The sequence below is a fragment of the Rhizobium sp. G21 genome, assembly GCF_014158035.1.
Classification (GTDB): domain Bacteria; phylum Pseudomonadota; class Alphaproteobacteria; order Rhizobiales; family Rhizobiaceae; genus Rhizobium_E.
Window position 1 is genome coordinate 738625 of sequence record NZ_JACFXW010000001.1, and the last position, 55991, is coordinate 794615.

At 62.9% G+C, this 55991-nt stretch carries 54 protein-coding genes and 7 pseudogenes (2 of these 61 only partly in view); 36 read left to right on the forward strand and 25 right to left on the reverse strand.

Annotated elements, in window-relative coordinates; all coding sequences use genetic code 11:
* On the forward strand, positions 1-1045 hold the 3' portion of the coding sequence (locus H2O14_RS03745) for a PLP-dependent aminotransferase family protein (RefSeq protein ID WP_182826571.1). It extends 371 nt beyond the left edge of the window; the window shows 1045 of its 1416 coding nt (coding positions 372-1416); the start codon falls outside the window, past its left edge; its stop codon occupies positions 1043-1045.
* Here the strand turns inward: H2O14_RS03745 and H2O14_RS29235 are convergent.
* On the reverse strand, positions 1012-1296 hold the full coding sequence (locus H2O14_RS29235) for a CsbD family protein (RefSeq protein ID WP_182826572.1): 285 nt from the start codon (positions 1294-1296) through the stop codon (positions 1012-1014). The two genes, H2O14_RS03745 and H2O14_RS29235, sit on opposite strands and share 34 nt — an antisense overlap.
* A gap of 233 nt (positions 1297-1529) precedes the next feature.
* Here H2O14_RS29235 and purL point away from each other — a divergent pair, with 233 nt between their 5' ends.
* The 6 genes from purL (at position 1530) to H2O14_RS03780 (ending at position 7966) form a co-directional block, all read left to right on the forward strand.
* Positions 1530-3761 (forward strand): phosphoribosylformylglycinamidine synthase subunit PurL, encoded by a 2232-nt coding sequence (gene purL, locus H2O14_RS03755; protein ID WP_182826573.1) that lies wholly within the window; start codon positions 1530-1532, stop codon positions 3759-3761.
* A gap of 14 nt (positions 3762-3775) precedes the next feature.
* Positions 3776-4009 (forward strand): BolA/IbaG family iron-sulfur metabolism protein, encoded by a 234-nt coding sequence (locus H2O14_RS03760; protein ID WP_137158151.1) that lies wholly within the window; start codon positions 3776-3778, stop codon positions 4007-4009.
* A 355-nt stretch (positions 4010-4364) separates the two neighbouring features.
* Positions 4365-4874: a hypothetical protein gene (locus H2O14_RS03765; RefSeq protein ID WP_182826574.1), complete on the forward strand. Its 510-nt coding sequence runs from the start codon at positions 4365-4367 to the stop codon at positions 4872-4874.
* Between the two features lie 137 nt (positions 4875-5011).
* A complete protein-coding gene (gene grxD / locus H2O14_RS03770) occupies positions 5012-5350 on the forward strand; it encodes a Grx4 family monothiol glutaredoxin (protein ID WP_182826575.1) in 339 nt (112 codons plus the stop codon).
* 117 nt (positions 5351-5467) lie between these two features.
* Positions 5468-6721, forward strand: a complete 1254-nt coding sequence (locus tag H2O14_RS03775) for a multidrug effflux MFS transporter (RefSeq protein WP_182826576.1) — start codon at positions 5468-5470, stop codon at positions 6719-6721.
* An 18-nt stretch (positions 6722-6739) separates the two neighbouring features.
* Positions 6740-7966 carry a multidrug effflux MFS transporter gene (locus tag H2O14_RS03780; RefSeq protein WP_210275406.1) on the forward strand — a complete coding sequence of 409 codons (1227 nt, stop codon included), beginning with the start codon at positions 6740-6742 and terminating at the stop codon, positions 7964-7966.
* A 32-nt stretch (positions 7967-7998) separates the two neighbouring features.
* Here the strand turns inward: H2O14_RS03780 and H2O14_RS03785 are convergent, their stop codons facing one another.
* The 5 genes from H2O14_RS03785 to rpsD form a co-directional block, all read right to left on the reverse strand.
* Positions 7999-8820 carry an inositol monophosphatase family protein gene (locus H2O14_RS03785; protein WP_182826577.1) on the reverse strand — a complete coding sequence of 274 codons (822 nt, stop codon included), beginning with the start codon at positions 8818-8820 and terminating at the stop codon, positions 7999-8001.
* Between the two features lie 94 nt (positions 8821-8914).
* The gene (locus H2O14_RS03790) at positions 8915-9748 is read right to left on the reverse strand and encodes an inositol monophosphatase family protein (protein ID WP_182826578.1); all 834 of its coding nucleotides are present in this window, start codon (positions 9746-9748) and stop codon (positions 8915-8917) included.
* Entirely contained in the window at positions 9745-10545 is an 801-nt protein-coding gene (gene ttcA / locus H2O14_RS03795; RefSeq protein ID WP_246697514.1) for a tRNA 2-thiocytidine(32) synthetase TtcA, read from the reverse strand. The genes H2O14_RS03790 and ttcA overlap by 4 nt, the downstream gene beginning before the upstream one ends.
* 136 nt (positions 10546-10681) lie before the next feature.
* Positions 10682-10828, reverse strand: a complete 147-nt coding sequence (locus H2O14_RS03800; protein ID WP_182826580.1) for a hypothetical protein — start codon at positions 10826-10828, stop codon at positions 10682-10684.
* Between the two features lie 79 nt (positions 10829-10907).
* Positions 10908-11525, reverse strand: coding sequence for a 30S ribosomal protein S4 (gene rpsD / locus H2O14_RS03805; protein WP_137158161.1), 618 nt, complete (start codon positions 11523-11525; stop codon positions 10908-10910).
* A 372-nt stretch (positions 11526-11897) separates the two neighbouring features.
* On the opposite strand from rpsD, the gene H2O14_RS03810 reads away from it, so the two are divergent.
* Positions 11898-12881 (forward strand): TerC family protein, encoded by a 984-nt coding sequence (locus tag H2O14_RS03810; protein ID WP_182826581.1) that lies wholly within the window; start codon positions 11898-11900, stop codon positions 12879-12881.
* A 326-nt stretch (positions 12882-13207) separates the two neighbouring features.
* Here H2O14_RS03810 and H2O14_RS03815 read toward each other — a convergent pair whose 3' ends face one another.
* The 3 genes from H2O14_RS03815 to H2O14_RS03825 form a co-directional block, all read right to left on the reverse strand.
* Positions 13208-13534, reverse strand: coding sequence for a type II toxin-antitoxin system PemK/MazF family toxin (locus H2O14_RS03815; protein WP_182826582.1), 327 nt, complete (start codon positions 13532-13534; stop codon positions 13208-13210).
* On the reverse strand, positions 13531-13752 hold the full coding sequence (locus H2O14_RS03820; protein ID WP_182826583.1) for an antitoxin MazE family protein: 222 nt from the start codon (positions 13750-13752) through the stop codon (positions 13531-13533). Before H2O14_RS03820 ends, H2O14_RS03815 begins: the two co-directional genes overlap by 4 nt.
* A 61-nt stretch (positions 13753-13813) precedes the next feature.
* Complete coding sequence (locus tag H2O14_RS03825; RefSeq protein ID WP_182826584.1) at positions 13814-15325, reverse strand: ATP-binding protein; 1512 nt, start codon at positions 15323-15325, stop codon at positions 13814-13816.
* 162 nt (positions 15326-15487) lie between these two features.
* Here H2O14_RS03825 and H2O14_RS03830 point away from each other — a divergent pair, with 162 nt between their 5' ends.
* From H2O14_RS03830 to H2O14_RS28730, 4 genes and pseudogenes are all read left to right on the forward strand, one after another.
* Positions 15488-15946, forward strand: a complete 459-nt coding sequence (locus H2O14_RS03830; protein ID WP_182826585.1) for a hypothetical protein — start codon at positions 15488-15490, stop codon at positions 15944-15946.
* A 59-nt stretch (positions 15947-16005) separates the two neighbouring features.
* Positions 16006-16533 carry a flavodoxin domain-containing protein gene (locus tag H2O14_RS03835; RefSeq protein ID WP_182826586.1) on the forward strand — a complete coding sequence of 176 codons (528 nt, stop codon included), beginning with the start codon at positions 16006-16008 and terminating at the stop codon, positions 16531-16533.
* A 243-nt stretch (positions 16534-16776) separates the two neighbouring features.
* Positions 16777-17049 (forward strand): annotated as a pseudogene (locus tag H2O14_RS29240) (flagellin); the annotation flags it as partial.
* 130 nt (positions 17050-17179) lie between these two features.
* Entirely contained in the window at positions 17180-17662 is a 483-nt protein-coding gene (locus H2O14_RS28730; RefSeq protein ID WP_312858542.1) for a flagellin, read from the forward strand.
* 16 nt (positions 17663-17678) lie between these two features.
* Here H2O14_RS28730 and H2O14_RS03850 read toward each other — a convergent pair whose 3' ends face one another.
* Both H2O14_RS03850 and H2O14_RS03855 read right to left on the reverse strand, forming a co-directional pair.
* A complete protein-coding gene (locus tag H2O14_RS03850; RefSeq protein ID WP_182826589.1) occupies positions 17679-18119 on the reverse strand; it encodes a hypothetical protein in 441 nt (146 codons plus the stop codon).
* 84 nt (positions 18120-18203) lie between these two features.
* Entirely contained in the window at positions 18204-19418 is a 1215-nt protein-coding gene (locus tag H2O14_RS03855) for an NADP-dependent isocitrate dehydrogenase (protein WP_182826590.1), read from the reverse strand.
* A gap of 251 nt (positions 19419-19669) precedes the next feature.
* Here H2O14_RS03855 and H2O14_RS03860 point away from each other — a divergent pair, with 251 nt between their 5' ends.
* From H2O14_RS03860 to H2O14_RS03890, 7 genes and pseudogenes are all read left to right on the forward strand, one after another.
* Positions 19670-20677 (forward strand): hypothetical protein, encoded by a 1008-nt coding sequence (locus H2O14_RS03860; RefSeq protein ID WP_182826591.1) that lies wholly within the window; start codon positions 19670-19672, stop codon positions 20675-20677.
* 242 nt (positions 20678-20919) lie between these two features.
* Complete coding sequence (locus tag H2O14_RS03865) at positions 20920-21549, forward strand: hypothetical protein (RefSeq protein ID WP_246697286.1); 630 nt, start codon at positions 20920-20922, stop codon at positions 21547-21549.
* A 74-nt stretch (positions 21550-21623) separates the two neighbouring features.
* Positions 21624-22427: an RNA methyltransferase gene (locus tag H2O14_RS03870; protein ID WP_182826592.1), complete on the forward strand. Its 804-nt coding sequence runs from the start codon at positions 21624-21626 to the stop codon at positions 22425-22427.
* Positions 22414-23210: pseudogene (murI, locus tag H2O14_RS03875) on the forward strand (glutamate racemase). The gene H2O14_RS03870 and the pseudogene murI overlap by 14 nt, the downstream one beginning before the upstream one ends.
* A gap of 358 nt (positions 23211-23568) precedes the next feature.
* A complete protein-coding gene (locus H2O14_RS03880) occupies positions 23569-23823 on the forward strand; it encodes a hypothetical protein (RefSeq protein WP_182826593.1) in 255 nt (84 codons plus the stop codon).
* A gap of 141 nt (positions 23824-23964) precedes the next feature.
* Positions 23965-24732, forward strand: coding sequence for an EAL domain-containing protein (locus tag H2O14_RS03885; protein ID WP_312858543.1), 768 nt, complete (start codon positions 23965-23967; stop codon positions 24730-24732).
* 98 nt (positions 24733-24830) lie between these two features.
* Positions 24831-26491, forward strand: a pseudogene (locus tag H2O14_RS03890) (SulP family inorganic anion transporter).
* 6 nt (positions 26492-26497) lie between these two features.
* Here the strand turns inward: H2O14_RS03890 and H2O14_RS03895 are convergent.
* The 3 genes and pseudogenes from H2O14_RS03895 to recA form a co-directional block, all read right to left on the reverse strand.
* Positions 26498-27655, reverse strand: coding sequence for a GGDEF domain-containing protein (locus tag H2O14_RS03895; protein ID WP_312858544.1), 1158 nt, complete (start codon positions 27653-27655; stop codon positions 26498-26500).
* A 246-nt stretch (positions 27656-27901) separates the two neighbouring features.
* Complete coding sequence (gene alaS, locus H2O14_RS03905) at positions 27902-30556, reverse strand: alanine--tRNA ligase (RefSeq protein ID WP_182826596.1); 2655 nt, start codon at positions 30554-30556, stop codon at positions 27902-27904.
* Positions 30557-30703: 147 nt separating this feature from the next.
* Positions 30704-31791: pseudogene (gene recA, locus H2O14_RS03910) on the reverse strand (recombinase RecA).
* 223 nt (positions 31792-32014) lie between these two features.
* Here recA and H2O14_RS03915 point away from each other — a divergent pair.
* The 3 genes and pseudogenes from H2O14_RS03915 (at position 32015) to H2O14_RS03925 (ending at position 34490) form a co-directional block, all read left to right on the forward strand.
* Positions 32015-32956 carry a carbohydrate kinase family protein gene (locus H2O14_RS03915; protein ID WP_182826597.1) on the forward strand — a complete coding sequence of 314 codons (942 nt, stop codon included), beginning with the start codon at positions 32015-32017 and terminating at the stop codon, positions 32954-32956.
* Between the two features lie 30 nt (positions 32957-32986).
* A pseudogene (locus H2O14_RS03920) lies at positions 32987-33906 on the forward strand (pseudouridine-5'-phosphate glycosidase).
* A 152-nt stretch (positions 33907-34058) separates the two neighbouring features.
* Complete coding sequence (locus tag H2O14_RS03925) at positions 34059-34490, forward strand: VOC family protein (protein ID WP_182826598.1); 432 nt, start codon at positions 34059-34061, stop codon at positions 34488-34490.
* A gap of 10 nt (positions 34491-34500) precedes the next feature.
* Here H2O14_RS03925 and H2O14_RS03930 read toward each other — a convergent pair whose 3' ends face one another.
* Positions 34501-34818 (reverse strand): hypothetical protein, encoded by a 318-nt coding sequence (locus H2O14_RS03930; protein WP_182826599.1) that lies wholly within the window; start codon positions 34816-34818, stop codon positions 34501-34503.
* A 64-nt stretch (positions 34819-34882) separates the two neighbouring features.
* Here H2O14_RS03930 and H2O14_RS03935 point away from each other — a divergent pair, with 64 nt between their 5' ends.
* Complete coding sequence (locus tag H2O14_RS03935) at positions 34883-35311, forward strand: CoA-binding protein (protein WP_182826600.1); 429 nt, start codon at positions 34883-34885, stop codon at positions 35309-35311.
* A gap of 27 nt (positions 35312-35338) precedes the next feature.
* On the opposite strand, the gene H2O14_RS03940 is transcribed toward H2O14_RS03935, so the two are convergent.
* The 5 genes from H2O14_RS03940 to H2O14_RS03955 all read right to left on the reverse strand — a co-directional run bounded on the left by H2O14_RS03940 (position 35339) and on the right by H2O14_RS03955 (position 38006).
* Positions 35339-35761, reverse strand: coding sequence for a DUF6455 family protein (locus H2O14_RS03940; RefSeq protein WP_182826601.1), 423 nt, complete (start codon positions 35759-35761; stop codon positions 35339-35341).
* 89 nt (positions 35762-35850) lie between these two features.
* Positions 35851-36102: a hypothetical protein gene (locus H2O14_RS28735; protein ID WP_312858545.1), complete on the reverse strand. Its 252-nt coding sequence runs from the start codon at positions 36100-36102 to the stop codon at positions 35851-35853.
* Complete coding sequence (locus H2O14_RS28740) at positions 36056-36646, reverse strand: TIM barrel protein (protein ID WP_312858546.1); 591 nt, start codon at positions 36644-36646, stop codon at positions 36056-36058. The genes H2O14_RS28735 and H2O14_RS28740 overlap by 47 nt, the downstream gene beginning before the upstream one ends.
* 243 nt (positions 36647-36889) lie before the next feature.
* Positions 36890-37195: a hypothetical protein gene (locus H2O14_RS03950; protein WP_182826602.1), complete on the reverse strand. Its 306-nt coding sequence runs from the start codon at positions 37193-37195 to the stop codon at positions 36890-36892.
* A gap of 4 nt (positions 37196-37199) precedes the next feature.
* Entirely contained in the window at positions 37200-38006 is an 807-nt protein-coding gene (locus H2O14_RS03955) for a flagellar biosynthetic protein FliO (protein ID WP_182826603.1), read from the reverse strand.
* Positions 38007-38273: 267 nt separating this feature from the next.
* Between H2O14_RS03955 and cckA the strand changes: the two genes are divergently transcribed.
* The 3 genes from cckA (at position 38274) to H2O14_RS03970 (ending at position 42383) form a co-directional block, all read left to right on the forward strand.
* Positions 38274-40871, forward strand: a complete 2598-nt coding sequence (gene cckA, locus H2O14_RS03960; RefSeq protein ID WP_182826604.1) for a cell cycle histidine kinase CckA — start codon at positions 38274-38276, stop codon at positions 40869-40871.
* A gap of 61 nt (positions 40872-40932) precedes the next feature.
* Entirely contained in the window at positions 40933-41427 is a 495-nt protein-coding gene (locus tag H2O14_RS03965) for a DUF924 family protein (protein WP_182826605.1), read from the forward strand.
* Positions 41428-41540: 113 nt separating this feature from the next.
* Positions 41541-42383 carry a DMT family transporter gene (locus H2O14_RS03970; RefSeq protein ID WP_182826606.1) on the forward strand — a complete coding sequence of 281 codons (843 nt, stop codon included), beginning with the start codon at positions 41541-41543 and terminating at the stop codon, positions 42381-42383.
* 29 nt (positions 42384-42412) lie between these two features.
* Here H2O14_RS03970 and H2O14_RS03975 read toward each other — a convergent pair whose 3' ends face one another.
* Positions 42413-44590: a TonB-dependent siderophore receptor gene (locus tag H2O14_RS03975; RefSeq protein WP_182826607.1), complete on the reverse strand. Its 2178-nt coding sequence runs from the start codon at positions 44588-44590 to the stop codon at positions 42413-42415.
* A gap of 426 nt (positions 44591-45016) precedes the next feature.
* On the opposite strand from H2O14_RS03975, the gene rplM reads away from it, so the two are divergent.
* Positions 45017-45481 (forward strand): 50S ribosomal protein L13, encoded by a 465-nt coding sequence (gene rplM / locus H2O14_RS03980; RefSeq protein WP_137158197.1) that lies wholly within the window; start codon positions 45017-45019, stop codon positions 45479-45481.
* 2 nt (positions 45482-45483) lie between these two features.
* Positions 45484-45951 carry a 30S ribosomal protein S9 gene (rpsI, locus tag H2O14_RS03985; protein ID WP_182826608.1) on the forward strand — a complete coding sequence of 156 codons (468 nt, stop codon included), beginning with the start codon at positions 45484-45486 and terminating at the stop codon, positions 45949-45951.
* A 76-nt stretch (positions 45952-46027) separates the two neighbouring features.
* Here rpsI and H2O14_RS03990 read toward each other — a convergent pair whose 3' ends face one another.
* Positions 46028-46330 carry a DUF982 domain-containing protein gene (locus tag H2O14_RS03990; protein WP_182826609.1) on the reverse strand — a complete coding sequence of 101 codons (303 nt, stop codon included), beginning with the start codon at positions 46328-46330 and terminating at the stop codon, positions 46028-46030.
* A 169-nt stretch (positions 46331-46499) separates the two neighbouring features.
* On the opposite strand from H2O14_RS03990, the gene H2O14_RS03995 reads away from it, so the two are divergent.
* Positions 46500-46853: an antibiotic biosynthesis monooxygenase family protein gene (locus H2O14_RS03995; RefSeq protein ID WP_182826610.1), complete on the forward strand. Its 354-nt coding sequence runs from the start codon at positions 46500-46502 to the stop codon at positions 46851-46853.
* A 59-nt stretch (positions 46854-46912) separates the two neighbouring features.
* The gene (gene speB, locus H2O14_RS04000; protein WP_182826611.1) at positions 46913-47860 is read left to right on the forward strand and encodes an agmatinase; all 948 of its coding nucleotides are present in this window, start codon (positions 46913-46915) and stop codon (positions 47858-47860) included.
* Positions 47861-47863: 3 nt separating this feature from the next.
* Here the strand turns inward: speB and H2O14_RS04005 are convergent, their stop codons facing one another.
* Positions 47864-49558 (reverse strand): sulfatase-like hydrolase/transferase, encoded by a 1695-nt coding sequence (locus H2O14_RS04005; RefSeq protein WP_182826612.1) that lies wholly within the window; start codon positions 49556-49558, stop codon positions 47864-47866.
* A gap of 181 nt (positions 49559-49739) precedes the next feature.
* Between H2O14_RS04005 and argC the strand changes: the two are divergent.
* From argC to H2O14_RS04020, 3 genes and pseudogenes are all read left to right on the forward strand, one after another.
* Positions 49740-50671 (forward strand): annotated as a pseudogene (gene argC / locus H2O14_RS04010) (N-acetyl-gamma-glutamyl-phosphate reductase).
* 104 nt (positions 50672-50775) lie between these two features.
* Positions 50776-51510: a LuxR family transcriptional regulator gene (locus H2O14_RS04015; protein ID WP_182826613.1), complete on the forward strand. Its 735-nt coding sequence runs from the start codon at positions 50776-50778 to the stop codon at positions 51508-51510.
* A 96-nt stretch (positions 51511-51606) separates the two neighbouring features.
* Complete coding sequence (locus H2O14_RS04020) at positions 51607-52350, forward strand: acyl-homoserine-lactone synthase (protein ID WP_182826614.1); 744 nt, start codon at positions 51607-51609, stop codon at positions 52348-52350.
* A gap of 4 nt (positions 52351-52354) precedes the next feature.
* Here H2O14_RS04020 and H2O14_RS04025 read toward each other — a convergent pair.
* Positions 52355-53453, reverse strand: a pseudogene (locus H2O14_RS04025) (COX15/CtaA family protein).
* A 79-nt stretch (positions 53454-53532) separates the two neighbouring features.
* Here H2O14_RS04025 and H2O14_RS04030 point away from each other — a divergent pair.
* From H2O14_RS04030 to H2O14_RS27070, 3 genes are all read left to right on the forward strand, one after another.
* Positions 53533-53748: a DUF2842 domain-containing protein gene (locus tag H2O14_RS04030; RefSeq protein WP_182826615.1), complete on the forward strand. Its 216-nt coding sequence runs from the start codon at positions 53533-53535 to the stop codon at positions 53746-53748.
* A 162-nt stretch (positions 53749-53910) separates the two neighbouring features.
* Positions 53911-54768 carry a GNAT family N-acetyltransferase gene (locus tag H2O14_RS28745; RefSeq protein ID WP_182826616.1) on the forward strand — a complete coding sequence of 286 codons (858 nt, stop codon included), beginning with the start codon at positions 53911-53913 and terminating at the stop codon, positions 54766-54768.
* Positions 54765-55121, forward strand: coding sequence for a GNAT family N-acetyltransferase (locus H2O14_RS27070; RefSeq protein WP_409526939.1), 357 nt, complete (start codon positions 54765-54767; stop codon positions 55119-55121). The genes H2O14_RS28745 and H2O14_RS27070 overlap by 4 nt, the downstream gene beginning before the upstream one ends.
* Positions 55122-55146: 25 nt before the next feature.
* Here the strand turns inward: H2O14_RS27070 and H2O14_RS04045 are convergent, their stop codons facing one another.
* A protein-coding gene (locus tag H2O14_RS04045; RefSeq protein WP_182826617.1) for a GumC family protein crosses the window boundary here: on the reverse strand, positions 55147-55991 show its final stretch. 1363 nt of this gene lie beyond the right edge of the window; the window shows 845 of its 2208 coding nt (coding positions 1364-2208); the start codon falls outside the window, past its right edge; it ends in the stop codon at positions 55147-55149.

Consider the following 55991-nt stretch of genomic DNA (forward strand, 5'->3'; position numbering starts at 1 on the left):
CATCGGCCGGGTGATGATGGAGATCGCGACGGAGCATCCGAGCGAGATTTCGAGCTACACCCGGACCATCTCGCCGGATTGGGCGGAGGCAGGGCGGCGTTGGCTTGCGCAGGGAGGATGGGCGCCGGACCCCGAGACCGTCCTGCCGCAACTCGGCGTCCATGCCGGCGTCAACGCCGTGATGGCGGCCGTGACCGGGCCGGGCGACCGCCTGGTCTGCGAACACCTCACCTATTCGCAGGTCGCCCGCAGCGCGACGCTGATGGGCCGCCGCATCGTGCTGGCCGACATGGACGAGCAGGGCGTGCTGCCGGAGGATTTCGAGCGCGTCTGCGCGCGCGAGCATCCGAAGGCCGCCTTCATCATGACGTCAGGACAGAATCCGACGACCTCCTGCCTGCCGTTGTCGCGGCGCAAGGACATCATCGACATTGCTCGGCGTCACAATGTCTGGCTGATCGAGGATTATCTCTATGGCGGAATGATCGCCGACGGCATTCCGACGCTTGCCGAACTCGCCCCGGACAGGACCTTTATTCTCAATGGACTGTCGAAATCGGTCGCCGCCGGCGTGCGCGGCGCCTGGGTCGCCTGCCCTCCCCATATGGCGCAGCGTGTGCGTCTGACGCAGAAGCTTGTGAGCGGCGGCCTGCCCTTCCTGCTGGCGGAACTTTCGGCGCGGCTGGTTCTCTCCGGCGCGGCGGAGGAGATACGCGACCGCGTCCTCACGGAACTGGCCGAGCGGGAAGCGGCGGCTCGACGTCTTCTGGCCGGCCAGGAGTTTCGCTCGCATCCACGCCTACCCTTTCTATGGTTGAAGCTCCAGGAACCCTGGCTCTCGGGCACGTTCAAACAAGCGGCGCTCGATCAGAACGTGTTGATCGACGACGAGGACGAGTTCAAGGCGGCGCGCACCGACCGGGTGTTCCATCACGTCCGGATCGGCTTCAGCGAGGGCCGCGATCGACAGATTTCACTCGGTGGACTGGAAACGATCGGCCGTATTCTGCATCAGGCGCCCTCAGGCGAAGGCGCGGTGATATGACGAAAAAGCCGCCGGCGCATTTGCGCCGACGGCTTTTCGAAATCGAAGCCTGCGGTCCGGTTACAGCCGGTCGACGCCGTTTTTACGGCATCCTTGGCTTCGCCCACAGCCTTCTGGGTCTTGCCCTTCAGCTCCTGAGCGGCGCCTTCACCTTCGAGGCGGTGGTTGTCGGTGGCGCGGCCGACGGCCTGCTTGCCCTTGCCGATCGCTTCATTGGTGGCGCCTTTGACCTTGTCTGCTACAGAACCCATGTCGAAGCTCCTTTTGTTTGCTTGTGACAGCAGGAAAACGCGTGATCGCCGAACCGGTTCCCTGTGGCCAGATTACAGTTCGTTCATGTTCGGACGCGTCCCGATCCCGCATATGCGGAGAATGCGATTCCTGCGGAATTGCGCCTGTTGATCCCGCATTTTCCAGTCGCATCGCCGCCGCCCATCGGCTATAGGCAGGCAAACGCCGCCCTCCAACTTTTTCCGAGAGCCCGATGACCGTTTCCAACGACCGCCCGATCACCCCGGACCTCATCGCCAGCCATGGCCTCAAGCCGGACGAATATCAGCGTATTCTCGATCTGATCGGCCGCGAACCCACCTTTACCGAGCTCGGCATCTTCTCGGCGATGTGGAACGAGCACTGCTCCTACAAATCGTCCAAGAAATGGCTGAAGACGTTGCCGACCAAGGGTCCGCGCGTCATCCAGGGTCCGGGCGAGAACGCCGGCGTGGTCGACATCGACGACGGCGACGTCGTGGTCTTCAAGATGGAGAGCCACAACCATCCCTCTTACATCGAGCCCTATCAGGGCGCGGCGACCGGCGTCGGCGGCATTCTGCGCGACGTCTTCACCATGGGCGCGCGCCCGGTGGCGGCGATGAACGCGCTGCGCTTCGGCGCGCCTGATCATCCCAAGACGCGACATCTCGTGGCGGGCGTGGTGGCCGGCGTCGGCGGCTACGGCAATTCCTTCGGCGTGCCCACCGTGGGCGGCGAGGTGGAATTCGACGCGCGCTACAACGGCAATATTCTCGTCAACGCTTTCGCGGCGGGCCTGGCGAAATCCGACGCCATCTTCCTGTCGGAAGCCAAGGGCGTGGGCCTGCCCGTCGTCTATCTCGGCGCCAAGACCGGCCGCGACGGCGTCGGCGGCGCGACGATGGCCTCGGCCGAATTCGACGAGTCGATCGAAGAAAAGCGTCCGACCGTTCAGGTCGGTGACCCCTTCACCGAAAAGTGCCTTTTGGAAGCCTGCCTCGAACTGATGCAGACCGGCGCCGTCATCGCCATCCAGGACATGGGCGCGGCCGGCCTCACTTGCTCGGCCGTGGAAATGGGCGCCAAAGGCGATCTCGGCATCGAGCTCGATCTCGACACCGTGCCGGTGCGCGAAGTCAGCATGACCGCCTATGAGATGATGCTGTCGGAGAGCCAGGAGCGCATGCTCATGGTGCTCGAGCCCTCCAAGGAAGAGGTCGCCAAGGCGATCTTCGTCAAATGGGGCCTCGACTTCGCCATCGTCGGCAAGACCACCGACGACCTGCGGTTCCGCGTCAAGCATCAGGGCGTCGAAGTCGCCAATCTGCCGATCAAGGATCTCGGCGACCAGGCGCCGGAATATGACCGTCCCTGGACGCCGGCCGTCAAGCCCGCGCCGCTGGCGGAAAACGACGTGCCGCAGGCCGACATCGCCGAGGCGCTGGTCAAGCTGGTGGGTTCGGCCAACAATTCCTCGCGCCGCTGGGTGTGGGAACAGTATGACACGCTGATCCAGGGCAATTCGCTGCAGCTTCCGGGCGGCGACGCCGGCGTGGTGCGCGTCGACGGCCACAAGTCGAAGGCCCTCGCCTTCTCGTCCGACGTCACCCCACGCTATGTCGAGGCCGATCCGTTCGAAGGCGGCAAGCAGGCGGTGGCGGAATGCTGGCGCAACATCACCGCCACCGGCGCGCTGCCGCTGGCGGCGACCGACAATCTCAATTTCGGCAATCCGGAAAAGCCCGAAATCATGAGCCAGCTCGTGCACGCCATCAAGGGCATCGGCGAGGCCTGCACGGCGCTCGATTTCCCGATCGTGTCGGGCAACGTGTCGCTCTACAACGAGACCAACGGCCAGGCGATCATGCCGACCCCGACCATCGGCGGCGTGGGCCTCATTGCCGACTGGTCGGCGATGGCGCGCATCGCCTTCTCCGAAGACAATGAATGCATTCTGCTCGTCGGCGCGCCGCCCTCCTGGGGAACGCATCTGGGACAATCGGTCTATATGCGCGACATCCACGGCCGCACAGACGGCCCGCCGCCGGCAGTCGATCTCGCCCACGAGCGCAAGGTGGGCGATTTCGTTCGCGAACTGATCCGCGATCGCACCGCGACCTCGGTGCATGACTGCTCGTCGGGCGGTCTCGCGCTGGCGATCGCCGAAATGGCCATGGCTTCCGGCATCGGCGCGACGATCAACGCGCCCGACGGCGCCAATCCGATCCCGGTGTATTTCGGCGAGGACCAGGGGCGTTACGTGGTGACGGTGTCGCGCGACGATCTCGATTCGGTTCTGGAGATGGCCGAGACCCGCGGCGTGTTCGCCCCCTTCATCGGCGTGACCGGCGGCGCAGCCGTCACGCTCGGCGCCGCCAAGTCCATAGCAATTGAAGAATTGCAAAAGGCGCATGAATCATGGTTCCCTGATTTCATGGATGGCCGCAAAGAGGCCGCCGAGTAAGCAGGAGACTGACCATGCCCATGAATCCCGGCGATATCGAAGATATGATCAAAGAGGGCATACCGGGCGCGCGCGTCGTGATCCGGGACCTCGCCGGCGATGGCGATCACTACGCCGCCGAAGTGGTGGCGGAAGCCTTCCGCGGCAAGAGCCGGGTGCAGCAGCACAAGATGGTCTATGACGCCCTGCAGGGCAAAATGGGCGGCGTGCTGCATGCGCTGGCGCTGCAGACATCCGCGCCGGATTGAGGGAGGCGGCCATGTCGAACGTCATGGACGCCGTCATTTCGGGCATCGTCAAAAGCGCGGTGTCCGAGATCCTCAAGAAGAGCGGCCTGAAGCCGAGCGCCACAAGCGGACCAAGCGCAAGACCCGCAGCGCGACCGCATCGACGTCGAGCCGCAAAACGAAGAGAGTCGCCGAAAAATCCGGCTCCGGATCCGGCTCCGTGGGGCGCAACGCCCGCGACGCCAGCGCAAGAACCGTCGCGAAAAAACAGGTCAGCAAACGCCGGACCAGCGCTGCCCGCTCCAAGACCAAGCGTCGAATCTAACAGGGCTTTTCCATGTTCAATCCCATATTGCTTCTTTTCACATGCGGTTGCGTGTCGCTCGCATCCGTCAGCATGGCGGAACCGCAATGCCACGCCAGCGGCGCCTATCACGTGGTCGAACAGGCTTTCGATGAAGAGCCGGGCGCGCGCTTCGCGGTGACCAAAATCTCCGGCGATGCTGCGCCCTCGGGATGCGTCTTCGACGAAAAAACCGCAGACTACCTGATCGGCGGCGAAGGCGATCCGCTCTGGTTCGGCGAACTGGCCGGCTCGACGCTGGTGCTGACGCGCTCCACCGGCCCGCAAGGCGATCTGGTCGTCTATGACCTCGGCTCCGGCGAAGCGATTCTCGACGCGCCTGCCGACGAATATGAACTGAAGGGCAAGACGCTGTCCTACTGGGAGCGCACCACCGTCAAGGCTACGGCCAAGACTTGCCCCAGCTTTGCGGAAAACCAAGCCAACGGCATGGGTTCGGCGATCGTCGCCCTCAAGACGTTGAACGTCGAGACGGGAACAATACAAAAAGCCGGCGAACGGAAATGCATGGCGACGCAATAGGCGTCGACGCATTCATTGCCGCGCACGCCGCGGCGCAGAAAAAAACCGCGCCGCTTCTTTAAAAAGCTCTGTCGGTTGACTATAGATAGACAAAAGCGGCCGGACCTTGACCCCGGCTCGGCAAAGAGGACGATTTCATGAGCGGCATCAACGAGTTCATCGACAATGAAGTGAAGAGCAACGATGTGGTTCTCTTCTTGAAGGGCACGCCCGATTTTCCGCAGTGCGGTTTTTCGGGTCGCGTGGTGCAGATCCTCGATTATGTCGGCGTCGACTACAAGGGCCACAATGTGCTGGCCGACGCCGATCTACGACAGGGCATCAAGGATTACTCCAATTGGCCCACCATTCCGCAGCTCTATGTGAAGGGCGAATTCGTCGGCGGTTGCGACATCATCACCGAAATGTTCCAGGCCGGCGAATTGCAGCAGTTGTTCACGGACAACGGCGTGCCGCACAAAGGCCAGGCGGCCTGATCCAACCACATAGACATCCAAACGGGCCGGGTTTTCCGGCCCGTAACTTTTTCAGCTTTCGCGCATTGCTGTTCCGGCGTTTTCTTGCGCCTTCCTGCATATTTCCGAGGTTACGAAATGCATGACGTCATCATGCCCGAGGCGGCCACCGGGCCCGGCCACAGGCTCAAACTGGGCATGGCGGAATTCATCGCGCTCGCCGCGTCGCTCGCCGCGGTGGCGGCCATGTCGATCGATATCCTGTTGCCCGCCCTACCTGCGATCGGCGAGACATTCGGCGTGGCCGACCCCAACAGCCGCCAACTCGTCATTCTCGTCTATGTCGTCACGTTTTCGGTGTCGCAGTTGTTTTTCGGCCTGTTGACCGATCGCTACGGTCGTCGGCCTTTCCTGATCTTCGGCCTGGCGCTCTATCTCGCCGGCAGCGTGGCGGCGATATTCTCCAACAGCTTCGAAACTCTTCTGGCCATGCGTGTGGTCCAGGGCGTCGGCACAGCGGCGCTTCAGGTCGTGGTGATGGCAGTGATCCGCGACTGTTTTTCGGGTCAATCGATGGGGCGGGTGCTGACCTTCGTGTTCACCACCTTCATGATCGTGCCGATCGTCGCGCCCAGCATCGGCCAGGCGATCCAGTATGTCAGCGGTTGGCGCGGCGTGTTCGTGTTCAATGCGATCGCCGGCAGCGCTCTGTTCGCCTGGGCCTATCTTCGGCTGGAGGAAACGCTTTCGCACGGCGCCAGACGCGCGATTTCGTTCGAGAATGTCTTCGACGCGCTGAAACAGATCGCCACCAACCGCATCACCGCCGGCTATGCGATCGCGAGCATGGCGACGTTCGTCGGCCTGTTCGCCTATGTCGTCTCGGTCCAGCAGGTCTATGGCGAGGCCTACGGGCTGGGCGAACTCTTCGCCTTGGCTTTCGGGGCATCATCGATCGGCGTGGCGGCGGCGGCGTTGTGCAGCGCCCGGCTGGTGCGCATGTTCGGCATCCGCCAGGTCGCCCATGGCGCATTGTTGCTGTTCACCGCCTCGGGCCTGACGCTGTCGGCGCTGTCGCTCGCGGCCGTGCCGCCCTTCTGGGTCTGCTTCCTGTTCCTGTCCATCTGCATGATGGCCTTCGGCGTGCTGCAGGGCAATTTCAACGCCATGGCGCTGGAACCCCAGGGCCATATCGCCGGCGTCGCCTCCTCGCTCTACGGCGTCGTCACCATGACCGTCGGCTCGATCGGCGGCGGGCTGGTGGGGCAGGCCTATGACGGCACGCCGACGCCTCTGGCGCTGGCCTTCGGACTGGGCGGCGCCATCGCCAGCCTGGTCATCCTCTGGACGCGCAAGGGGCGCCTGTTCCGAGCCATCCGTCCGACCGCCTGACATGACAAGAGACTTTTCATGACGTCGAAAACCAAGATATCGAAAGCCGAATTCATCGCCATGATGGCCGCGCTAATGGCGCTGAACGCCTTGGCGATCGACATCATGCTGCCGGCGCTGCCGGCGATGGCGGATGCGCTCAACATCGTCGAAGACAATCACCGCCAATTCGTGCTGACGTCCTATCTGATCGGCTTCGGCTCGGCGCAGTTGTTCTTCGGGCCGCTGTCGGACCGGTTCGGCCGGCGCGCGCCGCTGATCTACGGCCTCGTGGTCTACGTCGTCGCCGCGGCGCTCGCGGTGGTCGCCCCGAGTTTCGAGGTTCTGCTCGCGCTACGCTTCATTCAGGGGCTCGGCGCCGCCGGAACGCGCGTCGTCGCGCAATCGGTGGTGCGCGACTGTTTCGAAGGACGGCAGATGGCGGAAGTGTCGTCGCTGATCTTCATGGTGTTCATGGTCATCCCGGTCTTCGCGCCGTCGGTCGGCCAGGTGCTGCTGTTCAGCGGCCATTGGGAGCTGATCTTCCTGTTCATGTCCGGCCTCGCGGCCGTGATCGGGCTCTGGGCCTATTTCCGGATGGACGAGACGCTGGCGGCGGACAATCGCCGGCCGCTGAAGCCGGCCGTCATCCTCGAAGGCTTCCGGCTGGTGATTTCCAACCGCTCCGCCTTCTTCTACGGCATCGCCTCGACCTTCGTTCTGGGCGGGTTGTTCGGCTTCATCAACACCGCGCAGCCCATCTATGTCGACATCTACGGCCTGGGCGACAAGTTCCCCCTCGCCTTCGGCTTCGTGGCGATGATGATGGCTGTGTCGTCCTTCACCAATTCGCGCATCGTCGGCGCGCTCGGCATGCGTCGCGTCGCCCATTCGGCGCTGCTGTTCTTCATGGGCATGAGCGGCGTCTGGCTGGCGCTGAGCTATAGCGGCCACCTGCCCTTCTTCGCCTTTCTCGGCGTGTTCACCGTCATCATGTTCACCTTCGGCCTGCTCGGCTCCAACATGAACACGCTGTCCATGGAGCCGCTGGGCGCAGTGGCCGGCACCGCCTCCTCCGTGTTCGGCTTCATGCAGACGGTCGGCGGGGCTGCGCTCGGCGCCGTTATCGGCACGCTTTACGACGGAACGGTCGTGCCGGTGGCGGCCGGCTTCTTCGGCCTCAGCCTGTTCGCCATCGCCGCCGTGCTGGTGGCGGAGAAAGGCCGCCTGTTCGGCGTCGGCAAGAAATACGGCGGAGCGGGTTGACCGCTCCGCCTATGTAACGTGGTATATCCGGATCAGATGTCGAAGATTTCGCGCTTCAGTTCGTCCCAGGTGTCCCTGTCGGTGGTTAACACCAGACCGCCTTCGGTGTGGCTGGGCAGATAAGGCGAACCGTCGAGCCGGGCCGCATAGGCGCCCGCCTCCTGCGAGATCAGCGTGCCGGCGAGATGGTCCCAGGGCATCAGTTTGTTATACATCAGATAATGCACATGGCCGCCGGCGAAGGCGCGATATTCGTGGCCGGCGCAACGGTAGTTCATCAGGAAGCGGACCTTGGCGAAGTTGGCCAGCAACTGAGCGCGCTTCTCGGGGCCGACAAAGCCGGTAGACGCCATTCCGAACATTTCAGCGAGCGGAGCCGGCTCGCGCACCTTCAGCTTCGTGCGGACGCCCTCGGGCGTGATCTGAAAGGCGCCCGCGCCCTTCTCCGCCAGAATCCAGTCGTCGCCCATCGGGTCGTAGATCACGCCGGCGACCGTCTCGCCCTTGGAGACCACCGAGGCCATGACGGCGAAGAGCGGAATGCCCGAGGCGAAATTGAAGGTGCCGTCGATCGGATCGATCACCAGCGCCAGATCGGCGTCGGCGAGCTTCGGCAGCAGTTCGGGTTCGGCGGCGACGCCCTCTTCGCCCACGAACAAGGCACCCGGCAGCACGCTGTCCAATCTGGCCTTGATGAAGCGTTCCGCGGCTTCGTCGCCTTCCGTCACCAGGTCCGAGGCCTCGGTCTTGATGCGGATGTCTCCCGAACCGAGTTTGCGGAAACGGGGCATGATTTCGGCTTTGGCGGCTTCCCGGAGCAGATGAGCGAGAGCTTCGATATCGACGACAGACATGAAATGCGATTCCTTTCAGAGACTTGGGAGGAAAGCTTGAGAGACTGAATCTGCGACTTGAGATCCCGATTCAACGCCTGCGCCAGAAACTGGTTCAGCCGGCATGCAGGATCTCCCGGGCGATCATCTCCCAGCTGTCGCGATCGGGCGCGGAGAGGATGCCGCCGCCCAACTGTCCGACGCGGTAGGGAGAGCCGTCGTGATGGGCGCTATAGCCGCCCGCCTCATTATGGATGAGAACGCCGGCGAGATGATCCCACGGCATCAGCTTGAAATGGCCGATGAAATCGACCTTGCCGGTGGCGGCCAGCCAATATTCATAGGCCGAGCAGTTATAGCCGAAGGCCATCTTGGTCTTGGCGAGACTGCCGGCGATGCGACGGCGGGTATCACGGTCGATATCGTTGATGGACACCGTGCCGACCATGCTGTCGAGCGGGCGCGGCGCGATCACCCTCGCGGCCAGCCTGTAGTCGCCCTTGCCATGCACGGCGGCGCCGGCGCCGCGGGCGGCGATCAGCGTGTCGCCATGGACCGGATCATGGATGAGGCCGGCGACCGTCTCGCCCTTTTCGACCACCGCGAGAATGGTGCCGAAAACCGGCAGTCCGGCGGAGAAGTTGAACGTGCCGTCGACGGGATCGATGACGAAAGCGAGATCAGCGTCGACGAGACGGTCCATCAGGCGAGAATTTTGCTCGCAGGCTTCCTCGCCGACGACGAGCGCGTCGGGATAGATCTGCAGCAGAGCCTCGGTGACCCGCTTTTCAGTCAGCAGATCGGCGTCGGTGACGAGATCGATCGAGGATTTCTTTTCGGTGACGTCGCCCTCGCCCAAGGCGCGGAAGCGCGGCATGATCTCCGCCTCGCCCGCTTCGATGAGAATGTTGCGGATGAGGTCGAGATCATGGTCGCGAAAGGATGTCATCGGGTCAGGCCTGCAAAATCGAACAGCTTGGGGTCCATCAGATGCGACGGGTTCACATGTCCGAGCGCGCGGAGCATCGTGTCCTTGCGGCCGGGCATGCGCGTTTCGATGTCGGCGAGCATCGCCTTCATCGCATTGCGCTGCAGCCCGTCCTGGGAGCCGCAGAGGTCGCAGGGGATGATCGGAAACTGCATGGCGGCGGCGAAGCGGGCGAGTTCGTCCTCGGCGCAGAATGCCAGAGGACGCATCAGCATCAGGTCGCCCTCGTCATTCATCAGCTTCGGCGGCATGGCGGCGAGGCGCCCGCCATGGAAGAAATTCATGAAGAAGGTTTCGAGGATATCCTCGCGGTGATGGCCAAGGATGACGGCGTCGCAGCCTTCTTCGCGGGCGATGCGGTAGAGATTGCCGCGGCGAAGACGCGAACAGAGCGAGCAATAGGTCGCGCCTTCAGGCACCTTCTCCTTCACGATCGAATAGGTGTCGCGATATTCGATCCGGTGCGGCACGCCGAGGCCTGCGAGATAATCCGGCAGGATATGCTTGGGGAAATTCGGCTGGCCCTGGTCGAGATTGCAGACCATCAGTTCGACCGGCAGCAGCCCCCGCCAGCGCAGTTCCAGCAAGAGCGCCAGCAGGCCATAGGAATCCTTGCCGCCCGAAAGGCAGACGAGCCAGCGTTTCTGGCCGTTCAGCATGCCGAAATCGTCGATCGCCTGGCGGACATTGCGCAAAAGGCGCTTGCGGAGCTTATTGAAGTTCCCCGATTGCGGCGCATGCCGATAGAGCGCCTCCATTGTGGCGTCGCCGGCGAAAGCGCCGTCGTCTTCGTCTCGCGCATCGGGATTGGTGGTGAGCATGGATCGTGTCCCGCCTCGAATTCGTTCTCCGAGGCAATAGCGGATTGCGCCGGAGGGTCAAGCCAAAGCTTGCTTATTGCGCCGCGTTGGACGGCTGGGTCTGCCGGGCCGGCGCCGGCTCCGCCTTCTGCGCGCCGAGCAGGCGGATGCTGGTGAACAGGCTGAGCGCGGCGGCGATGACCACCGCCGCAAGAGCGAGACCGAACAACAGTTTTCTCATGGCGATGTCTCCAAAAGACGCTGAAAACAGAAAAGCCGCCCTTGCGAGCGGCTTTCCAAAATTCCGATCCAGCCAGAAATTAGCGGGAGTAGAATTCGATGACCAGATGCGGTTCCATGATGACCGGATACGGCACGTCGGCGAGACCCGGAACGCGGCCGAAGGTGGCCTTCATCTTGGAGTGATCGGCTTCGATGTAATCCGGAACGTCACGCTCGGCGAGCGACACGGCTTCGAGAACGATGGCGAGCTGCTTGGAGCGCTCACGCACTTCGATCACGTCGCCGGCCTTGCAGCGGTAGGAACCGATGTTGACGCGGACGCCGTTCACGGTCACGTGGCCGTGGTTGACGAACTGACGGGCCGCAAAGATGGTCGGCACGAACTTGGCGCGGTAGACGATGGCGTCCAGACGCGATTCCAGCAGACCGATGAGGTTTTCCGGGGTGTCGCCCTTGCGGCGGGCAGCTTCGTCATAGATGGCGCGGAACTGCTTTTCAGAAATGTCGCCGTAGTAGCCCTTGAGCTTCTGCTTGGCCTTCAGCTGAACGCCGAAGTCCGAGAGCTTGCCCTTGCGGCGCTGGCCGTGCTGGCCGGGGCCGTATTCGCGACGGTTCACCGGGGACTTCGGACGGCCCCAGATGTTTTCGCCCATGCGGCGGTCGATTTTGTACTTAGACGATGCGCGCTTGCTCATCGCATTTCCTTTCTTGTTATCCGGCGGAGAGAACCCGCCTTTATGGTTAAGGAAACACGCCCTCCTCTGAAAACCGCCATTTGCGACGGCCTCCGACAGGCTTCTCACGCCGCGAGACGGAGAAACCACGGGACATGCTCTCATTTTCGCCACCGTTTAAAGTCAGCAAAAACGAAACACCGGACGTTTCCGCCCGGAGTTGAGCGGCTTCTAGACGGGGATTCCGGAAAAGTCAATCAAAGGGACTTGAAAACTTTGTGAACTTGCCCCATTTGCAAAACGCAATTGGGAGCCGGGCCCCTCTGACGCGCTTTCCGGACAGCGCGTGATGTCGGATCCTCCTAGCCAACCGCGTCCGGCTCAGGTTGACTTATGGACCTTCTTCTCGTCGACTTTCTCGGCAAGCCCGTATGGATGTGGGCTGTCTTCATCATTCTCGTGCTCGGGCTTCTTATTCTCGACCTGGGCGTTCTGCACAAGGGCTCTCGTGAGATCGGCATCCGCGAGAGCCTTCTGATGTCCGCCTTCTACATCACGATCGGCGTCGCCTTCGGCGGCTGGATCTGGTTTCAGTCGGGCCAGCAGCCGGCTCTCGAATATCTGACCGGCTTCGTGGTCGAAAAATCGCTGGCGATGGACAACATCTTCATCATCGCGATGATCTTCTCCTATTTCGCCATTCCGCGGGAATATCAGCACAGGGTTCTGCTCTGGGGCATTCTCGGCGTGATCGTGCTGCGCGGCATCATGATTGCGGCGGGCGCGGCGATCGTCGAGAACTTCCACTGGGTGCTCTATCTCTTCGCGGCCTTCCTGGTCATCACCGGCATCAGAATGCTGTTCTCGTCCGGTCATGACGAGAACGATATCGGCAACAATCCGGCGCTGAAATTCCTGCGCAAACATTTGCCGGTGTCCGACAAGCTGCATGGCGAAAGCTTCATCGTCCGTGAAACCGACCCCAAGACCGGCAAGCTGAAAACGCTGATCACGCCGCTCTTCCTGGCGCTGATCATGGTGGAGCTGGCCGACCTCGTCTTCGCCGTCGACTCGATCCCGGCAATCTTCGCGATCACCACCGACCCCTATATCGTCTACACCTCGAACATCTTCGCGATCCTCGGTCTGCGCGCCCTCTACTTCGCGCTCGCCGCGCTCATCCACCGCTTCGCCTATCTGAAATACGCTCTGGCTGCGGTGCTGGTGTTCGTGGGCTCCAAGATCTTCATCGCCGACATGTTCGGCCTCGCCAAGATCCCGCCCGCCGTCTCGCTCAGCGTCACCATCGCCATCCTGGCGGCCGGCATCCTCGGCTCGCTCTGGGCGACGCGAAACGAAGTGACGCATAAGGCGTAACGGTTACGGACGCATTTGTATCGAAAGGCTGTCGCTGCAAAGCGGCGGCCTTTTGCGTTTTAGAGCGTGTCTCAGCTTTTCAGCCTCATTCTGTTGGTCCAAACCGGGGTGATCCGCTAGGAGAAGCGCGCAGGTCGTAGCTGATGCTACGGCCAAGCCCTCCGACGACGCGGGCGCCCGGTTTCGACCAACCCTTCGGGCCGGATGAATTTCGGCCACTATCTTCGGCTTTTGGCTCCGCCGTACATCTGGGTATGCCCTCGCCAAAAGCCTTGATCCTGACCGAAATTGATCCGGCAAATGAGTCTGAAAAGCTGAGACACGCTCTAATCGCCGAATCCGAAAAACAGAGCGAGGCAGCGCTCCACGTCAATCATCGTTTTTCTGTCTGCCTTACCGATAGGCTGGCCGACTTTCTCACGGCGCGTCGTCATCGCTTTGTCGATCATCACTTGTGACATGGTCCTCAAGCCGGTTTGCGGCCCTGGCTCCAACGTGACGCGGAGAAACGATGCAGGGGTCAGCGTGCTCGTGATGAGCAGAACAGTGACCGTCTCAGTGTTTCTGAGGTTGTCCGACTGGATGACCAATGCCGGACGTGGTTTTCCAAAGTCACCATTGATCGCAACAGTAACGATATCCCCACGGTTCATCTGTCGTCATCAACCAGATCTGCTGCAGCCGCGTCGAGAAAATCGAGCAGGTCTGCATCCTGGCTATCAGCCTGATTAACAAGTTTTACCTGTCTATCACACTCCTCGAGGAAGCCCGGAGCTCGGCTGTCGGCAATCCAAATCTGGATCGGCTTGAAACCTGACGCCCTCAGGTTTTCCCGCCGCTTTCTGACGCGCTCATTCACGGAAATGCCCATGACGTGCTCCTACCCTACGTTACATGTAACTTAAGATAGGAGTCCGCGATCGTCAATCCAGTCACTCCGCCGCCGACCGTGTCTCCGTTTCCGGCTGATCGGGATTGCCCGGCGCCGTTTCCGCATCGAGATCCGGAAAGGCGGCGATGCGGGCGCCGAGGCGGTCCTGATGCAGCACGATCAGTCCCTGTTCCTCGAAATAGGAGAGTAGACGCCGGGCGCGGCGGGCGGAATGGGTGCCGTAGGCGCGCGCGATGGCCTGATCGGACGGACAGGGTTGGCTGGTGATGGCGGCGTTGGCGATCAGCAGGAACACGGCCTTCAGATCGTCGGTCACGCTGCGGGAGAGATCGAGCGCCTTTGCCCAGGTCTCGGTGGCGCGGGTCTCCTCGTCGGCGCCGGAGCGGATCACCGCGAGCCGTTGGCGAAATTCGGGCAGCGCCACAGTCGCCCCGGTCAGCCGGCGAATGCGGCAGCGGACGAGGAATTCCTGAAACAGTTCGGCGTCGGGACGGAAGGCGGAGTCACCCTGGCTCAGCACGTCTTCAAGCGCCGCCTGCACAAGTTGCTCACGCTCTTCCTCTGTCAGTTCGGCGCGCTTGGGCCTCGCCTCGCGCATCTCGACCGGCTCGATGTCGCGCGCCTTGGAGAGTTCGGCGAGGATATCGGTGGAGGGACGCGGCGCCGGCTGCACATAGCGCGGGATCGACCGGGTCAGTTCCTGCGGATCGGGCGTCAGGATCAGATCGGCGGCGTCGATATTCGCTTCGGGCAGCGGCATCAGCTTGGGGCTGGAGGAGCGCGCCGAGGTCTCGACCTTGCCGATCTCCACTTTCAGCGGCTTGCGACTGAGCGCGGGGCCGAGCGCGACGAAATTGCCGCGCGGCAGGTCGCGGAACATTTCCGCCTGCCGTCGCTCCAGCCCGAGCAGATCGGAGGCGCGCGCCATGTCGATGTCGAGGAAGGTGCGGCCCATCAAAAAGTTCGAGGCTTCTGCGGCGACGTTCTTGGCGAGCTTGGCCAGGCGCTGGGTGGCGATGACGCCGGCCAGTCCGCGCTTGCGGCCACGGCACATCAGATTGGTCATGGCGCCGAGCGAGAGACGGCGCACCTCGTCATTGACTTCGCCAGCGGCGGCGGGCGCGAACAGCTGAGCTTCGTCGACCACGACCAGCACCGGATACCAGAAATCACGGTCGGCGTCGAACATGCCGTTGAGGAAGATAGCGGCGTTGCGCATCTGGTCTTCGGCGTCGAGGCCTTCGAGAGACAGGACGCAGGAGACGCGATGCTGGCGCACGCGGGCGGCAATGCCGAGCAGTTCGGCCTCGGTGCGGTCGCCCTCGATGGCGACATGGCCGTAACGATCGCCCAAAGTGACGAAATCGCCTTCGGGATCGATGATCACCTGCTGGACCCAGCCGGCGGATTGTTCGAGCAGTCTGCGCAACAGATGCGATTTTCCCGAACCGGAATTGCCCTGAACCAGAAGGCGGGTCGCCAGCAATTCCTCAAGGTCGAGCGTCGCGCGCGTGCCGCCCGCGCCGGTTCCCATGTCGATGCCTGCCGTCATGCCAATCCTCGTCGTCCGCCAATCCCTCTCCTAGCAACGATTCTCACCAGGGGGCAATCAATTCGATCTTCCCCACAGATTTTGCGCGGCGCTTTCCTCCGGCAAGGATACCCATGGGCGTCGACAGGCTGCTATGACTGGCGGAGCAACCGGAGGCCCGCCATGACAAAACCCCTCGTCCTCCACGACCGCCCCGGCCTGCTGATCGTCTGGCTTCTGCTGCTCGCGGGCGGCTTTGTCGTGACTGGCGCCTATAGTCTGCAAGCCCTGCAGCGTGGGATGACGCCGATCCCGGCGATCGTCTTTTCGATCTTCACACTCGTGGGCTGCTGGTTTGTTCTCAGCCGCCTTCTGAACCGGAAGAAGCCGGCGCTGATCGCGGACGCCGCTGGCCTGTCCTATCGCGGCGGCGAGCGACTCGCCTGGGGCGACGTGAGCGAACTCGCCGCGCGCAGGGAAATGAGGATCACCTATCTGCGCCTGCGCTACCGTCCGGCGAAGGAGCCTGGCGCCATGCGCAGTCTCGATATCTGTCTGTCGGGACTGAGCCTGCCGCCCCGAGACATCATCGCCGCCCTTCTGACGCTGAAAGAAAGCGCTACGGAGACCACAGTGGCTTGATCCTGCACAAGGCGGGCGCAGCCGCATGCGCGCACTCTGCCTGAAAAGGAGGACGCGCCATGAAACTCATGATCATCTACGCCTCGATCGAGGGGCAGACTCGCAAGATCGCCGAACATATCGCCGCTCATGTCGAGGACAAGGGCCATGCCGCAGCGCTGATGAATGTCGGGGCCGCGCAGGAATTCGGGCTCGAAAAGCCCGACGCCGTCATCCTCGCCGCGCCCATTCATGCGGGGCGCTATCCGACGGCCTTCGTCGATTTCGTCCATCGCGAGAAGGACTGGCTCAACGCCCTGCCCTCGGCCTTGGTCTCGGTGACCTTGTCCATCCACAGCGAGCATGACGACGAGCGCGCCGCGGCGGCGAATTTCCCGGAAGCCCTGAAGGCGGAGACGGGCTGGAGACCGCAGGCGATCCACAATGCCGCGGGGGCGCTGCGATTTACCGAATATGATTTCTTCAAGCGCTGGATGATGCGCCGGATCGCGGAGGCAGAAGGCGCGTCGACCGGACCCGGGGACGTGGAATTCACCGACTGGCGTCTGCTCGACGACTTCGCCGACGCCTTTCTCGACCTCGCCTGACGGGTCGCGCGGCGGCGCGGGCATTGGTGCGATCGCGCCTGTAAACCCGACGTTAAGCATAGGCGTTTACGGTTGGTTTGCCATAGTTCTTCACGAGTTCATGACGAGTTCGAGTGTGTTCGAGGAACGTGGCCAGGCATTTGTATCGTCCATGTATTGAGTTCGGAAGTTGCCGTGACAAGTATCAACACCAACGCCAGCGCGATTGCGGCTGTCGATATCCTGCGTGCGCAGGGCGCCAAGGTGCTCAATGCGCAACAGGAGGTCGCGACGGGCTATCGCGTCAAGACTGCGAGCGACAACGCCGCATACTGGTCCATCGCGACCCAGATGAAGTCCGACAACAAGGCGTTGTCGGCCGCCGAAGACTCGCTCGCTTTCGGGGCCGCAGCCGTGGACGTCGCCTATACCGGCTTCAACCAGGCGATCGACGTCATCAGGGACATCCGCAATAAATTGCTCACCGCGCTCGGCGCGGGCGCCGAAATCGACAAGATCAACGCCGAAATCCAGGAGTTGCGCGATCAATTGCGCACCGTGGCCGACGAGACCTCGTTCAACGGGGAGAATTGGCTGGTGCGACGATGCGAGCGACGACAAGGACCGCGAGCTCGTCGGCTCCTTCCGCCGCGCCTCCGACGGCTCGGTGGAGGTCAAGATCCTGCGCTACTCCATGACCAATGCGCTCGGCACCAATCACCTGATCGACGAGAACAGTCAGGTCGGCATTCTCACCAATCCCGCTTATGCGGCGGCGATCGGAGCCGGCACGGACTGGGTGATGCTGAACGGGCGCAATGACCCCACCGCCCATACGGAGTTCGCCGTCAGCCAATCGACGACCGATGTCGACATCACCGAGATGATGGAGGTGTCCGACAATATGCTCGAAGCCATGATCGAGGCGTCGTCCAATCTCGGCGCGCTCAACAAACGCATCGAGATGCAGAATGATTTCGTCAAGGATCTGCAGGACACCCAGGATCGCGGGGTGGGCAGAATGGTCGACAGCAATCTCGACATCGCCTCCTCGCGGCTGAGAGCCGTGGAGGCGCAACGCAGCCTGACGATCTCGGCCCTGTCGATCGCCAATTCACAGCCGCTGACGATGTTGAGTCTGCTGCAATAGAGCCGATGAAGGACGTTCAGCTCGCCGGCGGCAAGGCGTCACGCCAGGCGCCGGCGGTTCGGCCGGCCATGCGCCAATAGATCACGCCCCATACCAGGCCGCTCAAGGCGTAAATCAATGCGACGACGCCGAGCAGATCTTCCCCGCTCGCCTTGCCATATTCGATGCCGCCGAGCGAAGAAACCAGTCCCAAGACCAGCCCCGAGACGAGATAATATCTCAGGCCGCGCAGAGAGCGCCATTCGGCCAGCAGAACGATCAGGCAGACCGGGATGAACTCGACGCCGGCGAGCAGCAAGCTCCCGAGCAGCACCATCGGGCCAACGGCGATCGCGAGCGCCTCGGGCTCCGCCGCTCCCTTGAGCACATCCAATCCGACCAGCAGAAAGACGCCCGAGGCCAACGCTCCCAGACAGGCCAGGCAATGCGCAAACAGGATCATCATCACGCGCGCCATGCTGCGGGTCCGTCCATTCTCGATCAAGGAAAAGGCCCGGCGTCGATAACGCCGGGCCCGCTCATATCAACAATGGCGGTCGCCTCAGGCGGCCATGGCCTTCTGCAGGTTCTCGTCGATCTTGTCGAGGAAACCGGTGGTCGACAGCCAGGGCTGATCCGGGCCGATCAGCAGCGCCAGATCCTTGGTCATGAAGCCGGATTCGACGGTGGCGACGCAGACCTTTTCGAGCGTGTCGCAGAACTTGGCGAGGTCTGCGTTGTCGTCGAGCTTGGCGCGATGGGCGAGACCACGCGTCCAGGCGAAGATCGAGGCGATCGAGTTGGTCGAGGTTTCCTGACCCTTCTGATGCTGGCGGTAATGACGGGTGACCGTGCCGTGGGCGGCTTCGGCTTCCACCGTCTTGCCATCCGGCGTCAAGAGAACCGAGGTCATCAGGCCGAGCGAACCGAAGCCCTGGGCCACGGTGTCGGACTGCACGTCGCCGTCATAGTTCTTGCAGGCCCAGACATAGCCGCCGGACCACTTGAGCGCGGAGGCGACCATGTCGTCGATCAGGCGGTGTTCGTAGGTGATGCCGGCTTCCTTGAACTGATCGAGGAATTCAGCCTGGTAGACTTCCTCGAAAATGTCCTTGAAGCGGCCGTCATAGGCCTTGAGGATGGTGTTCTTGGTCGACAGGTAAACCGGCCATTTGCGCATCAGGCCGTACATCATCGAGGCGCGGGCGAATTCGCGGATCGATTCGTCGAGATTGTACATCGCCATGGCGACGCCAGCGCCCGGCGCGTCGAACACTTCGCGCTCGATCACCTGGCCGTCTTCGCCGACGAACTTGATGGTCAGCTTGCCCTTGCCGGGGAACTTGAAATCGGTGGCGCGATACTGGTCGCCGAAGGCGTGACGGCCGACGACGATCGGCTGGGTCCAGCCTGGAACCAGACGCGGCACGTTCTTGCAGATGATCGGCTCGCGGAAGATCACGCCGCCGAGAATGTTGCGGATCGTGCCGTTCGGGCTCTTCCACATCTGCTTGAGGTTGAATTCCTTGACGCGGGCTTCGTCCGGCGTGATGGTCGCGCATTTGATGCCGACGCCGTATTTCTTGATGGCGTTGGCGGCGTCGATGGTGACCTGGTCGCCCGTGGCGTCGCGGTTTTCGACGGAGAGGTCGAAATAGTCGATGTCGAGGTCAAGGTAAGGATGGATCAGCTTGTCCTTGATGAGCTGCCAGATGATGCGGGTCATCTCATCGCCGTCGAGATCGGCGACTGGATTGGCTACCTTGATCTTCTTCATTTTTCGTCCTCTTGATGACGCCGCCGGTTGGGAGCCGACGACCTTCGACTGTGAATGCACTTGCCTATAACACCCGCCGCGCGCGAGGCAAACAGGAAGCGCCGGATTCGACGAAATTCCTAGGTCGATCGCGGCGTCCGGCAAGGGCGGGAGCTGCGTTCCGTGAACTATGGATTCATTCTCGCCCGGTTACCCGCGATCCTCGCTCTGCTTCGGATCTGGCGAATTCTTCGCTTCATGATGGGGACGCCATGTTAAAAGCCATTCTCGCCGCCTTGCTTCTGGGCGCCGCCCTGCCCGCTCACGCAGCCGATGCCACGGGGCCCGCCCGCGAATTGATGAAGGCCGCGACCGCCAATTGGTCGGAAGCCGGCGGCGACGAGGACTACACCAGCGAAGACCGGATGGGCAGACTTTATGGTCCCGATTTCGCCGCAGTCATCGAGGAAGCCGTCGGCCATGCCAGCCGGCTCAACAAGGACACGGTGCTCGGCTACGACATGATCACCGGCGCCGAGGACGGCTGCCCGTTGAAGGATCTCAAGATCACGCAGCAGAAGCCGGAAACCGATTTCATCCCCGTCATCGCCCAGTTCAAGCCGTTCACCTGCCTCAAGGGCGACGCGCGGCGGAACATGGAAGTGAAGGCGCTGTTCATGATGGGCAAGTATGACGGGGTCTACAAGATCGACGAGATCTTCCGCACCGTGCGCGACAACGAAGTCATCGCCGTCAGCGACGAATTCAACGCCGTGACCACGGCGGCCGTCTTCACGCCGAAGAAAGCCTCCGCTGGGCCGAAGGAACTGATGGAGGCCGCCGCCGGCTCGTCCGACGATATGGCCGCGGCCAGAAAAACCGATGAGGAAGCGTCCAACTACTTCAGCGAAAGACGCCTCGGCAAGCTTTATACCCAGAGCTTCGTCAACCTCTACCGCGCCGCCTGGAAAAAGCAGGAAGCCGATGAGAATGGCGGCTATCTTCTCGGCGCAGATCCCGTCATCGGCGGTCAGGACAATTGCCCGCTCAAGGACCTCTCGATCGAGACGAAGGATCCGGATTTCATTTATGTCGACGTCATCGCCCGCTTCCGGGCGGTCTATTGCTTCGGCAATCCCGGCGACGACAAGCGGGTGACCACCGTCAAATTCGTGACGATCCTCGAAGGCGGCGCATTCAAGATCGACGACATCCAGCATATGGACGGCGAGAAGGTCGTGTCGTCGTTGAAAGCGGATCTGGAAGCACTCGGGAAGTGATCCGGTCGTCTGATCTGCGCCGCCTCACGAGCCGGCGCGAAGATTTCGGTCGCGCCGGTCTCGCGCCGTCGACCGCGATGGGGCGATCCGGCGCTGAACAGGTCCCAAATAGGCCGCAGTCTCCCGCCAGAATCAGGGTAGAAGCGTGGTCGATCTGTCGCGGCTCATGATCCGGCCGTAAAATGAGACGACCCAAACGGCGATGCGCCTCGCCTTTGCCGCCAACCTACGGGATTACCGCCATGTCCGTCCGAAACCTCGCCTGCGCCTTGCTCCTGCTGCTTCCCGCGGCGACGTCCGCCCTCGCCCAGGCCGCCGCCGATCCGGTCAAGAACGTGATGACTCTCGCCGAAGGGCTGTGGAGCGACGATCCCAAGGTCGAGGGGCAGGACTATTTCGACAAGGACCGGCTCGATGCGCTCTACAGCAAGCGCTTCGCCGAGGCCTATCGCGCGGCGGCGAAATTTCCGATCTATGACGACGCCAGCGGACCCTTCGGCTATGACGTGATCACCAACGGCCAGGACGGCTGTCCGCTCAAGGATGTGTCGATCACCCCCGGCGCCGAGGCGAATGGCGTGACCGACGTCACGGTCACGTTCAAGCTCTGGACCTGCGTTGACGACGGCTCGGTCGACAAGGACAGCGTCAACGAAGTGCATTTCTCGGTTATCACCGAAAGCGGCAAGCCGGTCATCGACGACATCAGGCGCAAGGACGACGAGGGCAAGCTCGATTCGCTGATGACGGAGATGCAGGACATCGTCAAAAGCGGCCAGGATGTCGGCCCGGATGCGCCGCAACCCGACGAAAGCCAGGCGACGCCGCCCGCCGGCGACAAACCCGAGATCATTCTCAGCCAGCCGGAATGAGCAGCGGTTGGGAAAGCGCATGACTTGGCTGCGGAAACGCGCTATTCGCCTGAGAAATTTCCCAGGTACCAGGCATGTCCGGCACAAATTCTGAACTCGAACTCCTCACGGGCGGCCCGGTGGTCGTGCTCGTCGAACCGCAACTCGGCGAAAACATCGGCATGGTCGCCCGCGCCATGGCCAATTTCGGCTTATCGGAATTGCGGCTGGTCAATCCGCGCGACGGCTGGCCGAGTGACAAGGCGCGCGCCGCCGCCTCCAAGGCCGATCACGTCATCGACGCCGTCCAGGTTTTCGAGACGCTGGAAGCGGCCATCGCCGACCTCAACTTCGTCTACGCCACCACCGCCCGCATGCGCGACGGCTTCAAGCCGGTCCGCTCGCCGATCGTGGCGTCGAAGACGCTGAGAGCGAAATACGACGCGGGCGAAAAGGTCGGCATACTCTATGGGCGCGAAAAATCGGGGCTGTCCAACGAAGAAGTGGCGCTGGCCGACGAGATCGTCACCTTCCCCGTCAATCCCGCCTTCGCCTCGCTGAACATCGCCCAGGCCGTGCTGCTGATGTCCTATGAATGGATGAAGACGCGGATGGAGAGCGAAGACGAAACATTGTTTACCGCGGTGGCGCAGACGCCGGCCACCAAGGAAGAACTGTTCGGCTTCTATGATCACATCGAGGAGGCGCTGGATGCCCGCGGATATTTCCGCCCCGCCGCCAAAAAGCCGAGAATGGTGGAGAATCTTCGCGCCGTGTGGTCCCGCCGCGCTTTGACCTCCGAAGAGATCAAGGTGTTCCGGGGCGTGGTTTCCTCCCTAGACCGGTTCAGCCGCAAGAATCCGCGTGGCGCCGGCAATCCGGATGATGGCGATGACTGAACTCCACAGGCCGATCCTCGTATTCGATTCGGGCATCGGCGGACTGACGGTGCTGCGGGAGTTGCGGGTGCTGATGCCCGAACGCAATTTCGTCTATGTCGCCGACGACGCCGGATTTCCTTATGGCGGCTGGGGCGAGCCGGAATTGAAGGCGCGCCTCCTGGACCTGTTCAAAGGCATCCTGAAGAACACAGACCGGAAATATCGGTGATCGCCTGCAACACGGCGTTCACGCTGGCCGGCGCCGATCTGCGCGCCGCCTTCCCGGAGCATACATTCGTCGGCACGGTTCCCGCCATCAAGCCGGCGGCCGAGCGCACGCGGTCGGGCCTCGTCTCGGTGCTCGCCACCCCAGGCACGGTCAAGCGCGCCTATACCCGCGATCTCATCCAGTCTTTCGCCAGCCAGTGCGATGTCCGCCTGGTCGGCTCCGAGCATCTCGCGCGGATGGCGGAGGCCTATATCCGCGGCGAGGCGCTCGATCCCGAGGCGGTCACGGCGGAAATCAGCCAGTGCTTCCAGGAAAAGGACGGCCGGAAGACCGACATCGTCGTGCTCGCCTGCACGCATTACCCGTTCATGGCCAATCTGTTCCGTAAGCTCGCGCCCTGGCCGGTGGACTGGCTCGACCCGGCGGAGGCGATCGCGCGGCAGGCGCGGCGCCTGGTTCCGGTTCTGCATCACCTGCATCCCGACACCCATCACGATCGCGCCGTCTTCACCTCGGGAAAACCAGATTTTTCCACGCGCCGGCTACTGCAGGGCTTCGGTCTCACCATCTGACGATCTGTGGCGTCCAAGCAACAGAGCCGTTCCTTCAGCGCAATTTTCGATTGCGCCCGCTTGCCAGAACCGAAAAGCCATGCGACAGTTTGCGCAGGTCAACACCAGCGCAGGAGGGCGTAATGGATTCATTTAATGTCGTACCCAACGCTTTCGCTGGTTTCGTGCGCTTCGGCATGAAGAACAAACGACCGACGACGTTCTGCTCGCTCTGAGCTCAGATTCCAGCTTTTTCCTAACCTAAACCCATTCCGGCGCATCGCTACGCCGCGTCTCGGCTCTTCCGCCGTCATGCGACATATGCGGTCTGCGCCCCCAATTGCGAGGACCCGCGCGTCGAGCGTCGGGCTGAAAACTGATGATTGCAAGACAACCTCTGGACGAACACGGCATCGACAGGATCGCTGCTGCGCTGATCGAACGCCACCACCCTCTGCGTGTCATCCTTGCCGTCTGGTTGGCGGCGCGCGACCGCAGGCGGCAAAAACGCCTCCAGGCGGCCGATATCGGGCTCTTGAACCTGAGCAACCGGATGCGGCGCGACATGGGCTTGCCGGAAACGAGAGACGATCCTCGCGGCATGCCGTTCGACGTCTTCAAAATCGACACGTGATCGGCGATCACGGCGCGCCCCCGCGACTCGGGCGCGCCGTATTTCTTGTCCGAGACGGAACATTAACGGCGCTCGTGCTTTGATGCGTCTGCGCCAAAGCGACGGCGTCGTCGTGTGGGAGCGCCGGTCTCGGGGACAAGAATGAACGATATGACACACTGCGCCGCCTGCGCCAGCGGGGCCAAATTTCCGATCGCCATCACCATGGCCTTCCAACCGATCGTAGACACCGACACGGGCCGCGTCTTCGCTCACGAAGCATTGGTGCGCGGCCAGAACGGCGAAGGCGCGGGCGTCGTCGTCCTGTCCAGCCTCAACGACGACAATCGATACGCGTTCGACCAGCTCTGCCGCGTCAAGGCGATCGATCTCGCCGCCGGCCTGAGCCTGGCGGAAACCGGCGCCATGCTGTCGATCAACTTCCTGCCGAACGCCGTCTACGAGCCATCGGCCTGCATCCGCCAGACGCTGGCCGCGGCAAAACGTGCGCATTTCCCGATCGAGAACATCATTTTCGAGTTCACCGAGGGCGAACGCGTCGACACGGCCCATCTCCTCAAGATCCTGCACGCCTATCGCGCCATGGGCTTCAAGACGGCGATCGACGATTTCGGCGCGGGTTTTGCAGGCCTCGGCCTTCTCGCAGAGTTCCAGCCTGACATCGTCAAACTCGACATGGACCTGATCCGCGGCATCGACAAGGACGGACCGCGGCGCAAGATCGTGTCGCATACGCTCGCCATGCTGCGCGATCTCGGCGTCACCCCGGTGTGCGAGGGCGTGGAAACGATCGAGGAATATCGGGCGCTCGCCGATCTCGGCGTCACGCTGATGCAGGGATACCTGTTTTCCAAGCCTTCGCTCGCCGCCCTCTCCGCACCCGACCTGCCGCGCCGGCCTATGAACTGACGCGAGTTTCCCGCGCCGAATTGATCTTCGTCCTTGCCGCGGCCGGGTCGACCGAGGCACATTCCTCACAGGCGCTCGAACGCCTGGGGGTGGACAGCATGCGGCCGGATGACGAGGTTTTCGCGCCCAAACTGTGGAGCGTGTATCAGGAAGGCTACGGCTTCGATCGCCTTCGCGCCGACCTGATCGCGGGGCTGACGGTGGCGATCGTGGCCCTGCCGTTGTCGATGGCGATCGCCATCGCCTCGGGCGTCACGCCGGCGATGGGACTTTACACGGCGGTGGCCGGCGGCTTCCTCGTTTCCGCTTTCTCCGGCAGCCGCCACCAGATCGGCGGGCCGGCCGGCGCCTTCATCGTGCTCGTCGCCGCGACGTCCGCCCGCCACGGCGTCGACGGTCTCGTTCTCGCCACGGCGCTGTCCGGCCTCATGCTGATTGCCGCCGGATGGCTGAGGCTCGGCGGCTTCGTCAAATATATTCCTTATCCCGTCACCGTGGGCTTCACCGCCGGCATCGCGGTCATCATCTTCGCAAGTCAATTGAAGGACCTGTTCGGCCTGACGCTGGCCGGCGTCGAACCCGGCGGCGTCCTGGAGAAACTCGCGGCGCTGTACGGCGCGGCGGACAGCGTCAACATCGCCGCGGTGACGATTTCCCTCGGCGTGATCGTCGCGATCCTTCTGCTCAAGCGTCTGGCGCCGCGAGCCCCAACCTGTTGATCGCCGTAGCGCTGGCGACGCTCGCCGCCTACGGCCTCGATCTTCCCGTAGCCACCATCGGTTCGCGCTTCGGCGGCATTCCCGGCGGCCTGCCTGCGCCGGCCATTCCGCTCCTTTCGCTCGAGAAGCTGGTCGCCGTCCTGCCGGACGCCGCGTCGTTTGCGCTTCTCGGCGCGATCGAATCGCTGTTGTCCGCCGTGGTCGCCGACGGCATGACGGGACGGCGGCACCGATCCAATATCGAACTCGTCGGCCAGGGCGTGGCCAATGTCGGCTCGGCCCTGTTCGGCGGCTTCTGCGTCACCGGCACGATCGCCCGCACCGCGACCAATGTTCGCGCCGGCGCGAAAAGCCCCGTGGCGGGCATGGCGCATGCGCTCTTCCTTCTCGCCTTCATGGCCTTGCTGGCGCCGGTCGCCGCCTATATCCCGCTCGCGGCGCTGGCCGGCGTGCTGACGTCCGTGGCCTGGAACATGATCGAGAAGCCGGCCGTTGCCGCCCTTCTACGATCTTCGCGCGGCGATGCGCTGGTGTTGTCGGCGACATTCCTCATCGTGGTGTTTCGCGACCTCACCGAAGGCATATTGGCGGGCTTCCTCATCGGCTCGGTTCTGTTCATAGACCGGATGAGCAAGGAGGTGCGTGTGAGGGCCGCCGCGCCGGAACCTGCAACGCCGTCCGAGCTCGACGACGCCGTCATGCCCGACGATCCCGATATCGTCGTCTATCGGCTGGAAGGCGCATTCTTCTTCGGCGCCGCCGCATCCATGGGCGCGGTCCTCGACCGGATCTCCGACAGCGCCCAGATCTTCATTCTCGACGTCAGCCGCGCCGCATATATCGACTCCACCGCCGCCAATGTCGTGGAAGGCATGGCGCGCAAGGCGCGCCAACGCGGCGTGACGGTGATCATCGCGGGAGCATCGCCCGACATGGACGCCATCTTGCGCGTCCACCATGCGGGACCGCCGCTGACGGTGTTCGCGCCGTCGATCGAACGCGCACTCGAACAGGCGGCGGCGCTCAGAAGCGCGCGCTGACTGAGGTCAGGCGCGGTCGCGCGCCATTTTTGTGCGGACCGACACACGGCTCACCCGCTTGGTGCGGAGGCTGACGCGCGTTTCGCCGCCGTCTTTCTCCAGCACGGTGCGCAATTGCATCGCCTGCGAAAACACCGACACTTTGTTGCGGCCCTGTTCCTTGCTGACATAGAGCGCGTGGTCCGCGCCCGCGAGCAGGTGGTCGAACAGGCGCCCGGCCACGTCGATGGAGGCCATGCCGATGCTGGTGGTCACTTTAAGGCCATTGCCGTTGAAATGCGTGGTGGCCTGTTCCACCGACATGCGCAGGCTTTCGAGAAAAGCTTCGGCCCGCTCCTCGTCCACATCAGGCATCAACAGCGCGAATTCCTCGCCGCCCATGCGGCCCAACAACATGCCGTCCTCCAGCCGCTTGCCGACATGGCTGCCGAAGGCGCGCAGCACCGCATCGCCGGCGAGATGACCATAGGTGTCGTTGACCTTCTTGAAATAATCGAGATCCAGCACCGCCAGCGCGGCGTGCTTCGGTTTTGCGGCCAGGATGGCGGTCGAACGTTCGACGAAATGCCGGCGGGTGGCGGCGCCGGTAAGGCCATCGATCTCGGCCGCCAGGCGATACCGGCGTTCGATCGCTCGCGCACCAGCAGCACGAAGATGAAGGTGCTGAACGCAGCCTGCACGAAGGATTCGAGCATCATCAACGAGAACCAGGTGCCGACGGACGGGTTTATCGCGCCCTCGACCGGGTAGATGGAGCACAACACCACACGCGCCATGAAGGTGCAGAAATGCGCGGTGTAGATGAGATAGGTGAAGCGCGCCGACGGCAGCCGCTCGGACTGGTAGATCCGATAGGCGAAGCGGGCGCTGAGCGCGGCGTAGACGGCGCCGATCAGCGACAGGAAAATGGCTCGGGAATTGAAGTCGCGGCGGAATTCCTCGGACATCGCGCATGTGACGATCCATATGGCTGCGCCGAGCGGAACGAGCAAAGGTGGAATGCGCGTGCCGAGAAAGGTGCCGAAACCCAGCCAGACGAAGCCATAACCGAGCAGGATGGCGGCATTGCCGAACACGATGGAGATCCAGAACGTGTTTTCCTCGGCGCGAAACATCAACAGGAGGCAGCCGATGCAGACGCACCACATGGCGACGCACCACCATCGGAGCGCCGTCTCGCGCTTCTCGTAATAAAGCGCATAGCTGAGGATGATCGATACGGACATGGTCATCAGACCCGTGCACAGCATCATGGTGGGCAGGTTAAACAAGGCGAAGCCTCTTCGGGTGTTGGCTGCCTCCAGCTAGATCCAAAAGCCTTAAAAATCGGGGAATTTTCCGCTGCGCCGCAAAAGCAATGGGGCCGATGGATCACATCGGCCCCACAAAACAAGCGTGATGGTTAATCAATCAGGTCAGCGCAGCCGCAACGGCTTCGAGCGCGGCTTCGGCCTGCGCCCCATCCGGGCCACCCGCCTGCGCCATGTCGGGACGGCCGCCGCCGCCCTTGCCGCCCAGCGCCTGAGACGCGATGCGCACCAGATCGACCGCGCTGTAGCGCGAGGTCAGGTCTTCGGTGACGGCCACGACTGCGCTCGCCTTGCCGTCGTCGGAGACGCCGATGAACACCACGACGCCCGAGCCGGCGGTCTTCTTGCCTTCGTCGGCCAGGCTTTTAAGATCCTTCGGTTCGACGCCCGTGACGACGCGGCCGAGGAACTTGACGCCGTTGACGTCGCGCAGTCCGTCGCCGCCGCCTGCGCCGCCGCCGAGGGCGAGCTTCTTCTTGGCGTCGGAGAGTTCGCGCTCCAGCTTCTTGCGCTCATCCATCAACTGCTCGATGCGGGCGATGATGTCGTCGGGCTGCGTCTTGAGAACGCCGGCGATTTGCTTGACCCGCTCATCCTGCTGGGAGAGGTAGTCGCGCGCGGCCTCGCCCGTCAGCGCCTCGATGCGGCGCACGCCCGCGCCGACGGCGGTGTCGGAGAGAATGCGGATCAGGCCGATATCGCCGGTTTCGCGCACATGCGTGCCGCCGCAGAGCTCCACAGAATAGGGCTTGCCGGCCTTTTCGCCGCGCTTGGCCGTGCCCATGGCGACCACGCGGACTTCCTCGCCGTATTTCTCGCCGAACAGCGCCATGGCGCCCTCGGCGATGGCGTCGTCGACGCTCATCAGGCGGGTGGTGACGGGCGCATTCTGCACGACGATCTCATTGGCCATGGCTTCGACGACGCGGATTTCGTCGGCGCTCATCGGCTTGGGATGCGAAACGTCGAAACGCAGCCGCTCGGGCGCGACCAGCGAGCCTTTCTGCGCCACATGGGTGCCGAGCACTTCGCGCAGCGCCTCATGGATGAGATGAGTGGCGGAGTGATTAGAGCGCAGTCTGCCGCGCCTGATATGATCCACTTCGAGCACCACGGCGGCGTCCGGCTTCAAGACCCCGCTCTCGATCGTGGCGTAATGCACGAACAGGCCGTCGCCCTTCTTCAGCGTCTCCGACACGACGGCCTTGCCGCCTTCGAACAGGATCTCGCCGGCATCGCCCATCTGGCCGCCGGATTCGCCATAGAAGGGCGTCTGGTTGACGACGATCTGCACGCTCTCCCCGGCCGAAGCGGCTTCGATGCGGGCGCCGTCGCGCACCAGCGCCTGCACCACGCCTTCGGCGCGTTCGGTGTCATAGCCGAGGAATTCTGTCGCGCCCTTCTCTTCCTTGATCTCGAACCAGACGGCTTCGGTGGCGGCTTCGCCCGAACCCGACCAATTGGCGCGGGCTTCGGCCTTCTGCCGCGCCATGGCTTTCGAGAAGCCGTCGGTGTCGACAGCGATATTCTTTTGGCGCAGGGCGTCCTGGGTAAGGTCGAGCGGGAAGCCATAGGTGTCGTAGAGCTTGAAGGCGGTCTCGCCATCGAGTTCCGAGCCTTCGCCCAGTCCGGAAACAGCGTCGTTGAGCAGGCCCAGTCCGCGCTCCAGCGTCTTGCGGAAGCGGGTTTCCTCGAGCTTCAGCGTTTCGGTTATGAGAGATTCCGCGCGGACGAGCTCCGGATAGGCGCCGCCCATTTCCTGCACCAGCGCCGGCACCAGCTTGTACATCAGGGGATCGCGCGCGCCGAGCAGCTGGCCGTGGCGCATGGCGCGACGCATGATGCGGCGGAGCACATAGCCGCGCCCCTCGTTCATCGGCAGCACGCCGTCGGCGATCAGGAAGGCGGAGGAGCGCAGATGATCGGCGATGACGCGGTGGCTGGCGCGACGCTCGCCCTGGTCGTCCGTTCCCGTGGCGTGCATGGACGCCTCGATCAGCGCACGAAACAGGTCGGTGTCGTAATTGTCGTGCTTGCCCTGAAGCAGCGCGGAGATGCGTTCCAACCCCATGCCGGTGTCGATCGAAGGACGCGGGAGATTGACGCGCTCCTCCTTGGTCACCTGTTCATATTGCATGAAGACGAGGTTCCAGATCTCGATGAAGCGGTCGCCGTCTTCATCGGCCGAACCCGGAGGCCCGCCCCAGATATGGTCGCCATGGTCGTAGAAGATCTCGGAGCACGGACCGCAGGGGCCGGTGTCGCCCATCGCCCAGAAATTGTCCGAGGTCGGAATGCGGATGATGCGATCGTCGCTCAAGCCGGCGATCTTCTTCCACAGGCCGAAAGCTTCGTCGTCGGTATGATAGACGGTGACCAGCAGCCGCTTGGCGTCGATGCCGTATTCCTTAGTGATCAGATTCCAGGCGAGCTCGATGGCGCGCTCCTTGAAATAGTCGCCGAAGGAGAAGTTGCCGAGCATCTCGAAGAATGTATGGTGGCGGGCGGTGTAGCCGACATTGTCGAGGTCGTTGTGCTTGCCGCCGGCGCGCACGCATTTCTGTGCGGTGGCCGCCGTGGAATAAGGACGCGATTCCAGGCCGGTGAAGACGTTCTTGAACTGCACCATGCCGGCATTGGTGAACATCAGCGTCGGGTCGTTGCGCGGCACCAGCGGAGACGACGCCACGACTTCGTGGCCGTTTCTGCGGAAATAATCCAGAAATGCGGAGCGGATTTCGTTCACGCCACTCATTTTATGCCCTTTGCGCTTGTATGCCCGGTGTTGCCGGCCGTTTTTTGGTCATCGGCTTTTATCGCCCGCTCCTGCTCATGTCCAGAAAAACAAACCGGCGCCGGGAGATGTCCCGGCGCCGGTCGAAGAATTGAAATTCCTGAAAGATCAGGCTTCCAGCGCGTCGTCGCTCTCGCCCGGCTCCGGCCCGCCATTCTCGAGGAAGCGGTCGGCGATCAGGCCGGCGTTCTGGCGCAGCGACAGTTCGATCTCGCGGGCGAGATCCGGATTGTCGCGCAGGAACGACTTGGCGTTTTCACGGCCCTGGCCGAGACGCTGGCTGTTGTAGGAGAACCAGGCGCCCGACTTTTCGACGATGCCGGCCTTGACGCCGAGATCGACCAGTTCGCCGGTCTTGGAGACGCCTTCGCCATACATGATGTCGAACTCGACCTGCTTGAAAGGCGGCGCCATCTTGTTCTTGACCACCTTGACGCGGGTCTGGTTGCCGACCACTTCGTCGCGCTCCTTGACCGAGCCGATGCGGCGGATGTCGAGACGAACCGAGGCGTAGAATTTCAGCGCATTGCCGCCGGTGGTGGTTTCGGGCGAACCGAACATGACGCCGATCTTCATGCGGATCTGGTTGATGAAGATGACCATGCAGTTGGAGCGCGAGATCGAGGCGGTCAGCTTGCGCAGCGCCTGGCTCATCAAGCGGGCTTGAGACCCGGCAGGCTGTCGCCCATTTCACCTTCGATTTCGGCGCGCGGCGTCAGCGCCGCGACGGAGTCGACCACGAGCACGTCGATCGCGCCGGAGCGCACCAGCGTGTCGGTGATTTCCAACGCCTGCTCGCCGGTGTCGGGCTGCGAGATCAAGAGGTTTTCGAGATCGACGCCGAGCTTGCGGGCATAGACGGGATCGAGCGCGTGTTCGGCGTCGACGAAGGCGCAGATGCCGCCCTTCTTCTGCGCTTCGGCGATGGTCTGCAGCGCCAGCGTCGTCTTACCGGAGCTTTCCGGGCCGTAGATTTCGACGATGCGGCCCTTGGGCAGACCACCGATGCCGAGCGCGATATCGAGGCTCAAGGAGCCGGTCGAAACGGTTTCGATCTCGACGACATTCTCGTTCGAGCCCAGGCGCATGATCGAACCCTTGCCGAAGGACCGTTCGATCTGGGACAGGGCCGCGTCCAGTGCCTTGCTTTTATCCACTGATTTTTCCTCTACGAGTCGCAATGTGTTCTGGGCCATGTCATCCACCTTTAGGTTATCCGGGCTGGCGAAGCAATGCAGTCTATGTACTTGCTTTGTTCTCTTGTTGCAAGATAACGCCAATCAATTGAAGCGAAATAGTTTTCTCCGCCATGTTCCTTTTTTGTTTTCGCGGGTGTTTTCAAGAGGTTCCGTCTCAGGCCGCGCTTGCGGCGGACCGCGCCTCCCGGCTAAGATGATTCGAAAATCGGGGTACTCTGGAATGACCGCAATTCTGGCGCTGGGCGGTGCCCATATCGATCGACGGGGCCGCATTTCCGGCGAGACGGCGCCCGGCGCCTCCAATCCCGGCTCGTGGCGGCAGGAGGCCGGCGGCGGCGTGTTCAACGCGGCGCGCAACCTGTCGCGGCTCGGCCATCACGTGACGCTGATCTCGCCGCGCGGCGGCGACGCCGAGGGCGAAGCCGTGGCGATCGCGGCGGAGGCGGCCGGCGTCGTCGACCGGCCCTTCACCTTCCTCGATCGCCGAACGCCCAGCTACACCGCCATTCTGGAGCGCGACGGCAATCTGGTGATCGCGCTCGCGGACATGGAGCTCTACAGGCTGTTTCCGCCTCGCCGGCTGTCGGTGCGCGCGGTGCGCGACGCGTTCGACGCCACCGACGCCGTCCTCACCGACGCCAACCTGCCGGAAGATACGCTTGCGGTGATCGCCGCCATGGGTCGACGGCTCGGCAAGACGGTGGCGGCGATCGGCATTTCGCCCGCCAAGATCGTTCGCTTCGGCGAGGCGCTGACCAACCTCGATTTCCTGTTCATGAACGAGGCGGAAGCCAAAGCGCTGTCCGGCCGGGAGATCGATGATTTCAGGCGCTGGCCCGATGTGATGACCGGGCTCGGCCTCCGGGGCGGCGCCATCACCCGCGGCGGCCGCGAAGCCGTGGCCTGGATGGGCGGGGAAAGCGCTTGCCTCGCTCCGCCGGCGCTGGCCTCGATCGGCGACGTCACCGGCGCAGGCGACGGCTTCGCCGCCGGATTTCTCGACGCGGCGCTCTCCGGCGCATCGCTGGACGCCTGCCTGAAATCGGCCACCGCCACGGCGCGCATCGCGCTCGAAAGCGAGATGGCGGCGTCGGAGGCGCTCAGCCGTTCGCTGCTCGCCTCCACCCTCGCCCTTGTGCCGGAAGCGGAAATATTGTTGTAAGCCTCTTTTAGAAACCAGTCAGGAACGCCCATGTCCAGCCACAAGCTCCCGATCACCTATTCGGCGGAGGTCGCCGTCGCCAAGTCCGAGGGCCGGGCTCTCGTCGCGCTCGAATCCACCATCATCACCCATGGCATGCCCTATCCCGGCAATCTCGCCATGGCCCGCAGCGTCGAAGCGATCATCCGGGCCGAGGGCGCGGTTCCCGCCACCATCGCCGTGATCAACGGCGTTCTGCATGTCGGCCTCGACGAGCAGGAGCTCGAACAGCTGGCGCAGACCCCGGATGCGATGAAGCTGTCGCGCGCCGATCTGGCTTTCGCCATGGCGGAAGGCCGCACCGGCGCCACCACCGTGGCCGCCACGATGATCTCCGCAGCCGGAGCGGGCATCAAGGTGTTCGCCACCGGCGGCATCGGCGGCGTGCATCGCAAGGCCGAGGAGACCTTCGACATTTCGGCGGATCTGGAGGAGCTGTCCCGCACCGGCGTCATCGTCGTCTGCGCCGGCGCCAAGGCCATTCTCGATGTTCCCAAGACGCTCGAAGTGCTGGAAACCAAAGGCGTTCCGGTCGTCACCTTCGGGCAGGACGATTTTCCCGCCTTCTGGTCGCGCCGATCTGGCCTGAAGAGCCCGCTCCGTCTCGACAGCCCCCAGCAGCCATCGCGCGGTTCCAGAAGATGCGCGACGAACTCGGCATCCATGGCGGCATGCTGATCGGCAACCCGGTGCCGGAAGACAAGGAAATCGAACGCGAAGAGATGGAAATCTACATCAATCGCGCCCTCGACAACGCTGAAGCCGACGGCATCGCGGGCAAGGCGGTGACGCCCTATCTTCTGTCGAGCATATTCGACATCACCGAGGGTCGCAGCCTGGAAACCAATATCGCGCTGGTGGAAAACAACGCCCGCCTCGCCGCCCGCATTGCGCTGGCGCTGAACGACTGATCGGCGCGTCCCGTATAGCAGCCGCGTCGATCACGCGGCTGCGCATCGCCCGCCAACCGCTCATCGACCAATCAGAAAAATTGAAGCTTTGTTGACGGTTCGCTGAAGTTTATGTACGGATAAAGAACATTCAGCGAACAAGTGGAGCTCGCATGTCTCTCGACCGCCGAATATCCCTGATCACCCTGGGCGTCGAAGACGTGGCGCGCTCCACCGCTTTTTATGAGAGGCTCGGCTGGAGCAAATCCGGCGCCAGCCAGGACGCCATCACCTTCATCCAGCTCAAGGGCGTGACCCTGGCGCTTTTTTCGCGGCAGTCGCTGGCCGAAGACGCCCATGTCGACAATACGGCGCGTGGATTTTCGGGCGTCACCCTCGCGCACAACGTCACCAGCGAGCGCGGCGTCGACGCCGTCTACAAATTCGCTTTATCCTGCGGCGCGACTGCGGTGAAAGAGCCCGAGAAAGTGTTCTGGGGCGGCTATTCCGGTTATTTCGCCGATCCCGACGGGCATCTCTGGGAAGTTGCCTACAATCCCTTCGTCACGATGGACGCCGAGGGACACCTGATCCTCGACGCCTGAGCTTTCTCCGTCAGAAGCAGAAGGGTTCGCCCGGGTCACAATCGGACGGCACGCAGTGGCGCATGCGGCAGCTGTCGGTGTCCGCCGCCGGGATGCTCATGGTCTCGACCATCTGGCGGTTGCCGCAAGACGAAACGGAGCTGATATAGCGGTCGTAGAGCGTGAGGCCGGGCTTGTTTCGCGAGGGATAGCGAATGATCGCCACGCCGTTGTCCTCGACGATCCGACGCAGACTTTCACAGCTGTGCTTCAGGGCGTTGACCCGCACCGGATCGGCGAGCGTCGCAGTCGGCAAAAGCAGGAGAGCGGCGAGAATTGTTGCGCGCATGGTCTTTTCTCCTTCAGCCACGGTTCCTATGTCCTGATGACGTGATGCTTCAGGAGGAACGCGCATGAACCATGATTCTTACGATCCGAAAACCATCCGGGATCTGCTTGGTTCCGTGAAGACCATCGCGGTGGTCGGCGCTTCGGCCAATCCCGCGCGGCCGAGCTTCGGCGTCATGCGGTTTCTCATCGACAAGGGCTACAAGGTCATACCGGTCAATCCCGGCCACGCGGGCGGAGAGATTCTCGGGCAGACGGTCTACGCCCGGCTCTCCGAGATACCGAACGCGATCGATATGGTCGACGTGTTCCGCGCCGCCGACCAACTGTCGGGCGTGATCGACGAGGCGCTCGCGCTCGCCCCCAGGCCCAAGGCCATTTGGGGCCAGTTGTCCGTGCGCGACGACAAGGCGGCGGAAAAGGCGGAGGCCGCAGGCGTCACGGTGATCATGGACCGGTGCCCCGCGATCGAGTATCCGCGTCTCTTCGGCTGACGGCGGCCGCTTCTCGTTTCTCTCGGGTTATTCCGACAACATCATCGGCTGCGCCCGAAGCGCATTCATCACGTCGGCGTTTTCGCAATAGTCGCGATAATGTTCGGAGATGGAACCGTCGGAGAGATGCGACCGGCAATCGCCCTTGACGCTGCACCGGGCGCAGGCCACCTGCATGTCGCGAAAATTGCGCGGGTTGAATTCCCTGACGGCGTCCGGATCGATATTCAGCGCCTTCATCAGCGCCAGCATTTCGTCCGAACCATGCGGCCCGGCCTTGATGACGTCGACCAGTTGCAGCGTGGTCATGCCGCAGTCGCTGGCGACGTCTTCGAGATCCTGGTAGCTCAGCCGCGCGATCTCGTCGAGTTCGGCCGAGATCTGCATGCGGTCGCGCCACCAGGTCGAGACCGTGTCGATAACCGAATGCGCGGCGAGTGGCATGTTCATGGCGTCCCCCAAAGACAAGAATGCAATGGGGGACATTCTCCATCCGATTGCGGGACGGCGCATTGACATCGGTCAAGCCGCCGGACGCCTCAGCTTCGCTGGTAGAGTTCCTGCATGATGATGCGCTGGCTGATCGCCGCATCCTGCCGCGCAATCGCCTCGGCCAGGCCGGCATGCGTGCTCAGGCGCTCGGCGATATCGAACATCATATTGGCGGCGAGAATATTGGTCCGGCATTCCTCGACGGGATCGAGCCCGCCGTGATCGGGGAACGTGTCGAAATAGATGGCCTTGTCATAACCGCTGCGCGACAGTTCGACCAGAAGTTCGATCGTCTGCACCGGATGCACTGTGCCCGATCATCAGGCCGTCGTCGCGCTTGCCGTAACCATCGTTCAAATGCACGCCGAGGATACGCGAGTGTCGAGCCGCGAGGCTCGCCGCATGCGCCGGCATTTCGTCTGCGAACAGCACATGGGCGAAATCCAGCGTGACGCCGAGATTGGCCGCGCCGGCTTCGCGGATCGCAAGCAGGGTCGTGCCGATATCGGGCATCAGCGCATAGGAGCGCGGCTCGTTTGGTTTATATTCGATGGCGATGTCGCACGCCGCGTCATGGCCGCAGACCTCGTCGAGCGCCGCGATCGTGTCGTCCCACATCCGCCTGTAGTCGCCCTGGAAGGAATAGTCGAAGCCGTCCTGGCCCATCCACAGCGTCATCAGGCCGCCGCCCATTTCGCGCACCGCGTCGATGCCGCGTTTGGTGAGGTCGATGGCGGCGCGGCGAATGGTTTCATCCGGATGGGTGAAGGCGCCGAGCTTGAAGCCGGGATCGGTATAATACCGCATGGCGCCGCCGTTCAGGGCCATGCCGAGATCGTCCATGCGCGCCTTGAGTTCGGAGGCCGGGACATCGACGAAGTGATCGGGATAGTTGAGATCGGCGGCGTTCAGCCCGTCGACGGTGGCGGCGCGCTTCGATGAGGTCGAGCGTTGTGATGCGGTTCTTCCCCGGCCAATAGCGCGCAGCGTCCATCTTGAAGGCGTTGAGCCGCGCGGCGTAATGTCTGGTTTTCGTGTCGGGCATGTCCCCTCCCCGGGCGCCGCCGCCGTCGATGCGTAACGCTGTCAGGCGGGATCGGTCTTGTTGACGTTGATTTCCCCGAGCCGGCGGTTCACCGCCTGTTCGGCGCTGCCGGCGCCGGGTTGACCGGCGGGTGCGCCGGGCGTTCGCGCGCCGTTGGCCAGCACGCCCCCGGCTTCGAGTTCGGCTTCGAGAAAGCTCGCGAAATCGGAAGCCAGCCTGTCCGGATTGGACGCCGGCGTCGGAGGCGGCAGGCTCGCCTGCGGGCGCTGGGCCGGCTGTGCTGGACGCGGCGGCGAAGATTGCGCCTGGCGCGCCGCTTCGAGCCGCGCAGCGGCTTCGGCGCGCATCGCCTCAAGCTTCGCATCGCTGGCGGCCGTATCGACCCGTGGAGGCTCCGTGTGCGTGGCGGCGGCGCTCGACCGCGCCGGCCTGCGGCAGGACACGGCTGCGCGCCTGTTCCAAGATAGCGTCGGCCTGGCTCGCGGTCGCGGAGGCCGGCGACGCCTTCGGCGTCTGCGCGACGCTTGTCGGCGGTTGGGATCCGGCGAAAGGCTCGCGGCCCTCGTCGTACAGCATCGCGCCCATATTCGAAATGCGCGGCTCGACCGGTTTGCTCGGCTGTTCGGCTTGGGTCGGACGCGGCGGGGATGCGGGCTGGACGGGCGGCGCGACTGCGGGCGCCGGCCTGGCCGCTTCGCGCGGACGCTCCGCCTGGACCACGGGCTGCGCGACGCGCGGCTCCGGCGGGCGCGGCGGCTCCACGCGGCGCTGCGGTTGCGGCGGCTGAACCTGCGGCTGCGGCTTCGGCTCTGTAGCGATCGCCACCGGCGCCTGCGCCTGCACCTGCGCGATATCGCCCGACAACGGACGGTTCGGATTGATGCCGGTTTCGATGACGATGTCGGTGGGGCCGCCGATCATGATGAGATGTTCGGTGTCGTCGCGACGGATCAGCACGAGCCTGCGCTTGGCGTCCACGGCGGCGGCGTCGAGGACATGCAGTCGGTGCTCGCGGGCGCGACCGCCCTTGATGAACAAAGGAGAGTTCCGCTTCTTGAGGATCATCAGAACGACGATGAAGGCGACGAGTGCGAGAACGACGCCGCCAATGGCGATTACCAGTCGCGGCGCGAGATCAGGCGCCAATCCATCCAGCATCATGCTTTCCTTTTTCGTCCGATATACGTCGACAAGAGCATATCAGTAAGGGTCATTGAAGGCATTTTTCCGGCTTGGCAAGACAAATCCCATCTTATCCATCGCCGCGGCGGGCCAGTTTGCCCGCTCACGTCAATCAACCGATGCAATTGAGTGGTGAATTAGTCCTGTGCGCGCTTTGTGGAACTGTTTCAACTTGATAAACATGAGTCGGCGCAATGCGCAATCACGCTCGGCCGGTCCGCCGGGGCGCATATCGAGGACTGGATGACAAAAGCGAACGGGACGGCCGACCCTTACAGGCCGGTGGTGGTGAACGGACAGCGACCGGGAACGGCGCTTCGCCTCTTTCTGCTCGCGCTCGCGCTGGTCGCGGCGGCGGCGGCTTTCGTCTGGTTTCGAGACCAGCTGGAAAACGAAATGGTGCTCGGCATCCTCGGCGTCCTGGCAATGGCGGGCATCTTCTTTCTGGTGTCGAGCATAGTCGGCTTCGTGGAGGTGATGCCGCAGAACCGCACCGACACTGTCTCGCGCGCCGTGCTGGACACGATGCCCGAAGGCGTGCTGATCACCGATCGCAAGGGCCGCGCCGTCTACGCCAACGCCGCTTACGGCCGCCTGACCGGCGCCGACCCGGCGGCGGGGCCCGTCACGATCGAGCATCTCCTCTCGCGCAGCCGCGAATCCACCGAAGCGGTCTATCGCCTCACCAATGGTCTGGTCGAAGGCAAGTCCGGTTATGAAGAGTTCCGACTGGCGCGACCGCTCGGCCAGACCGTGTCGGACAACGAGCCCGCCTGGTGGTACCGGCTGAAGGCGAGGCCGGTCGAGATCGAGGACGAACCGGGCGGCCCCTTCTTCCTCTGGGAAATCGCCGATACGACGGGCGAACGCGGCGAGCAGGAAAAATATTTTCGCGAATTGCAGAACGCCATCGACTATCTCGACCATGCGCCGGCCGGCTTCTTCTCGGCGGGGCGGAAGGGCGAGATCCTCTATCTCAACGCCACTTTGGCCGACTGGCTCGATATCGACCTCACCCGGTTCCGTCCCGGCTCGCTGTCGATCCGCGACATCTGCGCCGGCGAAGGCCTGACCAGGCTCGAGACGATCCATCCCGAACCCGGCCAGAACCGCACCGAAACGCTCGATCTCGATTTCCGAAAGCTGGACGGCCGCTCGGCGCCGGTGCGGATCATCCATCGCGTCTCGGCCGCCAAGGACGGCGCACCGGGCGAAAGCCGCACCATCGTGCTGAAGCGGGTCCAGGACGAGGCGGCGTCGGAGGATTCCTCGGCGGCCCAGCGCTTCAACCGATTCTTCAACAACACGCCGATGGCCATCGCCTCGGTCGACGGCGACGGCCGGATTCTCCGCACCAACACCCAGTTCATGAAGCTGTTCGCGAGCCTGAAGACTCCGGAAGGCGCCGATGGCCAGGACCTGTTTTCCGTGGTGGCGGAGACCGAACGCGACAAGCTCGCCGCCGCGCTGCATGCCGCCAAGGATTTCAAGGCCGATATCGAGCCGGTCGACGCACGCCATCCGGCGGACGAAAGCCGGTATTTTCGCTTCTACATCAACGCGGTGATCGACCAGTCCGACCAAGCGCCCGAGGAAGCGGCCATCGTCTACGCCGTGGAGACGACGCAGCAGAAGGCGCTGGAAACCCAGATGGCGCAGACGCAGAAGATGAACGCGGTGGGCACCCTGGCGGGCGGCATCGCGCACGACTTCAACAATGTGCTGACCGCCATCCTTCTGTCGTCGGACCATCTTCTGCTGCAGGCGCGGCAATCGGATTCCTCTTTCGCCGATCTCATGGAAATCAAGCGCAACGCCAACCGGGCCGCGGTGCTGGTGCGCCAGCTTCTCGCCTTCTCGCGCAAGCAGACGCTGAGGCCGGCGGTCATCAATCTCACCGACGCGATCGGCGATCTCCGCATGCTGGTGACCCGCATGCTCTCGGGCACGAATGTGAAGCTCGAGATCGATTACGGCCGCGATCTCTGGCCCGTGAAAACGGATCTTTCGCAATTCGAGCAGGTGATGGTCAACCTGTCGGTCAACGCCCGCGACGCCATGCCCGGCGGCGGCACGCTGACGATCCGCACGCGCAACCTGCCGGCCTCCGAGGCCGCCGTTGCGCCGTTCAGGGGCCTGCCGGTCGAAGACTATGTGGTGATCGACGTGGTCGACACAGGCACGGGCATCGCGCCCGATATCATGGACAAGATCTTCGAACCCTTCTTCACCACCAAGGATGTGGGCAAGGGCACGGGCCTCGGCCTGTCGATGGTCTATGGCATCATCAAACAGTCGGGCGGTTATGTGTTTCCGGAGTCGGAAGTCGGCAAAGGCACGGTCTTCCACATCTTCCTGCCGCGGCATATTCCGCAAGAGGTTCCGGCCGGCGACGTCGCGGCGAATTCAAATGTCGCCGCAGTTCCCGCCGCTGCGCCGCAGCCTCCGCAGGAGGAGCCCGATCTCACCGGAAATTCCGCCGTCGTGCTGCTGGTCGAAGACGAAGAAGCGGTCCGCCGCGGCGGCAAGCGCATGCTGGAGACGCGCGGCTATACCGTGCACGAGGCCGGCTCCGGCGTCGAAGCGCTCGAAATCCTCGACGAGCTCGACGGTCAGGTCGACGTCGTCGTCTCGGATGTGGTGATGCCCGAGATGGACGGCCCGACGCTGCTCAAGGAAATCCGCCAGCGCTGGCCGGACATGAAGTTCGTCTTCGTCTCCGGCTTCGCCGAAGACGCCTTCGCGCGGAACCTGCCGGAAGGCTCCAAGTTCGGCTTCCTGCCGAAACCCTTTTCGCTCAAGCAGCTCGCCACCACCGTGCGCGAAATGCTCGACAGCTGAGAGACGATATGACGGAAGACGCCCGCATCGACGATCTCCTCGCCTTCTGGTTCGCGGGGGCATGGAAGAGAAATGGTTCAACGGCGGCGCGGCGTTCGACGAAGAGCTGGAAAGCCGGTTCGCCGCGTTGCATGACCAGGCCTGCACGGGCAGGCTGGACGCCTGGACGCAGTCGCCGAAAGGCGCACTGGCGATGATCATCCTGCTCGATCAGTTGTCGCGCAATCTGCATCGCGGCACGCCGCGCGCCTTCGCCGAGGATCGCAAGGCGCTGTCGCTGGCGCTCGAGGCGCTCGAGAAGGGTTGGGACCACGAATTTCCGGACCGGGAACGACAGTTCTTCTATCTGCCCCTGATGCACAGCGAAGACCCGGACCATCAGCAGACCTGCGTCGCGCTCTACGAGGCGATCGACAACGAGAACGCGCTGAAATTCGCCCGGGAGCATCTGGATATCATCGAGCGCTTCGGTCGCTTTCCACATCGCAACGACGTGTTGGGGCGCGAGAGCACCGACGAGGAGGAAGAGTTCCTCAAGCAGCACAAGGGGTTTTGAACGGCAGACGGGACTCTGGCGTCGAATTATTTGCGCCGGCCTCGCTTTATCCGCATCGCTCCCGGGGATAGTGTCGCAAAACCTTCACACGATTCACCGGATCCTTCCCCATCATGCCTTTGGATGTCGTCTTTCTCGTTCTGGTGGGCGCGGCCTTTCACGCGACCTGGAACGCCCTGGTCAAATCGGGGTCCGACAAGCAACTCGATTCCAGCATGATCGCGCTGGGCGCCTCGGTCGCTTCACTTTGCGCCCTGCCCTTCCTGCCGATGACGCTGCCGCATCCCGAAGCCTGGCCCTATATCCTGGCGTCGATCTGCATCCACTTCACCTATTATCAGCTGGTCGGCGCGGCCTACCGCTTCGGCGATATCGGACTGGTCTACCCGCTGATGCGCGGCGTCGCGCCGCTGATCGTGGCCACGACGAGCGGAACGGTTCTGGCGGAAACATTGTCTCCGATGATGTATGCCGGCGTAATCGCCATCTCGGCCGGCGTGCTGACGCTGGCGGCGGAAGCGCGCAGCGGCAATATGAAGGCGGCCGGCGTCGCCATTCTCAACGCCTTCGTCATCGCCGCCTACACCTATGTCGACGGGCTCGGCGCGCGCGCGGCCGGCGACCCGATCACCTATACGATCTGGATCTGCATTCTGCCGCCGCTCCTGCTGTTTTCCTTCGCCTTTTTCATGCGCGGCGTCAGGCCGGTCCTGGCTCACGTCCGCCGCACCTGGCGGCGCGGCCTGTTCGGGGGCGCCGGATCCGTGGCGTCCTATGGTCTTGCGCTTTACGCCATGACGAAGGCGCCGATCGCAGCGGTCGCGGCGCTGCGCGAAACCTCCATTCTGTTCGCCCTGGTGATTTCAGTTGTGTTTCTCAAGGAAAAGGCCAGCGTCTGGCGTTACATCGCCGGCGGCGTGATCGCGCTGGGCGCGCTGATCATGAAATTGGGATAGGCGGCGCCCCGCCTATCCGATGACCATGCTCACCAGCTGTATTTCAGCGAGCCGAGCACCGTGCGGCCCTGAGCGAAATAGCAATAGCCGTCGGTGCAGACCTCGTCGCGCTTGTCGAAGACGTTCTTGACGCTGATGGAAGCCTTCAGGCCATCGGCGCGCCTGAACTGCTTGCCGATGTCGAAATTGAGCGCCGCGTCGAGATAGATCCTGTCTTCGTTTTCTGTGGTGTTGGTGGTGTCCTTGAAGGACTTGCCGGCATAACGCAGGCCCAGACCGCCGCTCAGCCCATCCATGAAGCCGCCTTCCTGGACCGTGTAATTGCCCCATAACGAGGCGCTGTGCAGCGGCGTGGTCGAGGGCCGGTTGCCGACTTCGGCAGGATTTGTGGATTCGGTGATTTCTGCGGCGTTGTAATTGTAGCCCGCGATCAGATCGAAGCCATTGCTGAAGGCCTTGCGGGCCTCGATCTCAACGCCGTTGGACGTCACCTCGCCCAGAGCGCGGTAGTAGTAGCCGACCGTATCGTTGGAGCCGGCATAGGTGGCGGCATCGGACTGGACCATGTGATAATAAGCAAGATTGACGGCGTAATCGGCGCCGTCCGGCCGGAATTTGACGCCGGCTTCGAATTGTTCGCCGGTCATCGGCGTCAGAAGCGCGCCGCCTTCGTCCCGATAGGATTGCGGCACGAAGGACGTCGCATAGCTGACATAGGGGGCGAGGCCGCTGTCGAAGCGATAGAGAAGACCGGCCTGATACGATAGAGCGCTGTCGCTGCCCTCGCCCGTCTCGACGCCCGCCGCGTCATCCCATGTCGTCTGCTTGATCCAGTCGTTGCGTAGTCCGAGCACGGCTGTCCAGCCGCCGAAGGTGATCTGGTCCTGTGCATAGACGCCGATCTGGCGCTGGTCGCTACCGGTCAACGAGGTCAGTTCCGGCGTGGGCCCGGACACGCCGGTCGACGGCTTGTCGAGATCGAGGTCGAAATCTGGGCTCACGACGCCGTAACCGAGGCCGAAACTGGAATTGATCCAGGTTGCGTCGAGGCCCGCGGTGAGCTTGTGTTCGAGAGGTCCGGTGTCGACAGCGCCCGAAAGGCGGTTGTCCGCCTGATAGACATTCATGTGATCGGAGACGCCGACCGGATAGCGGCTCATGACGCCGGTCGCTTCGTCCGTAGCACTGACTTCGAGATAGCGGCTGTCGAGGTCCATGACGCTGTAGCGCACATGCTGGCTGAACTTCACGCCATTGTCGAATTCATGCTCGAACATGTAGCCGGTCTGCAGTTGCGAGACCTTCTGATAATCGTAGTCCGGATCACTATAGCGCAGGATTTCGCCGCCATAGTCGAAGCCCTGGACATTGGTGTCGGTCTCGTCCTTCTGGCCGATCGCGTAGACTGTCAAGGACGTCGCGTCGTCCGGCGCCCATTGGAAGGACGGCGCCAGCATGAGCCTGTTGTCGGCGATGTCATAGCTCGTGTCGCCGCGCCGGGCGACGCCGACCACCCGCCAGGAAAAGGCGTCGTTGGATTGCGAGACGTCGCCGTAATCCAGCGCAAGCTGCGCGCGTCCATAGCTGCCCCATTGAGTCTCGACCTCGCCATGCTGCAAACCGTCGGCCATTTTCGAGACGCGGTTGACGATGCCGGCGACGCTGGAGCCGCCATAGAGCACGGAGACCGGACCCTTGATCACTTCGACCCGCTCCAATCCGTAGACGTCGGTGCGGAACGTGCCGTAATTCATATAGGGCTGGCGAAGCCCGTCGCGGAAATCGCCCGTGGTGACGGTGGCGTAACCGCGAATGCTGATCTGATCGAAACGCGGATCGAAGCCGTATTGGCCGGTCTGGACGCCGGCCGCATAGTTGACCGCGTCGATCATGTCGTTGACGGCGCGCTCGTCCAGTTCCTTGCGGGTGATCACGGCCACGCTGCGCGGCGTGCGCGACAGCGGCGCGCTGTCTTTCAAGACGGAGTCCGACGTTTCCGGCGCGATCGTGTCATTGTCCCTCGCGCGGCCCTCCGCAGCCGCCCGCGGGCCCTTGCCGGCGCTCGAGACGACGATCTTCTCCAGAACGGTCGGCGTTTCCGCATCCTGCGCCTGCGCAGCCGATGCGGCCAGCGCCGCCGTCAGCGCCAGAAGCGATGCGCGGCCCGCGAGCCGAAGCCCGAATCGGGCTGATTTTTCTCTAGACATGGCGTCCCTTCTTCTTTTTTGCACGCCTCTCCCGTGAGAGAGGCTGAAGACAGAGGACGGTTCGGGCAATCGGCATGGGTCTTCTAGGAAAGCTATCGGGACATCGCATCCCAGATAGAAGCGCTCCATAACAGGAGTCAATATATCAACTTATAAAGCCTGATTTCGGCCTTTATCGAGCCCAACGAACGAAAATCGATGCGGTTTCATGTTACCACACATCTAATCATCTGATTTTACTAAGTAATATTTTGAGCGCCGGAGTTCTCCGATCTTGATATCGGGGAAACTCTGCCGTATAAGCCCGGCAACGTCGCTCCTCACTAGGCGACGTCAATTTTTGCAGGGCTCCGGCGCTGCAAAGCAAGCAACAAAAAACGCCCCTTGCCTTCGGGCATTGGGGATCCAACACGAAAGAACAGACATATGTCCACCTTCGTTCAGAAGCCGGCAGAAGTCGAGAAGAAGTGGGTCCTGATCGACGCCGAAGGCCTCGTCGTCGGCCGTCTCGCTTCCATCATCGCCAATCGTCTCCGCGGCAAGCACAAGCCGACCTTCACCCCGCATGTCGACGACGGCGACAACGTCATCGTCATCAATGCCGACAAGGTCGTCTTCACCGGCAAGAAGTACACCGACAAGAAGTTCTACTGGCACACCGGCTATCCCGGCGGCATCAAGGAGCGCACCATGCGCCAGACCCTTGAAGGTCGTTTTCCGGAGCGCGTGCTCGAAAAGGCCGTGGAACGCATGGTTCCGCGTGGCCCGCTCGGCCGTCGCCAGATGAAGAACCTCAAGGTTTACGCCAGCGCCACCCATCCGCATGAAGCTCAGCAGCCGGTCGTTCTTGACGTCGCCAAGCTGAACGACAAGAACACGAAAAGAGGCTGATCATGGCTGACCTTTCCGCCCTCAAGGATATCGCCACCACGACCGAAGCCGCTGCTCCGGTTCACGTTCGCAAGGTCGACTCGCTCGGCCGCGCTTACGCCACCGGCAAGCGCAAGGATGCGGTCGCACGCGTCTGGGTCAAGGCCGGCTCCGGCAAGATCGTCGTCAACGGCAAGGACTACACGGCGTACTTCGCCCGTCCGGTGCTGCAGATGATCCTGCGTCAGCCGATCTTCGCAGCTGCCCGCGACGGCCAGTTTGACATCATCGCCACCGTCGCCGGCGGCGGTCTGTCCGGCCAGGCCGGCGCTGTGCGCCACGGCCTCTCCAAGGCCATGACCTACTTCGAGCCGGGTCTGCGCCCGGTCCTGAAGAAGGCCGGCTTCCTGACTCGCGACAGCCGCGTGGTCGAGCGCAAGAAGTATGGCCGCGCCAAGGCCCGTCGTTCGTTCCAGTTCTCGAAGCGTTGATCGCTTCGCCGCTGGCGGAAATTGCAAAGGCCGGGCTTTCGCCCGGCCTTTGTCGTTATCCATCTCGGAGACGGTGTCAGGCGGCGCGAGCGGATGCGCCGTTGACGTTTGCGGGAGCGCGCAGAACGGGCGCATGGCAGACCAGCGCCGCTTCGATGCAGGACGCGATGAAGGCTTCTCGCGCCACCTCGACGGGCGCGGCGCGGCAGAGCGCGGCGCGGCACTGGGTGATCGCATTCTCGTAGTGACGGCCCTTGCGGACGGGCCATTCGTTTTCGAGAAAATCGAGCGCGTCATAGGCGCCGGCAAAATGCCTGAAAGCCCCGTTCTGCAACTGGACGGTGATCGTTTGACGCCAAGGAATATCGTTGATCTGCATGATAGTTCTCCCAAACAGGACGCTTTCAGCGCGCCGCTGCATTCGTCTTTTTTCGCTCATCGAACATCCTCGGATGACGCCTCGTGTTCGTGTGCGAGCGGACCATTAACCCGCTTGGCCGCTGCCCGGTTCCCTGCAATATGAAGAAAATCCTAGCCGAGGTCCGACCATGGCCGAAACGTCCTCTCCCTTCGCAGCCCTGCCCGAGCCGCCTTATTTCGTGGTGATCTTTTCGTCGCTTCGCCGCCACGGCGACGACGGCTATGGCGCCATGGCCGAACATATGGTCGAGCTCGCCGCGCGCCAGCCGGGCTATCTCGGCGTGGAAAGCGTGCGAGGCGCGGACGGCTTCGGCGTGACCAACTCCTTTTGGAAAGACGAAGACAGCATCCGCGCCTGGAAGCGCGACGTCGATCACCTGCATGCGCAGAGCCAGGGGCGGCAGCGCTGGTACACGCGCTACGCCGTGCGGGTCGCCCGGGTGGAGCGCGCCTATTCCTTCACAGCTGACACGGATGGTTGACCGGTTCCGCTGGCTTTTTTACCCTCGTCGCACATTTTAAGGAAGTCGGAGCAGCATCCGTGAAGAAGAGCATAGACAACGCCTTTACCGCCAAATCCCTCAAGAGCGCCGCCACGGACCCGACTTACGCCGGCGCGCTGTCCTTCATGCGTCGCAAATATACCAAGAGCCTGACCGGCGTAGATGCGGTCGTCTGGGGAATCCCGTTCGACGCCGCGGTCTCGCATCGGCCTGGCGCGCGTTTCGGGCCTCGCGCCATCCGTGAGGCGTCGTCCATCTTCGACAACGATCCGCAATATCCGTTTCATCGCGATCTGTTCGAGGCCATGGCGGTGATCGATTACGGCGATTGCCTGTTCGACTACGGCGACCACCAGAAGACGCCTCCGACGATCGAGAAGGAAGCCGCTAAGATCCTGAAATCGAGCGCCTTCCTGCTGTCGCTCGGCGGCGATCATTATGTGACCTGGCCCGTTCTGAAGGCGCACGCCGCCAAACACGGACCGCTCGCTCTGGTGCAGTTCGACGCCCATCAGGATACCTGGTTCGACGAGGACAGGCGCATCGATCACGGGTCCTTCGTGGCGCGGGCGGCGCGCGACGGCGTCATCGATACAGACCACTCCATTCAGATCGGCATCCGCACGCATGCGCCGGAGGATTGCGGCATCAGGATCGTCTATGGCCATGAGGTCGAAGAGATGTCGGCGACCGAGATCGCCGAGGCGATCATCGCCCGGGTCGGGGATCGCCCCTGCTACGTGACGTTCGACATCGATTGCCTCGATCCCGCCTATGCGCCTGGCACGGGCACGCCGGTGGCCGGCGGCCCGTCAAGCGCCAAAATGCTGTCGGTGCTGCGCAAGCTCGGCGCGCTCGACATCAAAGGCGGGGATGTGGTGGAAGTGTCGCCGCCCTATGACCACGGGCTCGTCACGGCCATCGCCGGCGCGAGCGTCGCCATGTATCTGCTCGGTCTCCGCGCGGAGAAGCTGGCGGCCGGCTGAGGCTCAGTCGACCACCAGCAAGCCAGCCTGATTTCTGGCGGCGAGATGCCGATCCACGGCGCCCCGCTCCACGCAGAGATGCATGCGTCCGTCGCAACGCCGGCTCAGGGCGGCGAGATCGTCGAAGACGGCGGATTTCGGCAGGGTCGTCGCCGCCAGGATCCGCGCCGGCAGATAGGCCGCATCGATCCGCTCGCCGAGTTTGGCGTAATCGACTGTCGCGCCAAATCCGTGCAAGGCGAAGAACGTCTCGTACATCTTGGCGCGGAAATCGGTGGTTTCGCGGCCGAGATTGTCGGGATCTACGAAGCGCTTGGTGGCCGTGGCCTGATGGTCGCCGAACTCCGCGACGACAGCGCCGCGAGGGCCGGGATCCGTGCGCCTCTGCTCCAGAAACGCCGCCATGTCGCGACGACTGACCACCACGCGCCGGGCATATTCGTCCAACTCTGCATCATCAGACACGGATGGGAGGCCGACGGAGTCGGCTGCCGGCAAGTGGGTCGTGAACGGCCCATGCGTAAACATGGTCTGCATGGAGATGAACAGCGGCCGGCCATCGGTCTTGCGATGCTCGGCCACCAGTTTCCGGACGAAGTCGAAGTAATCCCGGTCGCGCGTGCCGAACGAACCGAGCTTCATCGCATCCGCGTCATAGACATTCTCGAAGCCGAGCGATTTCAGGAACGGACCTTCGTTCACCGAGCGATAGCGCAACGTCATCAGGGCGATGGTGCGATAGCCGCAATCGGCGAGAAGACGCGGGAGCGAATGGCGCACGCGCCCTTCCATGACGGCGTTGACATAGGGCGCCTGCCAGCCGAAATCGGCGGTGGAGAGACCGGTCAGCACCGAAAAATTGGTCATCCAGGTGCCGGCGCCGAACGTCTCCACATTCATCGCCCGCACCTGCCCATCGCCGGAACGGAAGGATGCGCGGACATCCTCAGGCAGCGCGAGATCGGGGCCGAGCGCCGCCGGAGCCTGGCTTTCGGACAAGACGAGGAAGAAATCCGCCTTGTCCTCGGCGCGACCGCAGATGGGCGCCGCAGAAAGATCGACCGTCGGCTTGGCCGCGAGGAAATGTTCCCGGATCGGCGCGGGCCCGGTCAGGTGTCGGATATGGCCGAAAGAAAAATAGAGCGCGGAGGCGTTGTAGCCGGCGGTGAAAGGCAGGTAGTCGGAATCGAAGGTCTGGGCGCGTGGATAGGTCGCCACGCTGAGCGCGATCGCCAGCGGAAGGAGAGACAGACGCGGCGGAAGCATCACGAAGACCGGGCGCTCCATCCTGAACACCACGATCAAGAGGACCGCGACCACGACGACGGCGGCGAGCGCCGCCAAGCCGAGCATCGGATAATATTCGACAAGGAACGAGAACAGATCCCCATCCCTGGCTGTGAACAGGAGGTCGTAGATGTGCAGAGCCATTCCGTTGAGCGCATGCTTCACAAAGGACGCCAGCCCCTGGAGCACAGTCAGGGAAACCGCCGTCATGGTCGAGAAGACCGGTCTGCGACTGACGATGAACACCGCCGCCGCAATGATGCCGGTCACCGCAAAGACATAGGGGATATAGGCCCATCGCGAGTCCATGTAGCGGACAAAGGCGAAGAGGCCGATGCAACTCGCGCCTATCGCGAAGATTTGCGTGGCGGTGGGCAGTCCGAGCAGTCTCGCATGCGACATGGTAAGCATGGCGTTCCTCAACTCAAAGGCGCTGTCATAAATTTGTCATGCCCGTGAAACGCCAATTTTGCAAACCTGGGGTCCTATGGCGTTGAGTCACGGTTAATCCGCCGGTATATGCGGTTGCGAAAACCAGTTTCGTCGGTCGCTGCATGGCGCCGATGCATCAAAATGAAACAGGACGGATTCGATGAGCGCGAAAATCTTCATAGACGGCGAACATGGCACAACCGGATTGCAGATCCGCGCGCGCATGGCCGAGCGCCGCGATGTCGAGCTTCTGTCGATTCCCGAAACGGAACGCCGCAACGCCGCGATGCGCGAGGATCTGCTCAACAGCGCCGATATCGCGATTCTCTGCCTTCCGGACGATGCGTCGAAAGAAGCGGTGGCGATGACGGCGGCCAACCCGAAAGTCCGGATCATCGACACCTCCACCGCCTTCCGTGTGCATCCCGACTGGGCCTATGGCTTTGCGGAAATGGATCCGGCGCAGGCGGACAAGATCCGTGCGGCGCGCTATGTCGCCAATCCCGGCTGCTATCCGACCGGCGCGATCGGCCTGATCCGCCCGTTGCGCATGGCGGGCTTGCTTCCGGCCTCTCATCCCCTCACCGTCAACGCCGTCTCCGGCTATACCGGCGGCGGCAAGCAGCTGATCGCGCAGATGGAGGACGAGGGCCACGCGGACCACATCGCCTCGCCGCACTTCCTCTATGGCCTGCCGCTCACGCACAAGCATGTGCCTGAAATGCGAGAACATGGACTACTCGACCGTTCGCCGCTGTTCTCGCCCTCGGTCGGCCGCTTCCCCAGGGCATGATCGTGCAGGTTCCGTTGTTCCGCGATCAGCTGGCCGCCGGCGCGAGCGTCGAAAGCGTGCATGCGGCGCTGACGGCCCACTACGCCGGTCAGTCGATCGTCGAGGTCGTGGCGCTCGACGTCTCGGCGAAGATGGCGCGCGTCGACGCGGTCGAACTCGCCGGCAAGGACACGATGAAGCTGTTCGTTTTCGGTCAACCCGATGGCGAACACATCAATCTCGTGGCGTTGCTCGACAATCTCGGCAAGGGCGCATCCGGCGCGGCCGTTCAGAACATGGACCTCATGCTCGCCGCATGAGCTGAACGGCGCTCGCTAAAATATAGGTAGTGCGAATTGTTGCAATTCCGCACCACCTGTTTACATGTTACGCAGCGTGATCTGAATTGCGCCGCCGAGGGCTTATGCGCTCCATCATCGCGAACATGATGTTCGACGTCATCGACCGGCTGGACAAAATGTCCAGCGAGGAACAGGCCTTCGCGGAACTGCGCAAGGTCGCGGATTTCTTCGGCCTCAACGCGTTCGCCATTTCCGGCATACCCGAGCCGCACGAGAAGATGGACCCGTACGTGCTTCTGAACGGCTGGCCGTCTGAATGGGCGGCGCGCTATCTCGAGCGGCAATATTTCCGAATCGACCCGGTGATCCAGCGCACGCTGCTGTCGGACAACGCCTTCGTCTGGTCCGACGCTCTCGATCCCGCCAGCGTGGACAAGCGGTCGCTCGATTTCATGGGCGAGGCGCGCGACTTCAAATTCATCGACGGTTTCTCGGTGCCGATCCATTCGATCATGGGTTTCCGCGCCATCGTCACCTATGCGGCCGAGAAGGTCGACATGCCGCAGGAAGGCCGCAGCGCCCTGCACATGATATCCATCTACGCGCACAACAAGATCAAGGAACTCAAGAGCGGCAACAAGCCGCAACTGATCAAGCGCAGCATTCAGCTGACGCCGCGGGAGCGGGAATGCATTTCCTGGTGTTCGGAGGGCAAGACGGCCTGGGAAATCTCAACGATCCTCGGGATTTCCGAGCGCACCGTGTCGCATATCCTTGAAAATGCGCAGCGCAAGATGAACACAACCAATCGCGTCCAACTGGTTGCCGAGGCGCTGCGCGCCGGGTTAATCAAGTGATTAAAGGCTAGATCGGCGCTGTCAACTAGGTAAAACACCCCATAGCCGGGTTTCGTAAACCCGCAGAGACTCTCTCCTATTCAACGGGAGTCTCTAATGCTCAAGATTATTACTTCACAAAACATCGATGAAAACGCAACGCTCATGGAAAATGTTTGGCGTTTCCGCCACACGCAATTCGTGGAGCGATTGGGATGGCGCGAGCTCAATTCGGAAGACGGCCGCGAGCGCGACCGCTTCGACGATGACGACGCCATCCATCTAGTGGCGGCGCGCGGCGAAACGGTCGTCGGTTATACGCGCCTGTTGCGCACTTCGGGTCCGCATCTGCTGCGCGACGTCTATCCCGACCTCATGCAGGGCAGATCCTGGCCACAGGAGGCCGACATCTACGAATGGACGCGCTGCATCTCCGACCAAAACGCCGGCCAGTTCGGGGAGGTGCAGGCGTCGCATCTCTTGATCACCGGCGTGCTCGAATTCAGCCTGTCGGCCGGCATTCGCGGACTGGTGGTCGAGACCCATCCCAAGCTGGTCACCTGGATGCTCGAAACCGGCTACGAAGTCGAAACGCTGGCGCCGCCGCGCGACATCAACGGCGTGCCTGTCGTCGCCGTCCATATCGGCATGACGGAGAAGGCGCTGAAGCGGCATCGCACGATGTTCGGCATTCGCGGCAGCGTGCTCGATATCGACGAGGATCTCATCAATCCCGTCACCCGCGTGGGCCTCGTCCGTCCTTATGGTCAGCGCATCGACACGAACGAGTTGGAAGTCGCCTTCCGCGCCGACGTCGATTTCACAGCCATGCGGGAAAGCTCCGGCTCGCGCTCCAACTGAGCCGTCAGGCGCGAGCAACGCCTGCACTGCGCGGATATTCGCCGAAATATCCGCGCAGATTGGCGACCGCAAATCCGAGGATGACGACCGCAAAACCCTGGTGGGCCAGCGCCAGGCCAATATCGACATGCGTCAGAAGCGTGGCCACGCCGAGGCCAGCCTGCAGAAACACCATGCCGAACAGGATCACCGAACGATTGGCGTGCGTCGTTCCCGGCAGGCTCCGCAGGAGCCAGACCATGTTGGCGAGGGCTAGAACGAACATCAGATAGGCGTTCATCCGGTGCACGAACTGCACCGTCTTGATATTCTCGAACAGATTGTGCCAGAGCGGCTTCATCACGCCGAGCCCTTCCGGAATGAAAGCGCCGTCGATCAGCGGCCAGGTGTTGAAAGCGAGGCCCGCGTCCAGCCCCGCCACCAGCGCGCCGAGATAGATCTGCAGGAGCACCAGAAACAGCAAGCCGCCCGCCGCTTTCGCCTGCGGGCTCTGCGGCAGCGCGCGGCCGTGATGCGGCGCGAGTCCGCGCCACACCCAGGCGATGGAAGCGAAAATCAGGCAGGCCACCGTCAGATGAACCGCCAATCGGTATTGGCTGACATCGACGCGTTTGGCGAGGCCGGAGGACACCATCCACCAGCCGATCGCGCCCTGCAGCCCGCCGAGCGCGAGAATGCCGACCAGCGGCCAGCGCAGCGATTTCTCGCCGCCCGGTCACCCAGAAAAACACCAGCGGCGCGCCGAAGATGATCCCGATCGATCGGGCGATCAGCCGGTGCGCCCACTCCCACCAGAAGATGGTCTTGAACTCGTCCAGCGTCATGCCCTTGTTGATCTGGCTGTATTCCGGGATCTGCTTGTAAAGGGCGAACTCCTCTTCCCATTCGGCGACGCTCAGCGGCGGGATCGCGCCGTGAATGGGCTTCCATTCGGTGATGGACAGACCCGAATCGGTGAGGCGGGTCGCACCGCCCACCAGCACCAACGCAAGGATTGCTAGAAGCACGAAGCCGAGCCATGCGCGGACGGCGCGGCGATTGGCCTCGCCGCGGTCAGAACGCTTGTCCGCGCCCTCATGGGCGGTTATGGCTGTATCGATCATGACGGGTCATCCTTTTGCGTCAAGCTCTGCTATAACATGTACGAGCCTGGCAAGACCCATAAGCGGGATGTGAGACAAAATGCCCAAGACGCTTCGCAAACTGATCGGTGTGGTGCTGATCATCGCCTTGGTGCTGATCTATGCGCTCGTCGCCACCACGGTGGCCGCGGCCACGCTCGGCGCCGCGCATTGGAGCATCCACCTGCTCTATTTCCTCGTCACGGGCCTTCTCTGGATCTTGCCGGCCATGGCCATCATCAAATGGATGGAGCGGCCCGATCGCCCCAAGGCTTGACCGAGGCTGTGCAAGATAACCCAGCGTTAACCGCGCTTTTTCAAAAAGGCGCAGATTCACCCGAAGATTCAGTCTTTGTTGGCCAAACCAGGCCTATAACGCCTCAAATTCTCGTGATGGGAGTGTTGGGCCGTGTTGGCGGGACAGTCGAGGGCTAGTTACGTGGACATCACCGAAGGGGAGATGCCGCAGATCGCGAAGGAAACGCCGAAAGGCGCCTCCGGCGTTTCCCTGAGCGTTCATACGGACATGGAGCCGTTCGAGGCGGAATGGCGCGCGCTCGAAGCCGAAGCCCACAATTCCCCGCATCAGGCTTACGACTATTGCCGCGCGTGGCGCGACAATTTCGAGCGACCGTTGCGGATCGTCGTCGGCCGAATGGACGGCCGCCTCGCCTTCCTGCTTCCGCTGGAAATCACACGCGGCCGGCTCTTCACGCGCGCCCAGTTCGTCGGCGCCGAACATTCCAACATCAACACCGGCCTTTTCTCGTCCGAATTCCTGACGCGCGCCAGTCGCTCGACCATGGACGCCATCGCTGCGGATATGCGCGATGCGCTAGCCGGGGTCGACTGCATCGTGTTGACGAACATGCCGGGCCTGTGGCGCGATACGGTGATGCCCTTTACGCTGTTGCCGCATATCGCCAATCAGAATCACGCTTTCCAGCTTCGGATGAAGGCGAATTTCGTCGAGACTCTCGCCCAACTCAACGCCAAGCGCCGTCGCAAGAAATATAGCGTCGGCCATCGCCGTCTCGAAACACTGGGCGGATACGACCATATCGTGGCGACGACGTCCGAAGAAAAGCACGCCCTGCTCGATATGTTCTTCGAGCAGAAGGCAGCGCGGCTCGCCGAATTCGGTCTGCCGAACGTCTTCGCCTGCCCCAAGACGCGCGCCTTCCTGCATGGGACTCTCGATGCGCCGCAGGACGACGCGAATTTCCCGCTGCGCATGCATGCGCTGCGCATGACGGGGGAGACTTCGCGGGCGAAACGCCGGCGATTGCAGGACTGACGCGCAAGGGCGACCATGTGATCGTGCAGTTCTGCTCGATCGGTTCGGGCCCGACGACGGATGCGAGCCCCGGCGAACTCCTGTTTCACCTGATGATCGAGCAGTACAACAAGGACGGCGCCGGTCTCTTCGATTTCGGCATCGGCGACATGCCGTTCAAGCGCTCCTGGTGCACCGACGAGACGGTTCAGATCAATGTGGCGATTCCGGTGACGCCCGTCGGCAGGCTGGCGGCGCTGAAGGAAGAAACCGCCACGCGGCTCAAAACCATGATCAAGCAGAACCCGGCGCTCTACCAGCTCCTGCAACGAATCCGCTCACGCTCGCACACGGCGCCCGTCGTCGAGGAATAACGGCGGGCCAAGTCCGTTGCGCCGATCAGGCGGCGCGGCGGCGCTTTTCCGCGCCGACAGGATGGGACGACGACAGCATCAGCATGACGTCTTCGAAACCGGCGTCGAGGAAGGCGGTCGCCGTCTCCTCGATTTCGGCAGGCTCGACATCGACGCCCGACAGGATGATGTCGATGTCGCCTGCCCTGGCGATACGGCTGACGGCGCGCGGATCGGCGGCGCCGCAATCCACGATCACGCAATCATAGGCGCGGGCGAGACCGCCGAGCACCAGCGCGATGCGCTCGACGCCGCGCATGGCCTGGCGGGGATCGGCGTCGCCCTGCGGCACGATATGGGCGTCGCTGTCGACATCGGCATGGATGATCTCGCTGTAAGCGGCCTCTCCGACCAGCAGATTGGTGACGCCTGGCAAAGAGCGCTGTTCGGCCATCAACTGGGTCGAGATGGCGGAGCCGGTCATGTCAACCACCACCACGCGCGCGCCGCTCACGGCCATCAGGCGCGCCAGCCCCACCACGGCGGCCGAACCTTCGTCGCCGGATAGCGACACCGACGCGACCAAGGGAATGCGGGCCTTGATCAGATGGTCCGCAACGGCCTCGCGCGAAAATTCGTCATCGACCGGAGATGCAGCATCCGCGCTCGGCGCGAGTTCCTCGTCCTCCTGATCCTCGTCGTCTTCGATGGTCAGCAGGCTCTTGGACGCGGCCGGCTTGGCGACCGCGGCGACAGGGGTCGCGACAGGCTCGGCGCGAAGAGCGGGCTTCACGAATTCGGCCTGCGGCGCGGGCGTCCGCTCCTCGTCCTCCTCGATATCCGCCTCGTAGCGGACGGGTCGGATGGCGCGGCCGGAGAACAGTTCCGTCA

Bases quoted from the DNA above. Each gene is read 5' to 3' on its own strand.
- H2O14_RS03895 (WP_312858544.1), bottom strand. From the start codon at position 27,655: ATGGTGGTGCGTCGCCATGTGGTGCGTCTGCATCGGCTGCCTCCTGTT.
- cckA (WP_182826604.1), top strand. From the start codon at position 38,274: ATGACAAAAGCGAACGGGACGGCCGACCCTTACAGGCCGGTGGTGGTG.
- H2O14_RS03810 (WP_182826581.1), top strand. From the start codon at position 11,898: ATGGACCTTCTTCTCGTCGACTTTCTCGGCAAGCCCGTATGGATGTGG.
- H2O14_RS03865 (WP_246697286.1), top strand. From the start codon at position 20,920: ATGTCCGTCCGAAACCTCGCCTGCGCCTTGCTCCTGCTGCTTCCCGCG.
- H2O14_RS03820 (WP_182826583.1), bottom strand. From the start codon at position 13,752: ATGGGCATTTCCGTGAATGAGCGCGTCAGAAAGCGGCGGGAAAACCTG.
- H2O14_RS03780 (WP_210275406.1), top strand. From the start codon at position 6,740: ATGACGTCGAAAACCAAGATATCGAAAGCCGAATTCATCGCCATGATG.
- H2O14_RS04030 (WP_182826615.1), top strand. From the start codon at position 53,533: ATGCCCAAGACGCTTCGCAAACTGATCGGTGTGGTGCTGATCATCGCC.
- H2O14_RS03790 (WP_182826578.1), bottom strand. From the start codon at position 9,748: ATGACATCCTTTCGCGACCATGATCTCGACCTCATCCGCAACATTCTC.
- H2O14_RS03825 (WP_182826584.1), bottom strand. From the start codon at position 15,325: ATGACGGCAGGCATCGACATGGGAACCGGCGCGGGCGGCACGCGCGCG.
- H2O14_RS03830 (WP_182826585.1), top strand. From the start codon at position 15,488: ATGACAAAACCCCTCGTCCTCCACGACCGCCCCGGCCTGCTGATCGTC.
- H2O14_RS04015 (WP_182826613.1), top strand. From the start codon at position 50,776: ATGCGCTCCATCATCGCGAACATGATGTTCGACGTCATCGACCGGCTG.
- H2O14_RS03950 (WP_182826602.1), bottom strand. From the start codon at position 37,195: ATGCGCGCCGAAGCCGCTGCGCGGCTCGAAGCGGCGCGCCAGGCGCAA.
- H2O14_RS03925 (WP_182826598.1), top strand. From the start codon at position 34,059: ATGTCTCTCGACCGCCGAATATCCCTGATCACCCTGGGCGTCGAAGAC.
- H2O14_RS04005 (WP_182826612.1), bottom strand. From the start codon at position 49,558: ATGCTTACCATGTCGCATGCGAGACTGCTCGGACTGCCCACCGCCACG.
- H2O14_RS03800 (WP_182826580.1), bottom strand. From the start codon at position 10,828: ATGAGAAAACTGTTGTTCGGTCTCGCTCTTGCGGCGGTGGTCATCGCC.
- H2O14_RS03760 (WP_137158151.1), top strand. From the start codon at position 3,776: ATGCCCATGAATCCCGGCGATATCGAAGATATGATCAAAGAGGGCATA.
- H2O14_RS03990 (WP_182826609.1), bottom strand. From the start codon at position 46,330: ATGCAGATCAACGATATTCCTTGGCGTCAAACGATCACCGTCCAGTTG.
- rplM (WP_137158197.1), top strand. From the start codon at position 45,017: ATGTCCACCTTCGTTCAGAAGCCGGCAGAAGTCGAGAAGAAGTGGGTC.
- H2O14_RS03915 (WP_182826597.1), top strand. From the start codon at position 32,015: ATGACCGCAATTCTGGCGCTGGGCGGTGCCCATATCGATCGACGGGGC.
- rpsI (WP_182826608.1), top strand. From the start codon at position 45,484: ATGGCTGACCTTTCCGCCCTCAAGGATATCGCCACCACGACCGAAGCC.
- H2O14_RS03885 (WP_312858543.1), top strand. From the start codon at position 23,965: ATGAACGATATGACACACTGCGCCGCCTGCGCCAGCGGGGCCAAATTT.
- rpsD (WP_137158161.1), bottom strand. From the start codon at position 11,525: ATGAGCAAGCGCGCATCGTCTAAGTACAAAATCGACCGCCGCATGGGC.
- H2O14_RS03955 (WP_182826603.1), bottom strand. From the start codon at position 38,006: ATGCTGGATGGATTGGCGCCTGATCTCGCGCCGCGACTGGTAATCGCC.
- H2O14_RS03855 (WP_182826590.1), bottom strand. From the start codon at position 19,418: ATGAAGAAGATCAAGGTAGCCAATCCAGTCGCCGATCTCGACGGCGAT.
- alaS (WP_182826596.1), bottom strand. From the start codon at position 30,556: ATGAGTGGCGTGAACGAAATCCGCTCCGCATTTCTGGATTATTTCCGC.
- H2O14_RS28740 (WP_312858546.1), bottom strand. From the start codon at position 36,646: ATGGACGATCTCGGCATGGCCCTGAACGGCGGCGCCATGCGGTATTAT.
- H2O14_RS03870 (WP_182826592.1), top strand. From the start codon at position 21,624: ATGTCCGGCACAAATTCTGAACTCGAACTCCTCACGGGCGGCCCGGTG.
- H2O14_RS03785 (WP_182826577.1), bottom strand. From the start codon at position 8,820: ATGTCTGTCGTCGATATCGAAGCTCTCGCTCATCTGCTCCGGGAAGCC.
- H2O14_RS04020 (WP_182826614.1), top strand. From the start codon at position 51,607: ATGCTCAAGATTATTACTTCACAAAACATCGATGAAAACGCAACGCTC.
- H2O14_RS03940 (WP_182826601.1), bottom strand. From the start codon at position 35,761: ATGAACATGCCACTCGCCGCGCATTCGGTTATCGACACGGTCTCGACC.
- H2O14_RS03975 (WP_182826607.1), bottom strand. From the start codon at position 44,590: ATGTCTAGAGAAAAATCAGCCCGATTCGGGCTTCGGCTCGCGGGCCGC.
- H2O14_RS03995 (WP_182826610.1), top strand. From the start codon at position 46,500: ATGGCCGAAACGTCCTCTCCCTTCGCAGCCCTGCCCGAGCCGCCTTAT.
- H2O14_RS29235 (WP_182826572.1), bottom strand. From the start codon at position 1,296: ATGGGTTCTGTAGCAGACAAGGTCAAAGGCGCCACCAATGAAGCGATC.
- H2O14_RS03835 (WP_182826586.1), top strand. From the start codon at position 16,006: ATGAAACTCATGATCATCTACGCCTCGATCGAGGGGCAGACTCGCAAG.
- H2O14_RS03775 (WP_182826576.1), top strand. From the start codon at position 5,468: ATGCATGACGTCATCATGCCCGAGGCGGCCACCGGGCCCGGCCACAGG.
- H2O14_RS03880 (WP_182826593.1), top strand. From the start codon at position 23,569: ATGATTGCAAGACAACCTCTGGACGAACACGGCATCGACAGGATCGCT.
- H2O14_RS03850 (WP_182826589.1), bottom strand. From the start codon at position 18,119: ATGGCGCGCGTGATGATGATCCTGTTTGCGCATTGCCTGGCCTGTCTG.
- H2O14_RS03935 (WP_182826600.1), top strand. From the start codon at position 34,883: ATGAACCATGATTCTTACGATCCGAAAACCATCCGGGATCTGCTTGGT.
- ttcA (WP_246697514.1), bottom strand. From the start codon at position 10,545: ATGGAGGCGCTCTATCGGCATGCGCCGCAATCGGGGAACTTCAATAAG.
- H2O14_RS03815 (WP_182826582.1), bottom strand. From the start codon at position 13,534: ATGAACCGTGGGGATATCGTTACTGTTGCGATCAATGGTGACTTTGGA.
- H2O14_RS03965 (WP_182826605.1), top strand. From the start codon at position 40,933: ATGGAAGAGAAATGGTTCAACGGCGGCGCGGCGTTCGACGAAGAGCTG.
- purL (WP_182826573.1), top strand. From the start codon at position 1,530: ATGACCGTTTCCAACGACCGCCCGATCACCCCGGACCTCATCGCCAGC.
- grxD (WP_182826575.1), top strand. From the start codon at position 5,012: ATGAGCGGCATCAACGAGTTCATCGACAATGAAGTGAAGAGCAACGAT.
- H2O14_RS03860 (WP_182826591.1), top strand. From the start codon at position 19,670: ATGTTAAAAGCCATTCTCGCCGCCTTGCTTCTGGGCGCCGCCCTGCCC.
- H2O14_RS03930 (WP_182826599.1), bottom strand. From the start codon at position 34,818: ATGCGCGCAACAATTCTCGCCGCTCTCCTGCTTTTGCCGACTGCGACG.
- H2O14_RS03970 (WP_182826606.1), top strand. From the start codon at position 41,541: ATGCCTTTGGATGTCGTCTTTCTCGTTCTGGTGGGCGCGGCCTTTCAC.